56 protein-coding genes and 2 pseudogenes (2 of these 58 only partly in view) are annotated in these 56390 nt (G+C 62.9%); 21 read left to right on the plus strand and 37 right to left on the minus strand.

Annotation, left to right across the window (positions count from 1 at the left end):
• Together RFM40_RS09805 and RFM40_RS09810 are read right to left on the minus strand one after the other, a co-directional pair.
• Positions 1 to 144: the start of an ABC transporter permease gene (locus RFM40_RS09805; protein ID WP_320228891.1), read on the minus strand. 690 nt of this gene lie to the left of the window's left edge; 144 of the gene's 834 nt are visible here — the first part of the coding sequence; it begins with the start codon at positions 142 to 144; its stop codon lies off the left edge, out of view.
• A 59-nt stretch (positions 145 to 203) separates the two neighbouring features.
• Positions 204 to 1316 (minus strand): ABC transporter ATP-binding protein, encoded by a 1113-nt coding sequence (locus tag RFM40_RS09810; RefSeq protein WP_320228892.1) that lies wholly within the window; start codon positions 1314 to 1316, stop codon positions 204 to 206.
• 235 nt (positions 1317 to 1551) lie between these two features.
• Between RFM40_RS09810 and RFM40_RS09815 the strand changes: the two genes are divergently transcribed.
• The 5 genes from RFM40_RS09815 to RFM40_RS09835 all read left to right on the plus strand — a co-directional run bounded on the left by RFM40_RS09815 (position 1552) and on the right by RFM40_RS09835 (position 6910).
• Positions 1552 to 2238: a GntR family transcriptional regulator gene (locus RFM40_RS09815; RefSeq protein ID WP_320228893.1), complete on the plus strand. Its 687-nt coding sequence runs from the start codon at positions 1552 to 1554 to the stop codon at positions 2236 to 2238.
• A gap of 103 nt (positions 2239 to 2341) precedes the next feature.
• Positions 2342 to 3697, plus strand: a complete 1356-nt coding sequence (locus RFM40_RS09820) for an aspartate aminotransferase family protein (RefSeq protein ID WP_320228894.1) — start codon at positions 2342 to 2344, stop codon at positions 3695 to 3697.
• Complete coding sequence (locus RFM40_RS09825) at positions 3697 to 5412, plus strand: acetolactate synthase catalytic subunit (protein ID WP_320228895.1); 1716 nt, start codon at positions 3697 to 3699, stop codon at positions 5410 to 5412. Before RFM40_RS09820 ends, RFM40_RS09825 begins: the two co-directional genes overlap by 1 nt.
• Positions 5409 to 6182: a 3-oxoacyl-ACP reductase FabG gene (fabG, locus tag RFM40_RS09830; RefSeq protein ID WP_320228896.1), complete on the plus strand. Its 774-nt coding sequence runs from the start codon at positions 5409 to 5411 to the stop codon at positions 6180 to 6182. Before RFM40_RS09825 ends, fabG begins: the two co-directional genes overlap by 4 nt.
• Before the next feature lie 14 nt (positions 6183 to 6196).
• A complete protein-coding gene (locus RFM40_RS09835; protein ID WP_320228897.1) occupies positions 6197 to 6910 on the plus strand; it encodes a winged helix-turn-helix transcriptional regulator in 714 nt (237 codons plus the stop codon).
• A 50-nt stretch (positions 6911 to 6960) separates the two neighbouring features.
• On the opposite strand, the gene RFM40_RS09840 is transcribed toward RFM40_RS09835, so the two are convergent.
• From RFM40_RS09840 to RFM40_RS09885, 10 genes are all read right to left on the minus strand, one after another.
• The gene (locus RFM40_RS09840) at positions 6961 to 7185 is read right to left on the minus strand and encodes a hypothetical protein (protein ID WP_320228898.1); all 225 of its coding nucleotides are present in this window, start codon (positions 7183 to 7185) and stop codon (positions 6961 to 6963) included.
• A gap of 276 nt (positions 7186 to 7461) precedes the next feature.
• A complete protein-coding gene (locus tag RFM40_RS09845; RefSeq protein WP_320228899.1) occupies positions 7462 to 7986 on the minus strand; it encodes an RES family NAD+ phosphorylase in 525 nt (174 codons plus the stop codon).
• Positions 7983 to 8369 (minus strand): hypothetical protein, encoded by a 387-nt coding sequence (locus RFM40_RS09850; protein WP_320228900.1) that lies wholly within the window; start codon positions 8367 to 8369, stop codon positions 7983 to 7985. Before RFM40_RS09850 ends, RFM40_RS09845 begins: the two co-directional genes overlap by 4 nt.
• A gap of 228 nt (positions 8370 to 8597) precedes the next feature.
• Positions 8598 to 8810, minus strand: a complete 213-nt coding sequence (locus tag RFM40_RS09855) for a KTSC domain-containing protein (protein WP_320228901.1) — start codon at positions 8808 to 8810, stop codon at positions 8598 to 8600.
• A gap of 634 nt (positions 8811 to 9444) precedes the next feature.
• Complete coding sequence (locus RFM40_RS09860; protein ID WP_320277462.1) at positions 9445 to 10218, minus strand: SDR family NAD(P)-dependent oxidoreductase; 774 nt, start codon at positions 10216 to 10218, stop codon at positions 9445 to 9447.
• A 5-nt stretch (positions 10219 to 10223) separates the two neighbouring features.
• Positions 10224 to 11558 carry a dihydroorotase gene (locus RFM40_RS09865; RefSeq protein ID WP_320228903.1) on the minus strand — a complete coding sequence of 445 codons (1335 nt, stop codon included), beginning with the start codon at positions 11556 to 11558 and terminating at the stop codon, positions 10224 to 10226.
• 15 nt (positions 11559 to 11573) lie between these two features.
• Complete coding sequence (locus tag RFM40_RS09870) at positions 11574 to 12503, minus strand: polysaccharide deacetylase family protein (protein WP_320228904.1); 930 nt, start codon at positions 12501 to 12503, stop codon at positions 11574 to 11576.
• Between the two features lie 11 nt (positions 12504 to 12514).
• Complete coding sequence (locus RFM40_RS09875) at positions 12515 to 13537, minus strand: NAD-dependent epimerase/dehydratase family protein (protein WP_320228905.1); 1023 nt, start codon at positions 13535 to 13537, stop codon at positions 12515 to 12517.
• A gap of 36 nt (positions 13538 to 13573) precedes the next feature.
• Positions 13574 to 14323: an SDR family NAD(P)-dependent oxidoreductase gene (locus RFM40_RS09880; protein ID WP_320277463.1), complete on the minus strand. Its 750-nt coding sequence runs from the start codon at positions 14321 to 14323 to the stop codon at positions 13574 to 13576.
• Between the two features lie 14 nt (positions 14324 to 14337).
• Entirely contained in the window at positions 14338 to 15531 is a 1194-nt protein-coding gene (locus tag RFM40_RS09885; RefSeq protein ID WP_320228907.1) for an MFS transporter, read from the minus strand.
• Between the two features lie 296 nt (positions 15532 to 15827).
• Between RFM40_RS09885 and RFM40_RS09890 the strand changes: the two genes are divergently transcribed.
• From RFM40_RS09890 to RFM40_RS09920, 7 genes are read left to right on the plus strand one after another with little or no spacing between them, the layout of a single operon-like run.
• A complete protein-coding gene (locus tag RFM40_RS09890; RefSeq protein ID WP_320228908.1) occupies positions 15828 to 16178 on the plus strand; it encodes a RidA family protein in 351 nt (116 codons plus the stop codon).
• 39 nt (positions 16179 to 16217) lie between these two features.
• Positions 16218 to 17648, plus strand: a complete 1431-nt coding sequence (gene hydA / locus RFM40_RS09895) for a dihydropyrimidinase (RefSeq protein ID WP_320228909.1) — start codon at positions 16218 to 16220, stop codon at positions 17646 to 17648.
• Positions 17633 to 18547, plus strand: coding sequence for a nitrilase-related carbon-nitrogen hydrolase (locus tag RFM40_RS09900; protein ID WP_320228910.1), 915 nt, complete (start codon positions 17633 to 17635; stop codon positions 18545 to 18547). The genes hydA and RFM40_RS09900 overlap by 16 nt, the downstream gene beginning before the upstream one ends.
• Before the next feature lie 13 nt (positions 18548 to 18560).
• Complete coding sequence (locus RFM40_RS09905; RefSeq protein ID WP_320228911.1) at positions 18561 to 19871, plus strand: Coenzyme F420 hydrogenase/dehydrogenase, beta subunit C-terminal domain; 1311 nt, start codon at positions 18561 to 18563, stop codon at positions 19869 to 19871.
• Positions 19868 to 21028 (plus strand): NAD(P)/FAD-dependent oxidoreductase, encoded by a 1161-nt coding sequence (locus RFM40_RS09910; RefSeq protein ID WP_320228912.1) that lies wholly within the window; start codon positions 19868 to 19870, stop codon positions 21026 to 21028. Before RFM40_RS09905 ends, RFM40_RS09910 begins: the two co-directional genes overlap by 4 nt.
• Positions 21025 to 22308 carry a Zn-dependent hydrolase gene (locus tag RFM40_RS09915; RefSeq protein ID WP_320228913.1) on the plus strand — a complete coding sequence of 428 codons (1284 nt, stop codon included), beginning with the start codon at positions 21025 to 21027 and terminating at the stop codon, positions 22306 to 22308. The genes RFM40_RS09910 and RFM40_RS09915 overlap by 4 nt, the downstream gene beginning before the upstream one ends.
• The gene (locus RFM40_RS09920; RefSeq protein WP_320228914.1) at positions 22305 to 22970 is read left to right on the plus strand and encodes a cysteine hydrolase family protein; all 666 of its coding nucleotides are present in this window, start codon (positions 22305 to 22307) and stop codon (positions 22968 to 22970) included. Before RFM40_RS09915 ends, RFM40_RS09920 begins: the two co-directional genes overlap by 4 nt.
• Here RFM40_RS09920 and RFM40_RS09925 read toward each other — a convergent pair.
• Genes RFM40_RS09925 through RFM40_RS09965 form a run of 9 tightly spaced genes read right to left on the minus strand, consistent with a single transcriptional unit; the run spans position 22955 to position 34292 of the window.
• Positions 22955 to 24445 carry an N-acyl-D-amino-acid deacylase family protein gene (locus RFM40_RS09925; RefSeq protein WP_320277464.1) on the minus strand — a complete coding sequence of 497 codons (1491 nt, stop codon included), beginning with the start codon at positions 24443 to 24445 and terminating at the stop codon, positions 22955 to 22957. The genes RFM40_RS09920 and RFM40_RS09925 overlap by 16 nt on opposite strands.
• A 12-nt stretch (positions 24446 to 24457) precedes the next feature.
• Positions 24458 to 25999 (minus strand): trimethylamine methyltransferase family protein, encoded by a 1542-nt coding sequence (locus tag RFM40_RS09930; protein WP_320228916.1) that lies wholly within the window; start codon positions 25997 to 25999, stop codon positions 24458 to 24460.
• Between the two features lie 21 nt (positions 26000 to 26020).
• The gene (locus RFM40_RS09935; RefSeq protein ID WP_320228917.1) at positions 26021 to 26989 is read right to left on the minus strand and encodes a D-2-hydroxyacid dehydrogenase; all 969 of its coding nucleotides are present in this window, start codon (positions 26987 to 26989) and stop codon (positions 26021 to 26023) included.
• A gap of 7 nt (positions 26990 to 26996) precedes the next feature.
• Entirely contained in the window at positions 26997 to 27905 is a 909-nt protein-coding gene (locus RFM40_RS09940) for a dihydrodipicolinate synthase family protein (protein ID WP_320228918.1), read from the minus strand.
• 9 nt (positions 27906 to 27914) lie between these two features.
• Positions 27915 to 28505, minus strand: a complete 591-nt coding sequence (locus tag RFM40_RS09945; protein WP_320228919.1) for a hypothetical protein — start codon at positions 28503 to 28505, stop codon at positions 27915 to 27917.
• Complete coding sequence (locus RFM40_RS09950) at positions 28506 to 31364, minus strand: 2Fe-2S iron-sulfur cluster-binding protein (RefSeq protein ID WP_320228920.1); 2859 nt, start codon at positions 31362 to 31364, stop codon at positions 28506 to 28508.
• The gene (locus RFM40_RS09955; RefSeq protein WP_320228921.1) at positions 31361 to 31627 is read right to left on the minus strand and encodes a sarcosine oxidase subunit delta; all 267 of its coding nucleotides are present in this window, start codon (positions 31625 to 31627) and stop codon (positions 31361 to 31363) included. The genes RFM40_RS09950 and RFM40_RS09955 overlap by 4 nt, the downstream gene beginning before the upstream one ends.
• An 18-nt stretch (positions 31628 to 31645) precedes the next feature.
• Complete coding sequence (locus tag RFM40_RS09960; RefSeq protein WP_320228922.1) at positions 31646 to 32887, minus strand: FAD-dependent oxidoreductase; 1242 nt, start codon at positions 32885 to 32887, stop codon at positions 31646 to 31648.
• 7 nt (positions 32888 to 32894) lie between these two features.
• The gene (locus RFM40_RS09965) at positions 32895 to 34292 is read right to left on the minus strand and encodes an MmgE/PrpD family protein (RefSeq protein WP_320228923.1); all 1398 of its coding nucleotides are present in this window, start codon (positions 34290 to 34292) and stop codon (positions 32895 to 32897) included.
• A gap of 170 nt (positions 34293 to 34462) precedes the next feature.
• Between RFM40_RS09965 and RFM40_RS09970 the strand changes: the two genes are divergently transcribed.
• The 3 genes from RFM40_RS09970 to RFM40_RS09980 all read left to right on the plus strand — a co-directional run bounded on the left by RFM40_RS09970 (position 34463) and on the right by RFM40_RS09980 (position 39752).
• On the plus strand, positions 34463 to 35350 hold the full coding sequence (locus RFM40_RS09970; protein ID WP_320228924.1) for a LysR substrate-binding domain-containing protein: 888 nt from the start codon (positions 34463 to 34465) through the stop codon (positions 35348 to 35350).
• Between the two features lie 182 nt (positions 35351 to 35532).
• Positions 35533 to 37188 (plus strand): ABC transporter substrate-binding protein, encoded by a 1656-nt coding sequence (locus RFM40_RS09975; protein WP_320228925.1) that lies wholly within the window; start codon positions 35533 to 35535, stop codon positions 37186 to 37188.
• A gap of 146 nt (positions 37189 to 37334) precedes the next feature.
• The gene (locus RFM40_RS09980) at positions 37335 to 39752 is read left to right on the plus strand and encodes a GcvT family protein (RefSeq protein ID WP_320228926.1); all 2418 of its coding nucleotides are present in this window, start codon (positions 37335 to 37337) and stop codon (positions 39750 to 39752) included.
• A 6-nt stretch (positions 39753 to 39758) separates the two neighbouring features.
• Here the strand turns inward: RFM40_RS09980 and RFM40_RS09985 are convergent, their stop codons facing one another.
• The 4 genes and pseudogenes from RFM40_RS09985 to RFM40_RS10000 all read right to left on the minus strand — a co-directional run bounded on the left by RFM40_RS09985 (position 39759) and on the right by RFM40_RS10000 (position 43677).
• Positions 39759 to 40712 (minus strand): polysaccharide deacetylase family protein, encoded by a 954-nt coding sequence (locus RFM40_RS09985; protein WP_320228927.1) that lies wholly within the window; start codon positions 40710 to 40712, stop codon positions 39759 to 39761.
• A gap of 24 nt (positions 40713 to 40736) precedes the next feature.
• A complete protein-coding gene (locus RFM40_RS09990; protein ID WP_320228928.1) occupies positions 40737 to 41813 on the minus strand; it encodes a pyridoxal phosphate-dependent aminotransferase in 1077 nt (358 codons plus the stop codon).
• 205 nt (positions 41814 to 42018) lie between these two features.
• Positions 42019 to 42596 (minus strand): annotated as a pseudogene (locus RFM40_RS09995) (SDR family oxidoreductase); the annotation flags it as partial.
• 163 nt (positions 42597 to 42759) lie between these two features.
• Entirely contained in the window at positions 42760 to 43677 is a 918-nt protein-coding gene (locus RFM40_RS10000; RefSeq protein ID WP_320228929.1) for a nucleotidyltransferase and HEPN domain-containing protein, read from the minus strand.
• Positions 43678 to 43944: 267 nt separating this feature from the next.
• Between RFM40_RS10000 and RFM40_RS10005 the strand changes: the two genes are divergently transcribed.
• The 3 genes from RFM40_RS10005 (at position 43945) to RFM40_RS10015 (ending at position 46965) form a co-directional block, all read left to right on the plus strand.
• Positions 43945 to 44637 carry a response regulator transcription factor gene (locus tag RFM40_RS10005; protein ID WP_320228930.1) on the plus strand — a complete coding sequence of 231 codons (693 nt, stop codon included), beginning with the start codon at positions 43945 to 43947 and terminating at the stop codon, positions 44635 to 44637.
• Positions 44638 to 44783: 146 nt separating this feature from the next.
• Positions 44784 to 46040, plus strand: a complete 1257-nt coding sequence (locus RFM40_RS10010; protein WP_320228931.1) for an 8-amino-7-oxononanoate synthase family protein — start codon at positions 44784 to 44786, stop codon at positions 46038 to 46040.
• The gene (locus tag RFM40_RS10015) at positions 46030 to 46965 is read left to right on the plus strand and encodes a LysR family transcriptional regulator (protein WP_320228932.1); all 936 of its coding nucleotides are present in this window, start codon (positions 46030 to 46032) and stop codon (positions 46963 to 46965) included. The genes RFM40_RS10010 and RFM40_RS10015 overlap by 11 nt, the downstream gene beginning before the upstream one ends.
• A gap of 580 nt (positions 46966 to 47545) precedes the next feature.
• Here the strand turns inward: RFM40_RS10015 and RFM40_RS10020 are convergent.
• From RFM40_RS10020 to RFM40_RS10030, 3 genes are all read right to left on the minus strand, one after another.
• A complete protein-coding gene (locus RFM40_RS10020; RefSeq protein ID WP_320228933.1) occupies positions 47546 to 48376 on the minus strand; it encodes a thermonuclease family protein in 831 nt (276 codons plus the stop codon).
• A gap of 128 nt (positions 48377 to 48504) precedes the next feature.
• Positions 48505 to 48786 (minus strand): hypothetical protein, encoded by a 282-nt coding sequence (locus RFM40_RS10025; protein WP_320228934.1) that lies wholly within the window; start codon positions 48784 to 48786, stop codon positions 48505 to 48507.
• 245 nt (positions 48787 to 49031) lie between these two features.
• Positions 49032 to 49325, minus strand: a complete 294-nt coding sequence (locus RFM40_RS10030; protein ID WP_320277465.1) for a DUF3606 domain-containing protein — start codon at positions 49323 to 49325, stop codon at positions 49032 to 49034.
• Positions 49326 to 49349: 24 nt separating this feature from the next.
• On the opposite strand from RFM40_RS10030, the gene RFM40_RS10035 reads away from it, so the two are divergent.
• Positions 49350 to 50225, plus strand: coding sequence for an ATP-dependent DNA ligase (locus tag RFM40_RS10035; RefSeq protein ID WP_320228936.1), 876 nt, complete (start codon positions 49350 to 49352; stop codon positions 50223 to 50225).
• 28 nt (positions 50226 to 50253) lie between these two features.
• Here RFM40_RS10035 and RFM40_RS10040 read toward each other — a convergent pair whose 3' ends face one another.
• The 6 genes and pseudogenes from RFM40_RS10040 to RFM40_RS10070 all read right to left on the minus strand — a co-directional run bounded on the left by RFM40_RS10040 (position 50254) and on the right by RFM40_RS10070 (position 52665).
• Positions 50254 to 50538 (minus strand): DUF982 domain-containing protein, encoded by a 285-nt coding sequence (locus RFM40_RS10040; protein WP_320228937.1) that lies wholly within the window; start codon positions 50536 to 50538, stop codon positions 50254 to 50256.
• A 24-nt stretch (positions 50539 to 50562) separates the two neighbouring features.
• Positions 50563 to 50865, minus strand: a complete 303-nt coding sequence (locus RFM40_RS10045; protein ID WP_320228938.1) for a DUF982 domain-containing protein — start codon at positions 50863 to 50865, stop codon at positions 50563 to 50565.
• 131 nt (positions 50866 to 50996) lie between these two features.
• Entirely contained in the window at positions 50997 to 51242 is a 246-nt protein-coding gene (locus tag RFM40_RS10050) for a hypothetical protein (protein WP_320228939.1), read from the minus strand.
• Positions 51239 to 51532, minus strand: coding sequence for a hypothetical protein (locus RFM40_RS10055; RefSeq protein ID WP_320228940.1), 294 nt, complete (start codon positions 51530 to 51532; stop codon positions 51239 to 51241). The genes RFM40_RS10050 and RFM40_RS10055 overlap by 4 nt, the downstream gene beginning before the upstream one ends.
• A gap of 189 nt (positions 51533 to 51721) precedes the next feature.
• A pseudogene (locus RFM40_RS10060) lies at positions 51722 to 52413 on the minus strand (SOS response-associated peptidase).
• Positions 52414 to 52422: 9 nt separating this feature from the next.
• The gene (locus RFM40_RS10070; RefSeq protein ID WP_320228941.1) at positions 52423 to 52665 is read right to left on the minus strand and encodes a hypothetical protein; all 243 of its coding nucleotides are present in this window, start codon (positions 52663 to 52665) and stop codon (positions 52423 to 52425) included.
• Positions 52666 to 52936: 271 nt separating this feature from the next.
• Here RFM40_RS10070 and RFM40_RS10075 point away from each other — a divergent pair, with 271 nt between their 5' ends.
• Positions 52937 to 53206: a hypothetical protein gene (locus RFM40_RS10075; RefSeq protein WP_320228942.1), complete on the plus strand. Its 270-nt coding sequence runs from the start codon at positions 52937 to 52939 to the stop codon at positions 53204 to 53206.
• Positions 53207 to 53376: 170 nt separating this feature from the next.
• On the opposite strand, the gene RFM40_RS10080 is transcribed toward RFM40_RS10075, so the two are convergent.
• Positions 53377 to 53823 carry a Ros/MucR family transcriptional regulator gene (locus tag RFM40_RS10080; RefSeq protein WP_320228943.1) on the minus strand — a complete coding sequence of 149 codons (447 nt, stop codon included), beginning with the start codon at positions 53821 to 53823 and terminating at the stop codon, positions 53377 to 53379.
• A 411-nt stretch (positions 53824 to 54234) separates the two neighbouring features.
• Positions 54235 to 55131: a hypothetical protein gene (locus tag RFM40_RS10085; RefSeq protein ID WP_320228944.1), complete on the minus strand. Its 897-nt coding sequence runs from the start codon at positions 55129 to 55131 to the stop codon at positions 54235 to 54237.
• A 145-nt stretch (positions 55132 to 55276) separates the two neighbouring features.
• On the opposite strand from RFM40_RS10085, the gene RFM40_RS10090 reads away from it, so the two are divergent.
• On the plus strand, positions 55277 to 56056 hold the full coding sequence (locus RFM40_RS10090) for a glycosyltransferase family 25 protein (RefSeq protein WP_320228945.1): 780 nt from the start codon (positions 55277 to 55279) through the stop codon (positions 56054 to 56056).
• A 62-nt stretch (positions 56057 to 56118) separates the two neighbouring features.
• Here the strand turns inward: RFM40_RS10090 and RFM40_RS10095 are convergent, their stop codons facing one another.
• Positions 56119 to 56390 carry the 3' end of a glycosyltransferase gene (locus tag RFM40_RS10095; protein ID WP_320228946.1) on the minus strand. 832 nt of this gene lie beyond the right edge of the window, so the window shows 272 of its 1104 coding nt (coding positions 833-1104); its start codon lies off the right edge, out of view; its stop codon occupies positions 56119 to 56121.

Raw genomic sequence — 56390 nt, forward strand, 5'->3', positions numbered from 1 at the left:
CAACAGGCGACCATAGGTGGCCGACGCACCTGCCGAGAGACTGAGCATGACCAGTCTCAAGAGCGGGTAGAGAAATCCGATCGCGAGGATCGCGATGGTAGGGGCAAGCAGAACCCAGGATGCCGCAGGGGTGTAGCTTCGCATTGAGCGAGCTTGCGGCCGATCCTTCTTCCCTGAAGATCGTGAGGAGGGTTGCGGCTGCCTCATGCGGCGAGCCTTTCCCTTGCCGGAAACGCTTGCAGCATCGCTTCGTCGAGCGCCGCCGCAACCAGGGCTCCTCGTTCGAGGCCGGCTATTTGATCGGCCGGCATCTCAACACGCAGCACAATTTCTTGCAGCGCTTGCGGGCGGACGAGGAGAATCTGTGTTGGCCCAACAAAGATGGAAGCCTCAACGGTGGCGGCCAGCATTCCGGACGCGTTGTCCGCCGTTGGCGCCAACTTGATGTGCTCGGGCCTGATGGCGAGGCATACAGCGCTACCCTTGGATGGGGTTGCCCGTCTCCCGCCGGTTTTCGCTTTCAGCACGATGCCTTCGGCGACTTGGATGACGTGCTTGCCGGCTTCGCTGCCGACGAGAACGCCCGGCACAAAGTTCATGGTTCCGATGAAGTCCGCAACGAAAGCGCTGCTCGGACGACGGTAGAGTTCGGCCGGTGTTCCAATCTGCTGTAACGAGCCATGATGCATGACCGCGACGCGATCCGACAGCGTCAGAGCTTCCTCCTGATCATGCGTCACATAGATGACCGTAGCGCCGAGCCGCTCCTGAATGCGCTTGATCTCGATCTGCATGGCCTCACGCAGCTTCTTGTCGAGCGCTCCAAGCGGTTCGTCCATCAAGATGACAGGAGGATCGAAAACGAGCGCGCGGGCGACCGCGACGCGCTGCTGCTGGCCTCCCGACAGTTGGCTTGGATAGCGATCTCCGTACTGCGGCAGCTTGACCAGCTCGAGCATGTCCTCGACGCGCGCAGCGATCGTCGATTTCGCGGCCCTGCGACGCATTTTGAGCGGAAAGGCGATGTTCTGCCGGACCGTCAGGTGCGGAAACAGTGCATATTTCTGGAACACCATTCCGATGTCGCGACGATAGGGCGGCAGATAGGTGATGTCTTTGTCGCCGATGCGGATTGCCCCGCTGGAGGGAGGCTCAAAGCCGGCGATCAGCGTCAACAGTGACGTCTTGCCCGATCCGGAGGGGCCGACGATGGAGACGAATTCGCCGGCCTCAATTTCCAGATCGGTTTCGTTCACCGCGACGATATCTCCGTAGCTCTTGCGGAGTCCGGAAAGGGTCAGTGCCTGGCCAATCAATGCTGCCTCCTCTCTTGGTGGAGCAGCGTCCGGCGTTGCGTCAGGCCCCGCCCTCCGGGCGCGGCATTCCCGCAATCCGGCGCCTCCGCCACCTGGAACTGTGCTCCCGCTGCTCGTGACAGAAGCGAGGAGCGCTGCTAAATAAGAAATTGATGCGACAATCTCTTTGCAAAAACTTCATATAATATTTTTGTTGCATCAAAAATGGGGACTGTCAACAAGATTGGGTGGAATCGTGCTGGATCTGAAGATCGCGGCGGGTAGCGGTGGGCAGGGCGCCAGCCTGGGAGACGCCGCTTATCGGGAAATGAAAGAGCGCCTGATCCGCGGCAAATACCGGCCCGGATACAAAATGACGGTTCGCGCCGTCGCCGAGGATTTGGGAGTGAGCTCGACGCCGGCGCGCGATGCCATCAATCGGCTGACCAGCGAAGGCGCGCTGGTTTACGCGGGGCCAAAGACCGTCATCGTCCCTGTCCTGGGTGAACAGGACCTGAAAGAGCTGACGACAATAAGGATTGCCTTAGAGGGGCTTGCTTCCGAGAAGGCTGCGCCTTTCGGATCAGAGCAACACGTTGAACTGCTTGGTCAAATTCAAGGCAGGATCAGCGCGGCTCTCGATGCCGGCAATTATGGGGAGGCGCTATGGCACAACAAGGAATTTCACTTCCATGTCTATGAGATGGCCGGTCTTCCGCATCTGATCACGATGATCGAAAGCCTGTGGCTGCGCGTGGGGCCATCGCTCTACAATCTCTATCCTGAGTTCGCGCAAGAAAGATACGGCGTGCGAAACCATCAAATGGCGATGGAAGCGCTTGCTGAGCGGGATGGCGCAGCGTTGCGGGCGGCCTTTGAGAACGACATTCGGGACGGTTATCGGCTGCTGCGGCTCGCCGCCAGGCGGGCCGCCGACGCTTGATTTTGATTTTTGTTGCATGGACTTGACGTGTCGCAATTTTGTTGCAACAAACTTGTGAAGTTCGCACGAAGGCGGACCTGAATTCCCACGGAAAGTCCCAACCATGCTCTCGCAGAACGCCAATATGGGAAGGCCGGCGCCTGATCGCGCCCGGTCGTCTAATCTCTATCGCCGTGGCCAGCGGGTGTTCCCTGCGGGCGTTACACGAGCGACCATCGAGAAAGATCCTCTGCCCATTTACCTTGAGCGAGGCGAAGGCGCCTATGTCGTCGACGTTGACGGCAATCGGCTCCTCGACCTCAACAACAATTTCACGACCTTGATCCACGGACATGGCTTCGGCCCTGTGGTCGATGCCATCGGTGACGTGCTGCGGCAGGGTACGTGTTTTGCCAATCCCATGGAGCATGAGATCGCGCTCGCCGAATTGCTGGTGTCGCGCATTCCTGCCGTCGAGTATGTCCGCTTTGTAAACAGTGGCACCGAAGCGGTCATGTATGCCCTGAAGGCCGCGCGCGCCTTCACCGGACGCTCATCGATCGTGCGCTTCGAAGGCGCCTACCACGGAGGCTACGATTGGGCCGAGGCTGGCCAAAACGGTATCGGCGAGGCCGGAGTATCGGGCAGGCGCCTGCCGAAGCTCGGCTATAGGGGTGCGCCCAAGGCTGTCGCCGACAGCGTGATCGTCCTTGATTTCAACGACGCCTCGGGCCTCGAAGAGGCCATTGCTCCGGTTGCGTCTGACGTCGCCGCCATCCTCGTGGATCCGATGCCAAGCCGGGCCGGGCTCCTGCATCCATCCGCTGACTTCATTGCCGCACTTTCTTCAACAGCGCGCAAACACGGCATTCTGATCGTTGCTGACGAGGTTCTCAACTTGCGCCAGGGCTATGCCGGCGCCTCGGCGCGTTACGGACTGGAACCCAACCTGGTCGCCGCTGGCAAGATCATCGGCGGCGGCTTTCCCATCGGCGCGATCGGCGGCCGAGCCGACGTCATGGCAGTCTTCGGCACCGACGACAAGGCGCCGCTCGTCTTACAGGGCGGCACATTTTCCGCGAATCCTGTCTCGATGATCGCTGGCCGGATCGCGATGGAAGCTTTGACTCCCGATGCCTTCGACCGTTTGGAGGAACTGGGCGATCGAGTGCGAAACGGTTTGGCACAGGCAATTTCAAAAAGGGGGGCGCCGTTTTCGGTCTCCGGAGCCACGTCGTTGTTCCGCATCCATCCAAAGATGGATGTGCCTGCGACCTACAGGGCAGCGCAGATGTCGGCGCAGGAAGCTGCAACCATGCGCGCTTTGAGCAGACATTTCCTCACGTACGGAATCCTGCTGCCGTTCGGCGCAGCTGCCTGCCTTTCGACACCCATGACGGCCGCGGAGATAGACCGGGTTGTCGCCGTTTTCGATGATTTCCTTGCTCAAGGTGAGCCAAGCGATGGAGGCAAGCAATAATGCACGCGACTGTCACCAAGAGCACCGTTGCTGATCGGATCGCGGACGCGCTGAAGCGGCACGGTGTGGAGATGATCTTTGCCCAGAGCTTGCCCTCGGCGCTCATCCTGGCGGCCGAAGCGCGGGGCATTCGTCAGATTGCCTATCGGCAGGAGAACATGGGTGGCGCCATGTCCGATGGCTATGCGCGGCTCTCCGGCAAGGTCGGTGTGGTTGCGGCCCAAAACGGCCCTGCGGCTGCCCTGCTGGTGGCGCCATTGGCCGAGTGCCTGAAGGCAAGCATTCCTGTCGTCGCGCTTGTCCAGGATGTCGAACGCGACCAGACCGATCGCAATGCTTTCCAGGACTTCGACCAGATTGCCCTGTTTCAGTCCTGCACCAAATGGGTCAGGCGCCTGACCGTTTCGGAACGGGTCGACGACTATATCGATGCGGCATTTACCGCCGCCACGTCCGGCCGCTCCGGGCCGGTCGCACTGCTTCTGCCAGCCGATTTGCTTCGATCGCCGGCGGTCGAGCAAGGCCGGACTCGCGCAAGCTGCCTGGGACGCTGGCCGCTCGATCACTCGAGACCATCGGACATTGATCTGCGGCGGGTCGCCGAACAGATAGCCAGCGCGCGCTCGCCGGTAATCGTTGCCGGCGGCGGCATCCATTGCAGCGGAGCGGTCGACGAACTGGCGCGCCTTCAAGAAGAGGCAAGCATTCCTGTCTTCACGACCAATATGGGAAAAGGCGCTGTCAGCGAGCGCCATCCGCTGTCGGCCGGAGTCCTCGGCGCACTGGTTGGACCGTGCTCGCTCGGTTTCTACAGCCGCCAACTCATGGAGGAGGCCGATCTTGTCCTGCTTGTCGGCACACGGACCAACCAGAACGGCACCGACAGTTGGCGCCAGATTCCGAAGGCAGCCAGCATCGTCCATATCGATATCGACCCGACCGAAGTGGGCCGCAACTATGAGGCAACCCGTCTGGTCGGCGACGCAGCCGAGACCCTGGCCGCTTTGCGGCAGGCGCTGTCGAAGAGCGACCTGACACAGCGAATACTCTCGCGCCCGGTGGTCGAGGCAAAGATCGCTACCTTCTGGGAACAGTTCGACCTTGCATGTGAACCTCGACGGAAATCGCCCCAGTCGCCGATACGGCCCGAACGTGTCATGGCGGGGCTACAGCGATTCCTTGAAAGGGACATCACGATCGTCGCGGATGCCAGCTATTCCTCGATGTGGATCCTCGGGCAGTTGCGCGCACCACGCGTCGGCGCGCGGTTCATTACACCGCGGGGATTGGCCGGACTAGGCTGGGGTTTGCCGCTGGCGCTGGGCGCCAAGGCCGCTCATCCCGATCGCCCAGTCGTGGCCGTTGTCGGCGATGGCGGGTTTGCCCACAGCTGGGCCGAGCTCGAGACGATGGTGCGGATGAATCTGCCGGTTACGATCATCCTTCTCAATAATGGAATACTGGGCTTTCAGCGCGACGCCGAGACCGTGAAGTTCGGCAGCTACACCTCCGCGTGTCATTTCTCAGCGGTAGATCATGCCGGCATTGCGGAAGCCTGTGGCTGCCCTTCCGTGCGCGTCGCTGATCCGGCAGAGCTCGCCCCGGCCTTGAAGCGCGGGATCGAGGGAGGTGGACCGCTTCTCATCGAGGTGATGACGGACCCGGACGCGCATCCGCCTTTGTCCCTGTTTGCAAAGATGGACGAGGCGGCATGACGGACCTTCCTCAACGTGTTGCCGTCGTGGCTGGCGGTAGCTCGGGCATTGGCCTGGCGACAGTTTCAAGCCTGCTGGAGCAGAACATCAAAGTCGCTTTCTTCGGGCAAAGCTCTGAGCATGTTGTATCGGCAAAAGAGAAGCTGTCGGTGCGCGCAGGTGCGGGAAACATTCTGGCCCGCACCCTGGAAGTGACGGAGCGCTCTCAGATAGTGAGGTTCTTCGACGAGGTGGCGAGCCTTTGGGCAATGCCGGACATCCTCGTCTACAGCGCGGGCATCTCGCCAAAGGGACCTTGCGGTGCGACGCCTTTTGTCGAGGTCTCGCCCGAGGAATGGCAGTTGGTGCAAGCCGTCAATGTCACCGGTGCGATGCTGTGCTGCCAGGCGGTCCTGCCGCACATGATCGAACAAGGATTCGGCCGCATCGTCCTCGTCGGCTCTGTTGCCGGTCGCACCATTCCCAGGATCGCAGGCGCCGCTTACGTGACCTCGAAGTCGGCGCTCTCCGGCTTGACCAGGGTGCTCGTAGCCAACAGTGCCGGCCACGATATCACCGTCAACCTCGTGGCACCCGGCCGCATCGCCACTGACATGGCCGGGCCCCCCGACAGCGAAACCAACAGGGCAGCACTTGCCCGCATTCCGGTCGGGCGTCTAGGCAAGCCCTACGATGTCGCGGCGGCAATTCGCTTCCTGGTTTCCGAGAGCGCCGGTTTCATCAACGGCGCGACCCTGGACGTCAACGGCGGAGAGTTTGCTCCGTTGTGAGGTCGGAGGGCAGGATGGAATTTCGCATACTGGTTTATTCTCGCGATGCGCAACTGTTCCTGCTGCTCCAGCACGTCCTGGCGACCGAAGGTTTCGTCTCTTCACCCGTTAGCGGGGCGGATGACATCCTGAGGTTGGTTTCCAATGATCGTGTCCGAGCGATCATCATCGACAGCTCCGCAGCTCTCTTGGATCTGTACCCCCTCAGAGCCAAACACCCACAGGTCAGCTTCATTCTGCTTTCAAATCAGCCCACCGTCACAGGGGGACTCGCCAATGGGCTGGCCGACTCGGATCTCGTCCTGACACGACCGTTCAACCCATCTCGCCTCATCGAATTCCTTCGCCGCTTGCGGGTAGAAGCGGTGGTGACGAAGCACGGCACCGGCTCAGCCGAAACTCCGTTGCGGTTTGCCGATCTGGAGATGAATTCGACAACTGTGAAAGTGCGCCGGAACGGCCATGACGTACCGCTGACGGCCCTGCAGTTTCGGCTTCTGCGGCACCTTCTCAAGAATCCAGAGAGCGTTCAGTCCCGCGAAGCTTTGATTGCTGCTTGCTGGCCGCGGGAAGCCGAAGTCGAACCAAGGACTGTAGACATCCACATGGGGCATATACGCAGGGCCCTCAAGAAATTTGGGCCGGATCTGATCCGAACTGTACGCTCACATGGATATGCGCTGGCGGCCGATGTCTCGTTCGGCGATCCCCTCCGGCTTGACGCCTAGATCGCTCGCATCGAGCCGGGCTCCAATCTCGGTCGCCGGCGAGCACGAGCCTAATTGCGCAGGCGACGAAAGACCCGAAGCCAGAAGCTGTATTCGTCCTTTTTGTCTTCAAACCACGCCTCAAGCGCGCAGAATGCTACAGCGGTGGGGGCATCACTGCCGTAAAGTTCGGCAGCGTGTTGAATTATCGAACCTTCGACAATTTCACTGGTTGTGGCGCCAAGCGATTGGTCAGCCGAACAACAGGCAAGATGACGATATAAAATTCGAGACAAGCACAACCTCCCGCGTCCGACGCAGGGAGATGAATTCTAGGGCCGGACGTTGGTGCTCACTATGAGCCGTGCAGGTGAAATATACTGCACCGTCCCAGGCATGTGCTTGGACTTGTAGCCTAATGCGCAGAATCAATTGCCGCAAGTGATTGACTGAGATTGCTATTGTCTGCGCCACCTCCGGGTTGGCTAACGGGGAGGGCGAGGGCAATATCGTTGAGGACTTGTGCATGAGTGGAGCGTTGTCGCGTTGCGGCCACAGAGACAGTCGATGTCTCAGGACCAGGACGACTGGTCGTGTGGCAGCCGGTGATCGGGATCGTGAACCGCGACATGATCACCGTCGACAAGATTAGCCGGAAAAATCACCAGGTTCGTGCCGCCGGCATGACGCAGCGAGGGGAACAGGATGCCGCGCAGCCCTGCCATGATGATCAAGTCCGCGAGCTTCCAGGATGGCGGGATTTTCTTGTCGATGCGAGCGATCTGGCGCCAGGCACAATCCCATTCCTGCCAGGCGCCGTCCCAGATGTCCGGGTCGAATCCCTGCGAAAGGTCCGCCACTTCGGCGAGCGTGATCTTGTAGGCGGCAAGCGTGGCCGGCGGGGTGATGCTGGCGCCCTGCCTGTATTCATCGAGAGCTGTCTGGGTCGAACGGGACAGATAAAGCGCTTCGACACCTGGCCGGTTGAAACGACCGCCGTCGATTGCCGCGCCTGCGCCACTGGTGGGCAGGAAAACCCATTTGGGTGTCAGATAGCGATGGAAGATCTCATCTAGACCGATTTGGGCGACCTTCACCCGCGCGCCCCGTTCTCGAGATCCCGAATGAAGGCCAGAACCGCCTCGACCTGGCCGTCGGCGACGAGCTCGGCCGCCGTGCGGTGGCCGTAGTCGGCAATCGGTTCATTGCGATACCAGTAGATCGCCCTGTTGACGTCGCCGGTGAGTTCCGTCGCGGCCGAGATCACCTTCACCATCTCGCGCATCCTACCCTGCAGGCGCTCCGATGACGGATTGCGCAGTGTGTTGCGGTGGACACCGGTCAACTGCGCCAGGTTGGCCACCTTCACGCCAAGCGCCTGCGACAGGCGCTTCGGCGAGATATAGGGCGTGCGCGGCTCCTGCAGGCTATCCACAAAGCCTGAGACCACCTTGGAATGTGCGAGCTGTGCGTGGGTCATGACAAATCTCCGACCTCTCATACGCACAATATATGCACATTTCGACGCATAGCAAGTGAACAGAGGCCCCGGCGCCTTCCTGTGCACTGCCGTCCTTCCTCATCCCTCGCGGTCGTTAGCTGGCGGCGGCAATGCATCGAGTCAGTTGTTCGAGCTACATTACGAACGGCCCCATCGCGGACATCGGCAATTCACTTCACTCCAACGGCACCGATCAGAACTGGCCGATCAGATCGGATTGCAGGGATAGGCGTTTCTGATCTCGGCATTGAAGAATTGTCCGATAGAGGAGGCTTCTAACAGCCGATCGTACATGAACTGGGGGACATTATAATATTCGAAAACCTTGCCGGTAGCGACGAACTCCACCTGAAGTGTCTCCGAAGCAGGGTCATAGCCCACCGAAGCCAAACTCGACGAGCTTACTGGCTGTCGTTCCATTCATTCCTCCGTCCATCGTGGGTTCTGAGATCGCCGGGCAGCCGTGACGTTCACATAATTCTCGTTGCCGCGTCCCTTACTCCAGTTGTGGGCAACACAAGGATCCTCGCTCGCGGCCGCTTGCCTTCCTCGGGGAGCGTTATCCTGCATCGCACAGGCAACTTGGCAGCCTCGCCGGTGATCACAGCCTCGCCCGTACGAAGCACAGGCAAGCTGTCCACGATGCCGCTTAGACTGTCGGGTAGGGCACCCTGAACCTTGCTACAATCCGACGAGTTGGATAGGCGCAGCGAGAAGAAATTGGCGTTGAAATCACGAGCACAAAACTTTGACCGATCAGGGAGATGGCTCTTCGTCCCTCACAGAAAGAATTGTCGTCGTTAGATCAATAAGTTAGTGTGCCTTAAAATGATCGAGTGGTGATGATTCAACGTACTTCGCGACCTATCCAGATCACGTCGATGTCACCGAGATCGAGATCTCGCCGCAGCAAGCGGCTGGCGGCCAAACATTCAAATCGTCAAACGCCTAATAAGGCGGAGCTGGGAAGCCCTGACAACCTCGCCCGGACGTCTGGTCCGGGCGATTATTCTGGCCAGATATGGACCGCCGTGTCGGGGCTGGCGAACTTCCGTCAGCCAGCCATCCAGCCGCCGTCCACCATCAGGTTTATGCCGTTGACATAGCTCGCCATGTCGCTGGCAAGAAACAGTGCTGCTCCCGCAACGTCGGTTGGGGTGCCGAGACGCGGCCAGGGCGTGCGGCGGCGCGAATAATCGAGCGCGTCGGGATCGTTGGCGACGCCGGGCTTGCCGGTAATGATCTTGCCAGGGGCGATCGCGTTGCAGACGATGAGATCGTCGGCATGGTCGACTGCGATCTGCCGCGTCATCTGCACGATGCCGCCCTTGCTTACCGAATAGGGAAAATCCCCCGGGCAAGCGACCATCCCATGCTGCGAGGAGACGTTGATGATGCGGCCGCGCACCTCGTTGACCGGCGCCTGGGCGAGCATCTGCATGACCGCGCGCTTGGAGCAGTAGAAGAAACCCGTCAGGTTGACACCGATGACACGGTTCCATTGTTCCGGCGTGGTCTCGACCAGATTGGTGCTGGTGTAGATCGCGGCATTGTTGACCATGACGTCGAGCCGCCCGAACCGCGCAACCGTCGCGCCGATCAGCGCATCGACGGCGTCCCAGTCCGAGATATCGGTTTCGACGAAGATCGCAGTGCCGCCGGCCAAGCGGATCATGCCGACGGTGCCCTGGCCGCCTTCGATCGGCAGCTCGACCCTATCGGCGATGACGACGCTTGCGCCCTCGGCCGCGAAATTCAGCGCGATCGCGCGGCCGATGCCGGAACTCCCTCCGGTGACAACGGCAATCTTGTTTGCAAGCAGGGCCATGGCTCTCAGCTTTCCCGGGTAACGATGTTTCCAAATGTCGGACCGATGAGCTTTCCCGCGCGCACGATCTCGCGGCCGCGCAGGAAGACATTGGTCAGCCGGGCGCCAACGGTCCAGCCGTCGAACGGCGTGTAAGCCGCTCGGGAGACTTGCTCGGCATTGGAGATGGAACTCGACTGGCGCGAGTCGAGGATCAACAGGTCGGCGTCGTAGCCGGCTGCGATCCTGCCCTTGCGCCGGCCGAGGCCGAAGCGCTCGGCCGGATTGCGGGCGCACATGCGCACCAGGTCCGGCAGCGCGATTAGCCCGTCGTCGACCAGCTTCAGCATGGTCGCAAGCAGCGTCTGCAATCCTGGCATGCCGCCCGGGATGTCGGCGAAAGCCGCATGCGGCGCTGTCTTCTCGACCGGCGAATGCGGCGCATGATCGGTGGCGACGATGTCGATCAGTCCGCCGCTCAACGCGGCGCGCAGCGCCTCGACATCCCGCGAGGATCGCAAGGGCGGCGAGGCCTTCAGATTGGCGCCCTGCGTCTGGTAATCATCGGCAGTGAAGAACAGGCTCTGCGGCGTCGTCTCGACGCTTGCGTCGGCGATGCCGCGCAGCCGGCGCCATGTTTCGACGCCGAGTTCGGAATTGATCTGCCGGATATGGATTTTTGTCCCGGTCGAAGCGGCAGCCACGAGTGCCCGCGCGATGCCGCCGGCTTCCGCCACTGGCGACCGGCTGTCGAGGAAAGCGGCGATGCTGCCCGAGCGGTCGCGCTCGGTGCTGCCCGACAGGATCGATTGATCGCCCGGCGAAATCCCGATCAGCGTGCCGGCTTCCCCAAAAGCCTTCAGGACCTCGGCGACGGCATCAAGCGATGCGAACAGGAAGGCGTCCGGCACATCCGCGGTGAACAGCTCGAAAGACACCGGCGAGAGATCGAGCAGGCCGGCGATCCGCGACAGGTCGCGGCTGACCACGGCCTGCAGGCCGACGTCGACATGGATGCGGCCTTGCGCCATCTTCATCTTGTCGGCGAACTGCTCAGGCGTGGCCGTCCACGGTTCGTCGGTCGGCATGTCGAGCACCGTCGTCACGCCGCCAAGAGCCGCCGCATGCGTGCCGGAGGCAAAATCCTCCTTGTGCGTCAGGCCAGGCTCGCGCAGATGCGCGTGCGCGTCGACCAGGCCGGGCAAAAGCAGGCAGCCCGCCGCGTCGATGACCGTTCTGGCCTCCGCCGCTTTGCCGGCAGCGATGACCGCTGAGACCTTGCCGTTCGCGATACCGACATCCCAGCGGCTCGGCCCCTCGGCGTTCACCACTGTCGCGCCGTGGATCAGCGTCTCGAACACGTCGCGGCTCTCCTCTCAGCCGCGCTGCTCGAAGCGGGCACGGTTGTCGAGCCAGAAGCGTGCAATGTCCTCGCGGTGCATGAAGGCGGCGCCGGTGCTCTTCCGGACATGTTCGATCACCTCGCGCAGGCCCGAAGCCCGATTGGGCTGGCCCATCCAGCGGGCATGGATGCCGATCGTCAGCATGCGGCCGCCGGTCTCGTCCGCCTCGCCGAGCATATAGTCGATCGCCGAGCGGCAATCCTCGGCGAAGTCGCGCGGATTGCTGTAGCCGGGAGCCACGAGATAACGGCTGTCGTTGAGCGTTTTGGAATAGGGAACGATCAGGATCTCGGTGCCCCGGTGGTCGAGGAAATAAGGCAGGTCGTCGTTGCAGGGATCGGAGTGGTACAGGAAGCCGCCTTCCTCGACCAGAAGGTCGCGTGTGTTGACGCTCGGCAGCGAGCGGCAGTTCCAGCCCAGGGGGCGCCCTCCCAGCAGCTTCTCGTAGAGAGCAACGGCCTCACGCAGATGGCGTTCTTCCTCGCCTCTTTCCATCGTCGTGTAGTCGATCCAGCGCAGGCCGTGGCCGAGCAGGTCATGCCGCCGGGCCTTCATCCACTCGACGAAGGCCGGATTGCGCTCCAGCGCCACAGCGCAGGCTGAAATGGTGACCGGGATATCGTGGCGATCGAACAATCGCGCCAGGCGCCAGACGCCGGCCCGGCTGCCATATTCGAAATGCGTCTCGGTGCCGAGGTCGCGCACCGGTGGGCTGCTGGTAAGATTGTATTCGCCCCAATTGTCGTTGCGGCCGTCTTCCACCCAGGAATATTCCGAGCCTTCCTCGTAGTTCAGCACGAGGTTGATGGCGAGCTTGACGCCGCCTGGCCAGACGACGAAGGGTGGATGCGGACCGTAGCCGACGAAATCGCGTGGCTGCGCAAACGGGAGATCGGTTGGCATCGGTGCCTTCCTCAGGTTTCGTTGGCGGCGATCCAGTCCATGTAGGCGTGGAACGCTTCCTTGCCGGGACGCGGCCGCCATGCGGTGTCGCGCAGGATGCGGGCAATGTCATAGGCGCCCCACATGCCGCCCTTAAGTCTCGCATCCTGGACGATGTTGGCGTCATCTCCCGGCGTCACCTCGGCTTTCAGCCCGGGCACGCGCTCCCTTGCCCAGCCGATGATCTCGCCGATGGTCTGGCTGGAGCCGGAGCCGATATTGTAGTGGCGGTAATTGAGGTGCTGAGCATCGATCAGCGCGAGGATCGCGGCGGCAACATCGGTCGAGGCGATGTAGTCGCCGACGGGTTCCAGGCTGTTCGGCCTGATCGTCTCGCCGGCCAGAGCCATATGCGCGACGCGGTTGGGAACATGGCGAAAGTTGCGGCTCTCGGTCGCGCGGTCCATCGGGCCGTAGACGGAAGCAAGCCGCACCGAGATCGCCGACAGGCCGAACAGGTCGGCATAGCGGTTGGCGACCATCTCGGAGGCGAATTTCGAGATGCCGTAGAGCGTCAGCGGTGCGACATACCCGTCTTCCGGCAGCGGCTCGCCGCCCCAGTCAGGCCCATTGTGGCGGTAGACGGAACCGGAACTGACATAGACGAAGCGCTTGAGACCCGGCCTTGCGCGCGCCCAGTCCAGCATCCGCACGGTGCCCATGAGATTGACGTCGACGATGCGGGCCGGGTCTTCGGCCTCCGGCTGACGTTTTGCCTCCGAGGCGCTGCCGCGCGAGATCGGCGTGATCGTAGCGCCATGCACGATTGCCGTGATGCCTTGCTTGTCAAGCTTCGCCGACCAGGCTTTCTGGTCGAGGATATCGGCGGCGATCAGTGTGAGCCGATCACTCACCGGTGCGAAGTGCTTTTCGGCTGCCGCGTCCAGACCGGACCGGTCGAGGATCACGGCGCGGGCCTGCGGGTCGCGCTCCAGCCATGCGCGCGCGACCACGCTCATGACAAAACCGGTGCCGCCGGTGACGAGCAGCGTCATGGGAACTCCTTTGAGAGCGGGCGAACCATTTTCGGGTCAGCGCGTCGCATAGCCGCCGTCCACGAGCATGTCTGAACCGGTGACGAAGGACGCGTCCGACGACAGCAGGAAGGCTGCCGCCGAGGCAATCTCGTCGGGATCGGCGATGCGGCCGAGCAGATGGGCCGGACCGAGGCCCGCATTGGCCGCCTCGAAATCCGCGAATCTGCGCAGCAGGCGCGTCGTCGCCACGGCGCCGGGCGACAGGCTGTTGACGCGCACCTTGTCGGCGGCATGATCGACGGCCATCGCCTTGGCGAGGTGGATCAACCCGGCCTTGGCGGCGCAATAGGCGACGGCCCTAGTGGTGGCGACGCGTCCGAATTGCGAGCCGATGAAGACCACCGAACCGCCGCCGCTGGCAGCGATCGCCGGCACGGTGAACTTGCTCATCAGAAAGGCGCCGGTCAGGCCGACATCGATCTCGTGCCGCCACGCGCCTTCGTCGAGGTCGACGACGGTGGCGCTGGTCGAGGGCGCGGCGGCGTTGTGCACTAGGCCGTCGAGGCGGCCGAATTTTTGCCGTGCGAATTCGACGGCGGACCTGGCGGACTCGATCTGCGTCACATCGCATTGGCAAGCGGCCGCGGAAGGGCCGAGCGCTTCGGCAAGCGCGCTCGCCGGATCGAGACGGTAATCGGCGCAGACGACCCTTGCGCCTTCACCAATGCAGCGGCGGGCGATCGCGGCGCCGATCCCGCTCGCCGCGCCCGCGATCAGGACGACGCTTCCCTCAAGTCGGTTCATGGCTGCATCCACCATCAGACTTGCTCCTCGATGGCTTGCATGGTTGCGACGGCGACCGGCCGGCGCAGCAGGTTATAGCAGGCAGCGAGCGTCACCAGCACGGCACCGCCGCCGAGCAGCAGGAACATGGCCGGCGCTCCCATATGCTCCATCAGCCCGGCGGAAATGCCGGGCGTCGCGACATTGCCGATCGAATAGAGCAGGAGCAGCGTGCCGGAGGCGCCGACCATGTGCCGGCTGTGCAATTGCGAGGCGCCGAACGCCATCGCCACCGGATAGACGGTCAGCGCCGTCGCGCCATAGAGGAAGAACAGCACGAAGAGCACCGGCTCCGAAGAATTGCCGACCCAGGCGATCGCGGCGCAGAGCGTGACCGACAGCAAGCCTTGGACAAGCAGTATGATCCGCCGTTCAAACCGGTCCGACAACCAGCCGACCGGCGTCTGCGCCAGCATGCCGGCGATGCTTATGGTGGTGACGAGTCCGACCGTCGTCGCCGCCGGCAGGCCGATCTGGGTGCCGTAGATCGGGGTCAGCACGAAGACGTTCATGTTGGTGATGCCGCCCTGGAAGATGGCGACGACGGTCACCGGCGCCAGCCGGAAGAGCGCCAGCGGGCCGAGGCGTTTGACCGGTCCGATCGTGCCCGCCTGGTCCGGATTGGCGGGCGTCGTGGGCAATGCCGGCCAGCGTCCGCCGGTGAATTTGGAAATCAATGCCAAGAGCACCATCACGGCCGCGACCGAAAACAGATGCGGCGATTGCGGGCCGACCAGCGCGACGAGGAGTTGCCCAAGCAGCACCGCGATCGCCGTCGTCAGCATGTAGAGCGAGAACATGCCGCCGCGACTGTGGTGTTCGGCGTAGAGATTGATCCAGCTCTCGCAGACGACGAACAGCGAGGCCATCGCCAGGCCGCCAAGCAGGCGGAAGCAGATCCAGCTTGGCAGGAAATCGGTGAAGACAAAACCGGAAGCCGCCAGCAGCGCAAGAACGAGGATGGCGACGAAAGTGCGCTCGTGGCCGTACTGGGCGACCGCCGGGCGCGTGACCAGGCATCCGATGAGGAAGCCCACGGGATAGGCGGTCAGCACGATCTGCACGACCTGGGGAGAAATGCTAGGCTTGCCGAGATGTAATGACACGGCGGTGGTCAGCATGGCGCTGCCGATGCAGGCAAGGCAGATGCCGACCATGATCGGCAACATGGCGCGAGACCGCTCTGCGTTTTGCCAGAGCCGCGCAGCGGATTGAGCGATCGACCTCATGGATGCGGCTGCGGTGGCTCCCCTGGCGGCACCGTTGACCGACGGCAGCCCAAGCAGAAGCTACACGCTGCCGTGGTTGCCACAAACGAAGATTGACGCGGCTATGGCTTGATTTTTTTTGGCCATCGCAGTGAAGGAAAGCGGCATCTCCACGCGCGCCGGGCTTTACAGCCGTTTTGCACCCTCCTTACCATAGGCAAAAGCCAAAATCTTGAGAACCAGCGGAAGGGAACAGCATGACGATCGAACGCCTCGAAAACGGGCAGCGCTTCTGCCGGGTACTCCGCTACAACGGCACCGTCTATGTGGCCGGCCTGACCGCCGATGATCTTTCCGGCGACACCACCAGCCAGACCAAGCAGATCCTGGCCAAGATCGACGCGCTTCTCGCCAAGGCCGGCAGCGACAAGTCGAAGCTGCTCAGCGCGCAGATCTGGCTCCGCGACATCGCCGATTTCGAAATGATGAACGCGGCCTGGGACGCCTGGATCGACAGGAGCGCCATGCCGGTGCGCGCCACGGTGGAAGCGCGGCTTGCCGGCGACCAGTATCGTGTCGAGATCATGATGACGGCGGCTGTCGGCTGAGCCGGCCGGCGAGGGCAATCCGATTGGACGAGCTGGCTAATGCATGAGCTGGTGATCAGAGGCGGGCGCGTGGCGCTCGACGACGGCTGGGTCGAATGCGACATCGGCATCGACGATGGCCGGATCGCCGCCATCGGCAAGGCCCTCTCCGGCGAGAAATTGATCGATGCCAGCGGACGTTGGGTTATGCCTGGCGGCATCGACGCGCATTGCCACCTCGACCAGCCGGTCTGGGGCGGGGCGGGCAATGCCGACGATTTCGAGTCCGGGACCATCTCCGCCGCCTTTGGCGGCACCACATGCATCGTGCCGTTCGGCATGCCCGGACAGGATATGACGACCGTCGGCGCCATCGACCGCGCGCTGGAGCGCGCTGCGGGACGGGCCGTGATCGACTACGGGCTGCATGCCGTGGTCACCATGGGCACCGGCGCGGATGTCGAGGCCCAGCTCAACCAGCTTGCCGGGCGCGGCATCGCCTCGGTCAAGCTGTTCATGACCTATCAGGGTTTTGCCGTCGACGACGATCTCTTCTTCAAGGTCCTCGACGCGGCAAGGCGATTGGGCTGGATCGTCATGGTCCATGCCGAGAACGACGCCGCGATCCGCCGCACGCGCCAGCGGCTGATCGACCTCGGCCGCACCGACATCCGCTATCATCTGGTCGCCCACGGCGAGACGATGGAGCGCGAGGCGACCCATCGCGCGCTGGCCTTCGCCGAGATGACCGGCGCGCGCATGACCATCGTTCACGTCTCCTCCTGGCAATCTGCCGAGGAGGTGGCACGGGCGCGAACGCGCGGTGTCGATGCTGTCGCCGAGACCTGTCCGCAATATCTGTTCGTCGGTGCCGCCGACCTCGACCGTCCGGCAATCGACGCGGCGCGTTTCGTCTTTTCTCCGCCGCCGCGCTCGCCGCGCAGCCATGAACATCTGTGGCGCGAGTTGATCGGCGGTAGCATCGACCTCTGGTCTTCCGACCATTCGCCATACTATTTCGCCGACAAGATCGGCCGGTCCGAAACGCCCGGCTTCACCACGACGCTGAGCGGCATTCCCGGCATCGAGACGCGCCTGCCGCTCTTGTTTTCGGAAGGCCTCTTGACCGGCCGCCTGACGCTCGAGCGCTACCTCGACCTCACCGCGCGCAATGCCGCCTCGATCTACGGGTTTGCCGATCGCAAGGGCAGCATCGCGGTCGGGCTCGACGCGGATCTTGCGCTGTGGGATCCGACGGTGCGCTGGACGCTCGGGCACAAGGCGCTGCATTCGCGCGTCGATTTCACGCCCTATGAGGGCAGGAGCGTCACCGGCAAGCCGACCGCTGTACTGGTGCGCGGCGTGCCGGTGATTGCAGATGGCGAGCTTCGGGCGCAGCCGGGCTTCGGGCGCTTTGTGGCGCGGACCGCCGCCGATCCCGTGCTTTCCGCAAAACCAGTCGAGGATTGGACACCATGGCTCGATGCCTGACCATTGCCGTTTGCCAGATCGGACCGATCCAGCGTAGCGCTACGCGCGCCGAGACGGTCGAGCGCCTGGTGCATCTGCTGGAAAAGGCCGCGGCGGCCGGCGCCGAGATAACGGTGTTCCCGGAAATGGCGCTCACCACTTTCTTCCCGCGCTGGCGCATCGACGACCAGGCCGAGATCGATGCGTTCTTCGAAGCCTCGATGCCGGGACCTGAGACGCAGCGCCTCTATGATGCGGCAGCGCGCCTGAAAATTGGCTTCGCGCTGGGATACTGCGAACTGACGCATGAAGACGGCCGCACGCGTCACTTCAACACGATGGATCTTGTGGGGCCGGACGGCGCCTTCATCGGCCGCTACCGCAAGATGCATGTGCCAGGTTCGAGCGAACCGGAAGCGGGCACGACCACCCATCTCGAACGCCGCTATTTCGAGCCGGGCAATCTCGGCTTTCCGGTCTTCAACTATCGCGGCGTCCGCGTCGGCCTCGCCATCTGCAACGACCGCCGCTGGCCGGAAACCTATCGCATGCTCTGCCTCAATGGCGCCGAGGTGGTACTGCTCGGCTACAACACGCCGCTTTTGCTCGACGAGGCGCCGGCGCTGGCGCATCTCAGAATGTTCCACAACCATCTGCCGATGCAGGCCGGCGCCTACCAGAACACGTTCTGGATTGGCGCCGCCGCCAAGGCAGGCCTGGAAGACGGCCAGGCGCTGATCGGCGGTTCGTGCATCATCGCGCCGACCGGCGAGATCGCGGCGCAGGCGATGTCGCTCGACGACGAGGTCATCGTCCATCGCGCCGATCTGGATCTCATCGCCACCTGCCGGAAGGTGAATTTCGACTTCGCGCTCTATCGCCGACCGGATCAGTACCGCCGCATCGCGGAACCGGTCTGAGATCGCAATCGGAATGGGCATCATTGAAGCCAGTCGAACGCAAGCTACGGCGCCACGGGCCGATCCCTTGTCGCTCAGCGAGATCGTCGAGAACGGTCTCTGCATCGGTTGCGGTCTTTGCCTTTCGATCGCCGTTCCCGAAGCGGTCGAAATGGTGATGACGCCGGAAGGCCGTGAGCGGCCGGTGGCGAGTCAGGCGTTGGACAGAGAGGCACTGGCTCGGATCAACGCCGTCTGTCCGGGAACGCGCATCGCCGGCACACCACCGGCGCAGGTTAGCCAGGCCGCCTTGATGGACACCGTCTGGGGACCTGCCGAACGGCTTGTGCTCGGCCGCGCGGCGGAGCCCACCGTTCGTTTCGTTGGCTCCGGCGGCGGGACGCTGACGGCGCTCGGCCAGTTCCTGCTCAGCTCCGGCCGCGTCAAGTTCATCCTGCATGTCGCGGCGTCGCAATCCATGCCGATGCGCACGGAACGCCGGCTGAGCTTCGACGCCGCTTCGGTGCTCGAAGGCGCCGGCTCGCGCTACGGGCCGGCGGCGACCCTGGTGGATTTCAACGATATTCTCGATCGCGGCGAGCCTTTCGCGCTGATCGCCAAGCCTTGCGACGTCACCGCCGTGCGCAACCTGGCGCGGCTCGACCGCCGTGTCGACGAGCACATGCGCTATGCGCTCGCCTTCGTCTGCGGCGGCGCCTCGGATCTGACCAAGTCGGAACAGGTGCTGCAGCGCTTCGGGCTGAGCGAGGACGAACTGACCCTCTTCCGCTACCGGGGGCACGGCAACCCCGGCCTCAACCGGATCGAAACCAGAGACGGCCGCGCCTTCGAGATCAGCTACCGGCAGCTCTGGGAGGACGAGGACAAATGGATGATCCAGCCGCGCTGCAAGATCTGCCCAGACGCGATCGGCCAGGTGGCGGACATTGCGGTATCGGACGCCTGGCTGAATGGCGGACCGGCGGTCGAGGACGAGCCGCTCAACGGCATTATCGTGCGGACAAAGCGCGGGCTGGAGCTTTTCGACGCGGCAGTTGAGGCCGGCGCGCTGCAGGTCAGGCGCGAGACCGGCTTTGCCGAGCTCAGCGAATTGCAGTCGCACCAGGTGCGCAAGCGGCGCGCCGTATGGGCGCGGCTGAAGGGCATGGCAATCGCCGGCAAACCGGTGCCTTTTGTCACCGACCTCGCATTGCGCGATTGCGCTTCGCAGAATTCGCTGGCCGAGAATCTGGCCGAAGGCCGTGGCGCCCGCGACCGCGCCCGGCGCGGCCGCCTGGGCGAGCCACCTGCCGCGTCGCGCGGAACAGTCTTGGGGGATCCATGAGCGAGCAGACCGAAGTGATTATTATCGGCGGCGGCATGGCCGGCGCTGGCGCTGCCGTCGAGATTTCGCGCGACAGAAAAGTCGTGCTGCTCGAAAAGGAGAGCCATTGCGGCTACCACACCACCGGCCGCTCGGCGGCGAGCTTCACCGAGAATTACGGCAATGGCGTCATCCGCCGCATCGTGCTCGCTAGCCGGGCGTTTCTCACCGAGCCGCCTGCCGGCTTCTGCGATTATCCGCTGCTCAGCAAGCGCGGCATGATCACGGTGGCGCGCGCCGATCAGCTCGATCTCTTGCGCGAGGATCTGGAGGCCGCGCAGGCCCTCGTTCCTTCGATCGTCGCGATGACGCCGGCCGAGGCAATCGCGCGCGTGCCGGTTCTGCGCCAGGACTACCTTGCCGGCGCTTATATCGAACCGCACTCCATGGACATCGACGTCAACGGCCTGCACCAGGGTTTTCTGCGCGGCGCGCGGGCGCGCGGCGCGCGCATCGTCACCAAAGCCGGGGTGAGAGGCATCGGCAGGCATGGCGGCCAATGGCGGGTCGAGACGGAGGCGGGGACATTCCTTGCGCCGCTGATCGTCAATGCGGCCGGCGCGTGGGGCGACGAGATCGCGCTTATGGCAGGTGTGCGTCCGGTCGGTCTGCAGCCGAAGCGTCGCACCGCCTTTAATATCCCCGCGCCGGCCGGTCTCGACATTACCGACTGGCCGCTGGTCAACGATGTCGGCGCCGAGTTTTATTTCAAACCGGATGCGGGGCAGCTGTTCGTCTCTCCGGCCGATGCAACGCCGTCGGCGCCGATGGACGCCTATGCTGAAGACATCGACGTGGCGATCGGCGCCGAGCGCCTCGAACGGGCGACCACGATCGAGGTGCAGCGCGTCTCGCGTTCCTGGGCGGGCTTGAGGACCTTCGTCGCCGACGGGTCGCCGGTGGTCGGGCCCGATGATGAATTTCCAGATTTCGTCTGGCTGGTCGGGCAGGGCGGCTATGGTATCAAGACCTCGCCGGCACTGTCGCGCGTCTGCGCCAGCCTGATCGCCGGCGGCGGCCTGCCGGACGATGTCGCAAGGCAAGGCGTGTCGTTGGACGATCTCACGCCGCACCGGCTGCGGAGCGTCGAGCCCCAATCCGGGCGGGCCGCGTCATGAGCCATGCCGCGCTGACGACCGGCGGCAGGCTGGCCGGGCGCCTCCTGGAGACGCTGGCGCAAGCCACCGCGGATGCGCCGGGCATCACGCGTGTCGCTTATGGACCCGGCGAGCGCTTTGCTCATGGTCTCGTGCGGGAGGAAGCGGAAAAGCTAGGCGCGACGGCACGCGTCGATGCCGCTGGCAATCTCTACCTCACACTCGGCGGCCGCTACCCGGGTTTGCCGGCGATCGTCGTCGGTTCGCATCTCGACAGCGTGGCGCATGGCGGCAATTTCGACGGCGCCGCCGGCGTCCTGGCCGGGCTCGCGGTGATGGCGGAGTTGATTGAACAAGGCATCCAACTGCCGCGCGATCTGATCGTGCTGGCGACGCGCGCAGAGGAAGCCGTGTGGTTTCCGCTGTCCTATCCGGGCAGCCAGGCGGCGCTTGGCCTGCTCGATCCTCGGGCACTCGAAGCGAAGCGGTCAGACAGCGGCCGCGCGCTGGCAGACCATATGCTGGAGGAAGGCTTCGACCCCGACGCCGTGCGGCGCGGCGCGCCTGGTATCGATGCCGGCCGCATCGCGGCTTTTGTCGAAGTGCATATCGAGCAGGGACCGCGCCTGGTAGCTGCCGGGGCGCCCATCGGCATCGTCACCGGCATTGCCGGCGGGTTCCGCTATGTCGATGCGAAATGCCTCGGCGCCTATGCCCATTCGGGCGCCGAGCCGCGCTTTGCCCGGCACGACAGCGTGCTCGGCTTTGCCGATCTTGTCGCTGGCCTCGAAGCGGAATGGGACGCGCTCGAACGTCAGGGGCATGAGGCCACCATCACCTTCGGCCGCGTTCAATCCGATCCCACCCAGCATGGCGGCAGCCGCGTGCTCGGCGAGCTCGGCTTCACGCTCGATGTGCGCAGCGCCGAGGCCGCCGTCCTGGAACGCATTGAGGCAAGGCTGCATGAGATTTTCGCCGAGGTCGGCGCCAGGCGCGGCGTCACCTTCGAGACCGGTCCCCGATTCACCTGGGAGCCGGCGACCATGTCGCCGGCCCTGATCGCGAGGCTGGACCGGGCCGCCACCGAATTGCGGATGCGGGCGCCGCATGTGCCGAGCGGGGCCGGGCATGACGCGGCCACCTTTGCCGGTGCCGGCATCCCGACCGCCATGCTCTTCGTGCGCAACGAGAATGGCAGCCACAATCCGCATGAGGCGATGGAGATCGCCGACCTCGACCAGGCGATCCGGCTGCTTCGGCATTTCGTCACCGAATTCGACAACCCCTTGGATCAGCCATGAACCTTGCCAAGACGGCTTTGCTCGTCATCGACCTGCAGAACGAATATCGCCCCGATGCAGCCTGGCCGGTCATCGGCTACGACGCGGTGCTCGCCAACGCTGTCGCGCTGATCGAAGCCGCCCGCAAGGCGGGCGTACCGGTCATCCACGCGCAGGCCTGGGTGAAGCCGGAAGAGCGTGAAGGCTACGCACGGCAGGAAGAGATCCTGACCGAGGAATTCCGATCCGCGGTGGCGGGCAGCGACGGCGCCGCGATCTGCGCCGAGGTGGCGGCGCTGCCGGGCGACATCGTCATCCACAAGCACTGGCCGAGCGCCTTTCGCCGCACCGACCTTCCGCAGCGGCTCGCAACGCTCGGCATCGAGAACCTCGTCGTCGCCGGCGTGCTGACCGACAGCTGCGTGACCGAGAGCGTATTCGACGCGGTCTATCAGGGCTTTCGCGTCTGGCTGGTGAAGGAGGCCTGCGGCAGCATGACGGAGGCCATGCACCGCACCGGCATGCTCGACATGGCGAACCGGCTCTATGGCGGCGGTATATTGCGCCTGCCGGAGGCGCTGAAGGCGCTCTCGGGCCAGCCTTTCGATGGCTGGCGCTGCACGCGTCCTGTGGAGTTCGCCTACACGCTGGAGACCGTCGACCGGATTTATGAAGCGCTGTGATCGGCGCCGCAGCCGCATGCGCCCCTGACGACCGTATTTGAGGCCGAGGGCTTGAGGACCGCGCCCGGCAGCGCCCCGGTCGCCCTGCCGCCGCGCCAGACCGATACGCCGTTGACGAACACATGTTCGATGCCGGCGGCGGGGCGCCTAGGTTCCTCGAAAGTGGCGGTGTCGATGATCGTCTCGGGATCGAAGATCACCAGGTCGGCGAAATTGCCCTCGGCCAGGATGCCGCGCTGCTGGATGCCGAACTCCCGGGCCGGCAGCCCGGTCATGCGGAACACCGCCTCCTCCACGCTGAACAGGCCGACATCGCGCGCATAGTGCCCGAGAACGCGCGGAAACGTGCCCCATAGCCGCGGATGCGGGTGGATGTCGTGCGGCAGGCCATCCGAGCCGATCATGGTGCGCGGATGGGCGATGATGTTGCGGACATCGGTCTCGTCGAGTTGGAAGTAGACGGCGCCGGCCGGCAGCAGCCGCTCACCCGCTTCGCGCTCGGTGCAGTTCCATTCCCTCGCGATGTCGGCGATCTCGCGTCTCGCCATCTCCGGATGCGGATCGGACCAGGTGACGAGGATCTTCAACCCGGTGTCGCAGCGCTCCAGCCGAAGCACGGTCGAGCTCGCGGCATAGGGATAGACGTCCATGCCGATGTCCATCGTCTCGCGCGCCCGGTCGATCCGCTCCAGCGACGGGAGGCTCTTGCCGAAATTGGCGCGGCCGGTGCACTGGTGATGCGAGATGAACAGCTTGCCGCCAGCATGATCGGCGATGTCGATCGCTTCCTCGATCGCTTCGTCCATCGTCTCGAAATAGTTCCGCGTGTGGGTGACATAGGGACCGCCGAGGCCTGCCGCCGTGGCGGCGAGCGCCTTGACCTCTTCGGTCGATGAGTTAACAGCCGGCGGATAGTCGAGCCCGGTGCTGAGGCCGAACGCGCCCTCGGCCATGGCTTCGGCGACCGCCTCCTGCATCAGTGCCGTTTCCGCTTGGTTGGCCGGCCGGTCGGTCACCGGCATGCACCGCTGGCGCAAGGTGGTGTGGCCGACGAGCAGGGCCGCATTGGTGGCGATGCCGCGCCGCCTGAGTTCGGTGACGTAGTCGGCAAAGCGGTCGAAACGGAAATTCTCCCGGCCGCCGACCAGCGTGAAAGGCGGCGGCGGGGTCCTGTCGAGGAGGAGGGGCGCGAGGCTGACGCCGCAATTGCCGGCGATCACCGTCGTCACGCCCTGGCTGATCTTCGGGTCCATGCCGCGCGGCGCCAGCAGCGCGCCGTCGTCATGGGTGTGCACGTCGATGAAGCCGGGCGCGACCAGCTTGTCCCTAGCGTCGATTTCCTCGATGCCCTGAGCGTCGCCGAGCCGACCGATCGCCGCGATCCTGTCGCCCGAGACCGCGATGTCGGCCTCGAAAGGTTTCGAGGCGTCGCCGGCTATCAGCGTCGCGTGACGAATGACGAGATCATAGGGCATCGGGCAGGCTTCCTAACTTTCCGGATTGGCGGCGATCTCCTCGCGGCGGCGCGCGACATAGGCGTCGAGCTCCTCGCGGATCGCGGGATCCATGGCCGGTTCTTCGTAATCGTGCAGGGCCTGCTGCCAGAGTTCCGTGGCGCGTTCCAGCGCATCCTTGCCGCCGGCCTCCTGCCAGGCGCCATGGTTCTGCCAGTTGGAGAGCATCGGCTGGTAGAAGGCGTTGGTGTAGCGCGACATGGTGTGCTCGGCGCCGAAGAAATGGCCGCCGGCCGGCACTGACTTTATCGCCTCGAAACCGAGGTCGTCTTCCTGGAAAGGCAGCGGCCGCAGGAACTCCATCATGTTCTGCAGGATCTCGACGTCCAGTACGAGCTTCTCGTAGGACGCCGTCAGCCCGCCCTCCAGCCAGCCGGCGGCGTGGTAGATCAGGTTGGCTCCGCCAAGCACCGCGCCCCATGTCGCCATCTCCGTCTCGTAGGCCGCCTGCAGGTCGACGACGTTGGAGGCGTTGGCGTTGGAAGTGCGGTAGGGCAGGTTGTAGCGCCGCGCCAATTGCCCGGCGATGATATTGGCCTTGGCATTCTCCGGCGTGCCGAAGGCAGGTGCGCCGGACTTCATGTCGACATTGGAGGTGAAGGCGCCATACATCACCGGGGTGCCGGGGTTGACGAGCTGAGTCAGCACCACGCCGAACAGGGCCTCCGCGTTCTGCTGGCAGAGCGCGGCCGCGAGCGTCACCGGCGTCATCGCACCCATTAGCGTGAAGGGCGTGACCGTCACCGGCTGCCCGTGCTCGGCCATCGCGATCAGGCCTTCCGCCATCGCATCGTCGAACAGGCGCGGCGAGTTGATCGAGATGATCGTCGTGACACCCGGCGAGGCCCGCATCTCCTCGACGCTGATGCCGCGCGCGATCGCCATCATATTGATGCCGTCCATGGCCCTTGCGCGGCCGATCGCGGTGCAGTGGAAGCTGAGATCGCTCAGCGTCAGATTGGCGTAGTAGGTGTCGAGATGACGCGCATTGGCCGGCAGCTCCATCGGCGCCACCACCTGGTTGCCGATGATGTGGATGGCGTTGAAGTGGTGCGCAAGCCGGATGAAGTTCTGGTAGTCGGGGAGATTGCCCTGGCGACGGCCGTTGATGCGGTCATGCACGTTGGGCGGGCCGGCGACCAGCCCGAAGACCAGCGAATTGTCGCCGAGATGCACCTGCTTTTCCGGATTGCGGCTGGTCAGCGTGAAGGACGAGGGAACGTCGCGCAGGGCCTCGGTGACCAGGCTCTCGTCGATGCGGATAGTTCGCTCCTCGCGGTCGACGATGGCTCCGGCGGCGGCGAAAAGGTCCATCACCTTCTCGCTCATGACACGGATGCCGAGCTCGGACAGAATGCGCATCGAGGTCTTGTGCAGTTGTTCCATGCGGTCGTCATCGAGGAGCTGCATCGGCGGGTAGGGGTTCTTCACACTCTGCCATGGCAGTTGTGCGATGCCACCGCCACTGCGTCCGAGCTTCGATCTGCGACCACCGCCGCGCCTGTCCTGTGACATCGGACTACTCCCTCCCGACCTTCAATAGCCGCGTTCCGGATTGACCACGTTTTCCAGCGGCTCGCCGCGGCGGTAGCGCGCCAGATTGTCGGCGAACATGCGCACCGACTTGATGTCCCAGCCCTCATAGACCGCCGCGCAATGCGGCGTGACGGCGACGTTGTCGTAACCCCAGAGAGGGTGCTCGGCAGGCAGCGGTTCTGCGGTGAAGACGTCGAGCGCCGCTCCCTTGATGCGCCCGGCATCGAGCGCCGCCAGCAGTGCGGCTTCCTCGACGACGCCGCCGCGCGAAATGTCGATGAGGACGACGGACGGCTTCATCGCGGCGAAGGCTGCTTTGCCGACCAGACCGCGCGTGGCGGGAAGCAAAGGCACGCAGCAGACGATGAAATCGGCGCGGCCGATCAATGCCAGCAGCGCGTCGGGGCCGTGCACTTCGTCGAGGCAAGGCATCGGCTTCGGCCGCGCGCGGATGCCGAGCGTGCGCACGCCCATCGTCTGCGCGCGGCGCGCGACGGCCTCGCCGGTCTTGCCGAGGCCGATGATGAGAATGGTCTTGCCCTCGATCGGCTCGACGCGGCCGCCGCCCCACTGGCGAGCCTGCTGGCGGCGCTCGAAACCGCGCAGGTCGAGTGAGAAAGAGAGGATGGCGCCCAGCGCATATTCCGCCAGCATGCCGGCGGCGACGCCGGCTGAATTCGTGACCGTCAGCCGCGCAGGATCCCAGCGACCGAGATGGTCGGTTCCCGAGCCGCCGATCGACACCCACTTTACCGTCGGGCTCTCGGTGACAGCCTGGCGCGGGTATCGCGGCGTTCCGTCGAAGCGGATGGAATAGACCACTTCCGCGGCGGTCCGTTCGATCAGCGCGGGGAGGCCGGCGTAGGTGTCGCAGGGATGAACCTCGAGGTCCGGATGCGTCTCGCCAAGCACCGCTATCGCGCCGTCCGGCTTGTCCGTGTGCAGGATGACGGTTGGGCGCGCTGACATTGCGACCTCAATTACGGCCGATATGGTCGGCGCCGCTGCCGAGCGCCGCAAGCAGCGCCTGCCCGCTCTCCAGCGTCGCGTTCTGGTGCGGCGCGCGCAGGTCCAGCCAGCGCCTGTCGCCGGAGCGAACCGCAAGCACCGCCTTCATCGCCGGGATCAGCCCGCGGTCCTGGATCACCTTCCGGAACGCCTTGATGGCGGCATCCGCCTCGGTGACATCCTCGCCCTTCAGGGCGGCGTCATAGAGGCGGCGGATGGCTGCCGCGTTCAAATTGACCGTGGCCGAGATGCAGCCGGCCGCGCCGCTGGCTAGGCCCTTGGTGAGCTGCGCTTCCGAACTAGGGAAGACCGCGACATCGGGCGCGGCGGCGATGACCGCGGCCGTATTGTTCCAGTCGCCGGCGCTGTCCTTATAGGCGACGACCGTATCGGGAAATGCTTTGTTCAGCCGGGCCGTCAGGGCAGGGCTGATCGCCACGCCCGAGTTCTGCGGGATGTGGTAGAGGATCACGCGCATCGAAGGTTTTGCTACCTTCTCGATCAGCTCGCTGTAATAGCGCGCCTGACCGTTGTCGCCGGCGCCGGTGTAGAAGAAGGACGGCAGGACCATCACGGCGGCACAGCCGAGGCCGACGGCATGTGCCGACAGCTCGACCGTTTCGGGAAGCGCGGTGACGCCGGTGCCGGGCATCAGCCGGTCCGGCGCGATGCCGGCCTCGACCAGCCATTCCAGCGCCTGCATGCGCTCACGCAGCGAAACCGACAGCGCTTCGCCCGTCGTGCCGAACGGTGAGAGGAAATGCGCGCCCTGGCCGAGCACCCATTTGGCGTGGGATACCCAGAGATCGCGCGCGATGCGGCCGTCGTCTTCGAACGGCGTCAGGATCGGAGCGATGGTTCCTTGCGGGCGGGTCATGAAGATCCTCTAGGCATGATGCTGGTCTGTGTTGTGCCTGGCCACCGCCGCCACGGTTCGGGCGAAATAGGCCGAAGCGGTGATATCGAAGAGTATGTCAAAACCCCTTGACGAGCGGAACATGACGGCTTCGATATGGCCGACGCGCGTCTGGGCAATGTCGCCGACGCCGAATTTTCCGGCTCTGAGATCGAGCGCGCAAAGCCTGCTCATCGCCTCGGTAAGACGGGGGCCGGAAAGACGCATCCATGCCCAGCCTTCCTCGCGCCATGACGAATAGCCTTTCGGCGCGGCATCCGCTTGCCAGGCGCGTTTGATCTCGGCGAGAACATCGCCCGCACTCTCGGCAAGCAGCAGGATATCTTCGTTGCCGAGGCGCAGGACCCGCATGCCGCGATGGTCGTCGATACGATTGACGGCGGGCAGCGTAACGCCTTGCGCGGCAAGCCAGGCGGTGCTGCCGCCACCTTTCAGGCCAAAGCGCGGCGTTGCTGTCACGTCCGTCAGCTCGATCGCTCTGGAAACCAGTTCCGTGCCGTTCGCCGCGCCGCCGGGCATGAACGGATAGATGCGGGTTGCGGTGTCAGCGGAAGCCGCCATCTACATCTCCTGCCGCGCGTTGGTCGGATCGAAGAAGGCATGTCCGGCCACAGCGACCTCGACCAGTTCCCCGTCGCGACACTTCACCGTCACGCGGCTGCCTTCCGCCTGGTCGTCGACATGGACATAGGCAAGAGCAACGTGATGCCCAAGCGACGGCGAGTATCCGACCGACGTGACCTGGCCGACAGCTGCGCCGCCACGCAGCACGAGACAGCTTTCACCGGGAATGTTCCTGGCGTTGGCGGGGAACCGCAGGCCGACCAGCTTGCGGGCCTGCCCGAGCCTTGCACGCATCTCGATGGAGCGCTTGCCGACGAAGAACGGCTTCTTCTTCGAGACCGCCCAACCGAAGCCGAGCTCGTCCGGCGTGGTGATGGCGTCGGTGTCCTGCCCGATCAGAATGTGTCCCTTCTCCAGCCGAAGGATGCGCGAGGCTTCCAGCCCGTAAGGCCGCAAGCCGTGCGGCCTGCCTGCGGCCATCACGGCATCCCAAAGCGCGGGTGCGAGGCTCGAAGGACCGTGCAGTTCGAAGCTCAACTCGCCGGTGAAACCGATGCGCATCACCCGCACCGGCACGCCAGCGACGACCCCTTCGCGACCGCTGAGATAAGGGAAGGCCTCGCGGCTGAAATCGATGTCGCTGTCCAGCGCCTCAAGAACTGACCGGGCCTTGGGGCCGGTAACGTTCAAACCGGAGAATGCGCCCGTAAGGTTGAGGACATCGACCTTCAGGCGCCATTGTGTGTTCCAGAACAGCATGTCGGCATAGACACGTGCCACCGCGCCGGTGGTCGCCGTCACATAGAACCGATCCTGCGCGATACGATAGGCGACGCCGTCGTCGACCACCGAGCCCATCTCGTTGAGCATCAGGCAGTAGCGGACGCGCCCGGTGGCCTGATTTGCATGAGCCATCGTGTAGAGGCGGTCGAGGAATTCGCCGGCATCTGGCCCGCGGATCTCGAGCTTGCCGAGCGTGGAGACGTCGAGCAGGCCGACGCCTTCGCGCACGGCGAGGATTTCTTCGCGGATCGCCTTTTCAGCGCTCCTTGCGTCGCCGTAGTAATAGGGCCGCCACCAGGCGCCGACTGGCTTCATCACGGCGTTCAGCGCGAGGTGCCTCGCATGCAGCGCAGTGCGGCGCTCCAGTGGTTCGTGATGTCCGGCGAGCACGCCCAGCGTTTCCGGCCCGACCGGAGGGCGGGCCGTGGTGATGCCGACCTCGCCCACCGTCCGGCCCGTCGCTTCGGCGACGATCCTGGCGGTCGCCAGCGCCGAATGCCGCCCCTGGCTCGGCCCCATGCCGACAGTGGTGAAGCGTTTGACCAGCTCGATCTCGCGATAACCGTCCTTGGTCGCGTTCTGCAGATCCTTGACCTGCAGGTCCTCATCGAAGTCGACGAAGTCGCGTCCCTTGGGATCGGCGACGATCGGCTGCGCATAGCGTGGCTGGGCGCTCTTTGGACCGTCCGCCGGAGGTTCTTCCACAACCGCATGGCCAAGCCGGGAAAGCGCCGACCCAGCCGCGCGACGGCCGCTGTTGATCGCGTCCTGCAAGTCGTCCGCTCCGGCGACAGCGCCGGCAAGGTGGACTGGACCCGTCGGGAGCCTGAGCTTCATCGTTCCCGTGGCAGCATCGTAGCCGACCTTGCCGCCTGCCTGGCAAGGCAGCTGCCACGCAGGCACCTGGCCGACCGAGACAGCCAGCAGGTCGCAATCGATCCAGCTTCCGCCGACGCGGACGCGGGCAAGATGACGGTTTCCGGCCGTGCCTTCCGCCGCCTCGACCGTCACGGCTTTCCGGATGGCGACGCCTTTGCTGTGCGACACGGCCTCGAATGGGCCGGTCTGGCCGCCCGATGTCGGATCGGCGACCATCATGACCGAAACGCCCGCCTCAACAAGGTCGAGCACGACCCCATAGGCTTCGTCGCCGGTGGCTAGCACCACGGCCTTCTGCCCGGGGCGCACCCCGTAATGGCGGATGAGGCGCTGTGTGGCGCCGCCGAGCATGATCCCCGGCAGGTCGTTGTTGCGGAAGACGGCCGGCTGCTCGATCGCGCCGGTCGCCAGGATCACTTCGCGGGCGCGGGTGCGGTGGAGGCGGTCGCCTTCGATCAGCGGCAGCCAGTTGTCTTCGTACCAGCCGTTGCAAACCGTGCCGGTCAGCACCCTGAGATTGGACAACGCCTCGATCCGCGACAACAGGCCCGGGAGGAATGCCGGATCGTGGCGGCCGTAGGTCAGCGATCCGCCTATCTCGCGGTTTTCGTCGCACAGCACCACATCAGCGCCGGCCTGGGCGGCGGCAATCGCGGCGCTTAATCCCGCCGGCCCGGCGCCGACGACGAGCACGTCGCAATGCATATGCGTCTTGTGGAAATGCCGGTGCGGAGCCTTGGTGTCGACCACGCCCAGGCCCGCCTTGCGGCGGATGATCGGCTCCCAGGTCTTCAGCCAGCTGTCGCGGCGCGGCCCCATGAAGGTGCGATAGTAGAAGCCGACCGGCAGGAAGCGGCCGAACCTGTCCATGATCGCGTCGCGGTCGCGATCGAGCGAGCCGTTGACGTTCTGCGCGCTGACCTGCAGCCCTTCGCTGATCGGCGTGCGCTCGGCGGCGGCGTTGGGCTCGAAAGGCAGTTGCACCAATGTGTTGGCATCGGCTCCCGTCATCGAGAGGATGCCGCGCGGGCGATGGTACTTGAACGAGCGCGACAGCACCCACTGGCCGGAAGCGGCAAGCGCGCTGGCGATGCTGTCGCCGGCATAGCCTTCGAAAGGCTTACCCTCGAAGCTGAAGCGAATACGGCGGCTTCGATCGATCCGGCTTCCGAAAGGGGCAGGCAGCCGGGTCATGCACGGTCCCGCTGCTCGGAAGCGTCGAAGGTGCGGATGATCTCGTTACTGGCGAGATCGCGCTCCGCCAGGAAGAAATAATTGCTCGGCACGTGCCGCCACCACTCGACCACGATCCCCTTGCGATTCTCGGCGCGGAAGAGATGGCGCGACCAATCCGCATCGGCGGTAAGGTCCGGATCGAGCCTGGCGCGCACCGGCCCGAAGGACTGGAACTCGTCGATGTTGCGCGGGCCGTTCATCGGGCAGGTGAGCAGTTTCATGATCGATGTAGGTTCATGTCAGTGACTGGCGGCGGTCGCGCCCATCTCATTGAGCAGCCGGAAGGTTTCGAACCGCTCCAGCGCGAAGGGTTTCAGGATATCGGGCACGCGGCCGTCGGCTATTGCTTGCGCCATGCGCTTTCCGGCGACGGGCGTCGCCTTGAAGCCCCAGGTGCCCCAGCCGCAGTCCAGCCACAGATTGGCCAGCGGGCTCGCGCCCATGATCGGGCTGTAGTCGGGCGTCATGTCGGTGATGCCCGCCCATTGCCTGAGCAGCCGCACGCCCTGCAGGAAGGGGAAGAGGTGGACGGCGCCTTCGGCGAGGTGCTCCTTCATGTCGAGCGTCGAGCGCGTCGAATAGAGCTGGTAGGGATCGGAGCCGCCGCCGATGACGACCTCGCCGCGCGAGGACTGCACGAGGTAGGTGTGCAGCGAGACCGAGGAGACCAGCGTGTCGAGCCAGGGCTTCAGGGGCTGGGTCACCATCGCCTGCAGCGGGTAGCAGCGGATGGGAAGCTCGACGCCCGCCATCATCGCCACGTCGTAATTCATGCCGCCCGTGGCGATCAGCACCTGTCCGCAGGCGATGCGGCCCCTGTTCGTCTTGACCGCTTGGACCCGGTCGCCGGTGACCACGAAGCCCTGCACCTCGGTGCGCTGGTGGATCTCGACGCCGCGCCGCGAGGCCTGGGCGGCATAACCCCAGGCGACGGCATCGTGGCGCGCGGTGCCGCCGTCGGCATGCCAGAGCCCGCCGAGGATTTCGAGCGGACCGCCATAGTCCATGTTGATGAGCGGGCAGAGTTTCTCGACGCCCTTCTGGTCGACGACCTCGGTGCGCGTGCCCATATGCTTGCCCATTTCGGCGCGCATATGGAAGCTGCGCAGCGTCGCTTCGGTATGCGCCAGGGTGAGCTGGCCACGCTGCGAGAACATGACGTTGAAATCAAGCTCTTGCGACAGGCGCTCGAACAGCTCGACGCCTTCCTTGTAGAAGGCGATGCCTTCCGGCGTGATGTAGTTGGAGCGGATCGTGGTGGTGTTGCGGGCCGTGTTGCCGCCGGCGAGGTAACCTTTCTCAAGCACCGCCACGCTGGTTATGCCGTGGTATTTCGCAAGATGGTGCGCGCAGGACAGTCCATGCCCGCCGCCGCCGATGATGACGACATCGTAGGCAGGCTTCAGCTCGGGCGTGGCGGGGATGTCGCCTCTGATCGGATAGTCCCTGCTGAGACCGTATTTCAGAAGCCTGAGGGGCATTGCGCGCTCAGCCCAGGGTCTTGGGAGGATCGTAGAGCAGCGCCGAGAGATCGGAGAAGCGGCTGTCCCGGTCGTCAAGCGAGAGCACGGCGTCGCGGATCGCCGTCGCGCGAACCGGTCCCAGAACCGGCGCCGCGAACTCCATGTATTTGGCCTCGACATCCTGCAGCGTCATCGGTGCTTCCGGTCCGCCGCGCGCATGTACGTCGCCCGACATCAGCACGCGTCCATCGTTGGTCGAGATCACGACGTCGGCCCAGCGGCCTGCCGGGAAGCGGGCGCTGTGGCGCTCGGATTCGGTCACCGTGATGCGGGCGAGCATGTCCGCGACGCCTGCGTCTCCGAGCCCGACGCCGGAAATATGCTCCAGCCCGATACGCCCATGAATGATGTAGGTGGCGACGGCGAAGCGCAGGCTGTATTGCGCCTTCGAGGTCGTGTCGGGCATGCCGTCGAACAGCGTTGCCGCATAGTGGAAGCTGTTGACCTGGACATGGGCGATCTCGGACGGAGCAAGATTGTGCACGAGGCACAGTCCGCGCGTCGCATCGATCGCCGCATGCGCCCAGCGGCAGATCGGATAAGGCTTCACATATTGGTGCAGCGCCTGCCAGAAGACGCCGAGATCCTGCCAATGCGTGGCGATGTCCGGCGCCTCGACAGTGATTGCCGGAGCGCCGGTGAAGCCGCGTTCGGCCAGCACGACCGCCGACAGACCGACGAGGGCGCCGAGGCCAGAGCCGTCATGCAGCATCGTCGGCGTAGCGATCTCGCGCATCATCTGGCTGCGCGGGCCGTGATATTCGGCAATGCCGAGCGCCTCGCGCAATTGCGTTTCGCCGAGCCGCCGCAGGCGCGCGCCGAGGGCGGCCACACCCAGGGCATTCCAGGCGCCAGAGGTATGATAGTCGGGAACGGTCGCATGCAGCGCGATGCCAGCCCGACCGGCGACTTCGTAGCCGACGACCAGGCAAGCCAGCGCCTCCGGCCCGGTGAGGTCGGGCCTCGCTTCCGCCAGCGCGGCCAGCGCCGGCACCACCACAACGCCGATGTGGCCTTTGGTGGGGCTGTATCCGTCGTGACCGTCGAGATTGTCGATCTGGGTGGCCGCCGCATACGCCGCGCCCGCAATGCTGGCACGCCGCCCGTCGAACAGCATGCGGGCCAAGTGCTGCGGATCGCTGGAACCATAGAGCAGGATGGCGGCATCGCGGGCGATCCGGCCTGCTTCCATCGGTCCGGCCGCGATGGCAATGCCGAGTGTGTCGAGCAGAAGGTAGCGTGCCTGTTCCAGCACCGGCGCGGGGAAGACGGAAGCGGGACGCCGCAGCACGAAATCGGCAAGACGTGTGAACGTATCAGAACTGACGACAGGCACCTCACGCCGATATGACGGCACAGCCACGCGCTTATCTCCCCTGTCTGCTCACAACATCAATAAATTGGGTTCATCGTGCATTCACGCGATTAGTTTGGCGGCTTTGACCAAAAATATTCATGCCTTGTCGCTTGTCTGCGATTGAAGGGCTGCTCGTCCGTGCGATAGCTATGGCGGATGTGCAGCAGGAGTCCGGAATGAGGCCGCCACCGCCCCTGAACTATATCCGATCGTTTGAGAGCTCCGCCCGTCATCTCAGCTTCACCACTGCCGCCAAGGAATTGGGATACACACAAGCCGCGGTCAGCACGCATGTGCGCGCCCTCGAGCACTATATCGGCCGGCAGTTGTTCATACGCTATCCGCGTAGCCTCAAGCTGACCGAGATGGGCGAAGCATTCCTGCCGACGCTGCGCCAGGCGCTCGATCAGATCGATCAGGCGACGGAAGCGATCGTGGCCTCCTCGCGCAACCGGACGGTGGTCGTCTCCTGCCCGATGAGCCTTGCCGAAAACTGGCTCGCCGGCTGCATGGCTGCGTTTCGCAAGAAGCATCCGGAGATCGAGATCGTGCTGCACGGCACGATCTGGGAGGATATCAGCGAGCAGATCGCAGACCTCACAATCTCGACGCGTCGCTTTGACGACCGCCCGCCCGCGGGTATTCCGCTCTGGAACGACGAACTTGTCCTGCTCTGCGCTCCAGGCATGCTCGAGAGCGAGCACACGCTGAAGGCGCCGCAGGACATCCTCAAGGTGGACTGGATCTTTGTGCACGGTCGCCAGGAATACTGGCAGGTCGTCGCGGATGCGCTTGGCGTCGACATGGAGGACCATGACAAGGGCCTGTCGACGAACGCTTCCAACATTGCGCTCGAACTGGCCGCCATGGGGGCCGGTCTCGTCGCCACGCAGCGCTCGCTCGCGCACGCTTATATGCGTCGCGGGCTGCTCGTCGAGCCATTCCCGGTCCGGCCGCCAAGCCCCTGGAATTACTATCTCACCGAGAGCCAGCTCTCGAAAGGAAACATCGCGCGCGCGGTGCGCGAATGGATACTTTCCAAGGCCCAGGAAGACGCCGCCTAACCACCGCGCCGTCTCCTCATTCAAAAATTTGACAGGTCAATGGCATCTTTTTTTTAGGCCTTTAAAGCCGGGTTTCGGCGGTTTCGTCTCGCGTAAGCCCTTCCGGGATTTTTGCATCGCCCCTAACATGTGCGGCTGCAAGGGGAATGAACGGGCGCAAAGCCCTGAACCGGAGAACAACGATGACAATGTTCAAGAGCAACGGTGACCGCGTCCCAACGGTCATCGAGAGCTACGCAGACGAAGTCAAAAGCGGCAGGATGGACCGCCGCGAATTCCTGGCCATGGCAAGCGCGATGGGCGCTTCCACGGCGCTCGCCTATTCGATGGCCGGCATTGCTCCGGCCAAGGCCGCCGCGACCGAGCCCGGCAAGAAGGGCGGCATCCTGAAGATGCAGATGATCATCAAGGACATCAAGGATCCGCGCTCGTGGGACTGGTCGGAAATCGCCAACGTCTTCCGCCAGTGCAACGACTACATGATCCGCTACACCATCGACTTCACCTTCGAGGGCCATCTGGTCGAGAGCTGGGAGGTCAGCGACGACGCCACCGAATATACGCTGCATCTGCGCAAGGGCGTGAAATGGTCGAACGGCGACGACTTCAATGCCGACGACATCGTCTACAACATCGAACGCTGGTGCGATAAGGCGGCCGAAGGCAATTCGATGGCCGGACGCATGAGCTCCCTGATCGACCCGGCCACCAAGAAGGCAGCCGCCGGCGCGATCACCAAGGTTGACGACCATACGGTGAAGCTGAAATGCAATCAGTCCGACGTCACCATCATTCCGGGTTTTTCCGACTATCCGGCGATCATCGTCCATCGCGACTTCGACAAGAACGGCGCCGACATGACGAAGACGCCCGGCACCGGTCCGTATGAGCTGATCTCGTACAAGGTTGGTGAATCGGCCTCGGTGCGGCGGCGCAAAGACTTCACCTGGTTCGGCGGCGAGCCCTATCTCGACGGTGTCGACTGGACCGATTACGGATCGGACGCATCCAATCCCTCCATCGCCAGCGCCTTCGAGGCCGGCGAAATCGACTGCAACTATCAGACGGTCGGCGGCACCGTCGATCTTTATGACGGCATGGGTCTAGTTAAGGAATCGGTCGTCACCGCCGGCACTATCGTGCTGCGCACCAATGTGACCAACAAGCCGTATGACGACAAGCGCGTGCGCAACGCCATCCAGCTCGCGGTCGACAACGACACCGTGCTGAAACTGGGCTATAGCGGCCTTGGGCAGGTCGCCGAAAATCACCATGTCTGCCCGATCCACCCCGAATATTATGCGCTGCCTAAGGTTCCACGCGATCTGGCGAAGGCAAAGGCCCTGATGACCGAGGCCGGTCAGATGGATCACGAGTTCGAGCTGATCTCCTACGATGCGGACTATGTGAAGGACCCGGCCGACGTCGTCGCCGCGCAAATGCGCGAGGCGGGATTCAAGGTCAAGCGCACCATCATTCCGGGAGCCTCGTTCTGGAACGACTGGACGAAATACCCATGGTCGACCACCGATTGGGGCATGCGGCCGCTCGGCGTACAGGTGCTGGCGATCGCCTATCGCAGCGGCGAGGCGTGGAACGAGTCAGGCTACGCCAATCCGGAATTCGACAAGAAGCTCAATGCGGCGCTCGCCGTGGCGGATCCCACCAAGCGCAAGGAGCTGATGAAGGACGTCGAGTTCACCCTCCAGGACTCCGGCATCCTCATCCAAGCATTCTGGCGCTCGCTCTACCGGCACCACGCGCCCTATGTGAAGAACCTGCCGATGCATCAGACTTTCGAACTGCAGCTCGATAAGGTCTGGCTGGACAAAGCATAGGTCGGGCAATCACGGCAATATCTCGGGGACGCGTCCGCGCCCCTGAGACTCCGCCAGGCGACTGCGATCGAGCAGATCAAACCAACCCAGCACGCTTCGAGAAAGCGCAAAATAAAGTCGCCGAACCAAGGGAAGAAAATCTGGATATGCGTACTCATGCACAAGCCGTCGTCATCGGTGGCGGTCTGATCGGCTGCTCGATTCTCTATCACCTTGCCAAGTTCGGCTGGACGGATGTCGTCCTTCTGGAGCGCAGCGAACTGACTTCCGGTTCCACCTGGCATGCGGCGGCCAACATCCACGGCCTGCATGATTCCACCAACATCAGCCGCCTGCAGCACTATACCATGGCGCTCTACAAGGAGCTCGAGGCCGAGACCGGCCAGGGCTGCGGCATCTTCCAGCCCGGCTCGCTCTATCTCGCCCAGACCGAGGCGCGCGAACATCAGCTGCGGCTGCAGGAAGCCAAGGCGCGGCGCTACAAGATGAACTTTTACGAGGTCGCCCGGGACGAGGCGGAGCGGCTGCATCCGCTGGTCGATTTCGACGGCATACGCTGCATCATGTACGAGCCGGAGGGCGGCAATGTCGATCCGTCGGGCGTCACCGCCGCTTATGCCGCGGGCGCGCGTCAGCGTGGCGCCGAGATCCACCGTTTCACGCCGGTCACCGCGACCGAGGCTCAGGCGGACGGCAGCTGGATCGTGCGTACGCCGAAGGGCGACATCCGCACCCAGTGGGTGGTCAACGCCGCCGGCCTGTGGGGCAGGGAGGTCGCGGCCATGGCTGGGCTGCAACTGCCGCTGATCCCGACCGAACACCAGTATTTCGTCACCGAGACCATTCCCGAAATCGCCTCGATGGGTCGCCGCCTGCCGTCGGTCGCCGATCGCGACGGCGAATACTATCTGCGCCAGGAAGGGCTCGGCCTCCTCATCGGCGCTTACGAGCGCAACATGAAATTCTGGGCCGAGGACGGCACGCCGATGGATTTCGGCCACGAGCTGTTTCCCGACGACATCGACCGCATCGAAGAGAACATGATGCGCGCCGTTCAGCGTGTTCCCGCGGCCGCTACCGCCGGCGTCAAGAAAGTGATCAACGGCCCGATGATCTGGTCGCCCGACAGCGCCGTGCTATTCGGCCCGGTGCCGGAGCTCAGCAATTATTTCTGCTGCAACGGCATCATTCCCGGCTTCTCGCAATCGGGCGGGATGGGCAAGCTCGCCGCCGAATGGATGATCGAAGGTGAGCCGACGCTCGACATGTTCGGCTGGGACATGGCGCGGTTCGGCCATTGGGCCGGCAAGGCCTTCACCAAGGCGCGCGTGCAGGACCAGTACAGCCATCGCTTCAAGATCCATTTCCCGAATGAGGAACGCGCCGCGGGGCGCCCGGTGCGCACCCGGCCGGTCTATGAAATGCAAAAGGAGATGGGTGCGGTCTTCGGCCTCAATTTCGGCTGGGAGCACCCGCTGTGGTTCGCAGCGGAAGGCGAGCCGCGCGAGGAGACGATCGGCTTCACGCGCCAGAACTGGTGGGGACCGGTGGGCCGCGAAGCGCGCATGTTGCGCGAGCATGGCGGCATTATCGACATCTCCAATTTCGCCAAATACCAGGTGAAGGGCCCGGGCGCGGAAGCCTGGCTGAATGCGCTCTTCGCCAATCGCATGCCGGTGAAGGTCGGCCATTCCTGCCTCACGCCGCTGATCGGCAAACGAGGCGGCATCGCCGGCGACTTCACTGTAACCAGGCTGGCGGAGGACGAGTTCCTGGTGATCGGTTCGGGCATGGCCGAGCGCTTCCATCAACGCTTCTTCAAATCCGTGCCGCTGCCCGACAGCACCAGCTTCCGCTCGCGCACCGAGGAACTGGGCGGTTTCAATGTCGCCGGGCCGAAGTCGCGCGAGCTGCTGCAGCGACTCACCAATGACGATTTGTCGAACGAGGCCTTTCCGTTCATGCGGTCCCGTCAGATCGCCGTGGCCGGCGTCGATGTCGTTGCCTTGCGGGTGTCGTTCACCGGCGACCTCGGCTGGGAGCTGCACTGCAAGGCAGCCGATCAGGTCGAGCTCTATGGCGCGTTGCTCAAGGCCGGGGCGGAAGTCGGCGCCGGGCCGGTCGGGTCGCGCGCGCTGATGTCGCTGCGCGTCGAAAAGGGCTACGGCAGCTGGAGCCGGGAATATTCGACAGAATACTGGCCGCAGGAGGTCCGTCTCGACAGACTGGTCAAGACGGACAAGGAATTCCTCAACCGCGATGCCTATCTCGCCGTCGCCGGCAAGCCGGCGCGGGACGAACTGATCATGCTTTCAGTGTCGGCCAAGGATGCCGACGCGACCGGCGGCGAGCCGATCTTCCTGCCCGACGGCACGCCGATCGGCCAGGTGTCGTCCGGCGCCTACGGCTATTTCGTCGAGCAGTCGCTGGCGATGGGCTACGTCAAAGCAGGGTCGGCCAAGGCTGGCGACAAGGTGACCGTCGCAATTCTGGGCAGGCCGCACGATGCAATCCTGCTCGCGCGTCCGCCCTTCGACCCAGAGGGCAAGCGGCTACGGTCGTAAGAACGGCTATCGTGACAGGAACCCGGCGGGTCGGCGGCCGGGTTCAGTCCCAAAGCGGCTTGACCAATGGCGCGCGAGATCTGAGCGCCGGCAAACCCAGATGTCGGGGTTGGCCGTGACCTTGTCGAGGAAGCGCGCCAGCCCGATCATGCGCCCCGGCCGCGCCGCCAGCCGGCAATGCAGCGAGACCGTCATCATGCGCGGGATCTTTTCGCCTTCCTTTAGAAGCCAGTCGACACCATCGCCGACATATTCGAAGAACTGGCTGCCGGTCTCCAGGCCGGAGCCGCGCGAGAAGCGGCTGTCGTTGTTGTCGAAGCTGTGCGGCACGACAAGATGGCGCTTGGCGCCGACGTCGACGAAATAGGGAAGGTCGTCATTGTAGTCGTCGCAGTCGAACAGGAACCCGCCGTGCTCGACGACAAGGCGCCGCGTGTTGAGGCTCGGCCTGCCGGTGTACCAGCCGAGCGGATCGACGCCGGTGATGCGCCGGACCGTGTCCGCCGTCAGGGCGATGTGCTTACGCTCCCCGTCTTCGCTCAGCGGCGCGTAGTCGATCCAGCGCCAGCCATGGCAGACGATGTCGCTGCCAAGCGCGGCGATCGCCTTGCCAGCCGCGGGATTGAGCTCCAGCGCGCGTCCGACGACGTAGAAAGTGGGGATGACGCCCTTGTCCTTGAATAGCGAGATGAGCCGCCAGACGCCGACACGCGAGCCGAACTCGTAGAGCGATTCCATGTTGCGATTGCGCAGGCCGGGCACGGCGGGCGCGACGGCAAGATCCGACAGGATCGCCTCGGAGACACCGTCGCCTTCACCGATGCTGTATTCGGCGCCTTCCTCGTAATTGACGACGATGTTGAGGGCGAGCTTCGCGCCGCCGGGCCACTCGGCCAAAGGCGGCTTTTCGCCATAACCGACAAAATCCCTGACCGGCAGGTAAGGCGTTTCTGAAGTCACTTTCGGAATCCCTCAATGAAGCTGTCACCAGGATTGGCGGCCGCGCATGCCGGTCAGGATGCGTAGCGCGCGATCCATGACATCCTGCTGGCCGACCGTTATGCGCAGACAGTCGGTCAGCCCATAGCCAGCCAGGCCGCGCACGATGATATCGGCGTCGCGCAAGGTCCTGTCGGCAATCTCCGCGGCAGCCGGATCGGGAAAGCGGACCAGCACGAAATTCGTCCGGCTATCGGCGACCTCGTAACCGGCGGCTCTCAGGCTCTGTGCGAACCGGTCGCGGATTTTGGCGGTACGCGCCACTGTTGCGCGCATGTAAGCCTGGTCCTCGATCGCAGCGAGCGCCATGGCGAGGCTCACCGTCGAGACCTGGTTGGAATTCTGCATCTTGCGCACCTCGGCGGCGATTCCGGGCGCAAACAATCCCCAGCCGACGCGCGCGCCAGCCAGTCCATAGGCTTTGGACAAGCTGCGCAGCACGACGGTGTCGCCGCGCCCGGCAAGCGCAAAGACAGGCTGCGGGTCCTGGTCATCGAACTCGCCATAAGCTTGGTCGACAATCAGAAGCACGTCTCCCGGCAATGCGGCGCGCAGGCGCAGCAGTTCGGTGTTGCGAATGCATGTGCCGGTCGGGTTGCCGGGATTGCAGATGAATACGATGCGCGTCGCCGGCCTCACCGCGGCCAGAATGGCGTCGATCGCAAGGACGAAATCGCGTTCGGCAGCCTTGACGTAAGTCGCTCCGACGCGGGCGGCAGCGGAAGCAGCAAAATTATAGGCAAAGGCGGTGCTCAGAACCTCGGCCCCGGGACCCGCAAAGGTCGCGATGGTGGAGGCAATCAGGTCCATTGAGCCGGCGCCGCACAGGACTAGGTCGCGCTCGATGTTGTAAGCCCGCGCGACCGCGTCGCGCAGCAGCGTCCAGTCCGGATCGGGATAGAGATGGCTACGTGCCGCAGCCTCCTGGCCGGCTTGTATCGCGCGCGGGCTGGGCGGAAAGGCGCTCTCATTCTGGGCCAGCGTTGTCCGGTCATGGCCGCCGAAATTCGCAAGCGCGAAAGCGGACATGGTCTTGATATGAGCAGCGGCCTTCGGGGTCATGCCAGTCCCAGCAGATTCGGCTATCGTCGCCCAAGGGAGGCTACGGCACTCCAGGAAGCCGCCAAAGCAAAATCTAGCCGCGCAATGACCTCGAAAGTCTGGCCCATGGACGGCGTGCCGCCAAGATGCGACGGTCTTTCGAGGCGCGCCGCCACATGATGCGGGACGTCAGCCAAGTCCCGGACGACGCAAGGCTGACTCGATCTCAATCTCGATCGGCCGAGAAGGCTATGGAGCGCTGAGCTTCGACGCCGGCCAGTCGCTGCGACAGGGCGTGCGAGATTGAATTGTACGCCGTGCTGCCGAGAACAAGCCGCAACGGAGCGGCCTTCTCGTCGGCCGCTGCGATCATGGCGCTCGCCGTGCGCTTGGCATCGCCCTCGACGACGAAGCTTCCGCTGGCGATCGCGCGCCTGACCTCGCCGGCCGGTGTGTTGTCGTACTCTGTCATTGGTTCGGCGTAGACGAGACTGGCCCCAAATCCGGTTGCCGTCGGTCCAGGTTCGGCGATGATGAAGTCGACGCCGAACGGCGCGGCCTCCTGGGCGACGGCCTCGATGAAACCTTCGATGCCCCACTCGCTGGCGTGATAGACGCTGAAGTTCGGATAGGCGATCTGCCCTCCTTCCGAAGACACCTGCACAATCCGTCCGCCGCCCTGCTTGCGCAAATGCGGCAGGACCGCGCGAATGACTTGGATGGAGCCGACGACATTGGTTCCGATCTGTCGGTCGATCTGGGCGTCGGACACTTCCTCGCCCGCGCCAAGAGACCGTATCCGGCAGTCTGGAACTGCTTGCGTATTGGGCAACAGCAGCTGGCTCTTCCTGAACCACAAAAAGCGGTCCAACTGCCTGCGGCCCGATTCAAGCGATGGCCGGCAAGCACTCAGAGCAAGCTCTGTGGCCGGCGGCTGATAGCGACCCGGCGACCGGCAGCCACCCCCTTACGATCGCCTGGCGGCCCTTTCGGCTTCCTCATTCAGCTTCTCAAGGTGTGATCCGCAAATAATCTCTATCCGACCGATCAAGTCCGCGACGCGATCTGAGAGCCAGCTAAGGGCCTCCCTGGTGATCTCGAAGTGGCGCGAGTAGCGAGCCTTCACATAGGCCTCGTTGATGACGTTGAACCAAGCCACGAAGCGCTGCTGGTCATGAGGCCACGCTGCCGAGAGGTGCTGAGCTTGATCCTCGGCAAGACTGCGGAGAAATTTGATGTTGTGAGAGGGTGGGGAATAGTTCGTAAGGGTAAGCAATAGCCCGGCGTATGCATGTTCAATCGCTTGGTGCAGCAGAAATGCGCTATCATTGGGCATAGCTGCTGCCTGGGCGGTCATTGCCAGCTGGAGGTTGTTTTTGGCCCTTTGGAGTCGAATGGAATGTCCCAGGGCCACCTTGTATTCATCCTTTGCCGTCAACGGCTTTGGATTGGCCAACGGCTCCTCATCCAGTTCGTAGAGCACGATCCCGTCGCGACGAATGTCAACGAAAAAATACTGCCCCTCCTTGAGGGCTGTATTCACCTCCCGGCGCGAGTGTACGATGAAGCTGACCGGGGTGTTCACCTCGCGCATCAGGCGGTCAGCCGCTGTCCGCCAGTAGGCCGCGAAATCCGTTAGTTTGCGGTTGTTGACCACGACCAGCAGATCGAAATCTGATCGATATCCCTTCCTGGTATGCGGCTCGTCCACCCAGCCGCCGCGGGCGTAAGATCCGAAGAGAATGACCTTGAGAATGCGCCCGCGCTTCTTGAAATCCGCTGTTGCGCCCTTCAGCGCGTCGTCGAATTCCTCGATGAGCACTTCCACGGCCCGTGCGAGCTCGCGCTGCTTCAGCGGCGGCAGATGGTCAATGCTGGATTTCATAAGCAAGGGTCGGTCATCCATCAGGAATGCATAACCGAGGCAAGGCCTCGAATCTACAGACTGCCGGATTCGGCAGGTTCATTCAATACATTTGTTGCAACAAAAAGTAGCAAACTTACTGGACACATCTAGGAAAAAGTGTGAAGGTTTGATCGTGAAATAGGAACAGGAGGGGCATTTCGAGCAAAGCGCCCGAGTCCTAGCCATATTTTTGACGCAACAAATGGCGGATTTAGCGTGATTGTTCAGTCAGGAGGGGCCTCTTGTATGAAGCCTTCAGTCCTTTTCTGGTCGCAGAATCCCGACCTGTATCTTCTTTTCAGCCATATTCTCGCCACCGAGGGGTTCAGGTCCGTGCTGGCAAGCGATGAGAACCTGGAACAACTGGCGGCGCAGCCATCGGTGGTGGCGATACTTCTCGATACCGAAAACAATGTCGAACGCGCGTTGGAACTCTGCGGCCTGATCAAGGCCAACCGGGCAACGGCGCATGTCCGCCTGCTAACTCTGATGCCGGGTGGGAATGAACAGCACCATCTGGATCTGCTGAGGGCGGGAGTGGATGAAACCTTTGTCCGCCCGACATCGCCGGGCAAGATCCTGGCATACCTGCACTCGGTCGTTTCGGGAGGTAACGTCCCGAAAGCGCGGGGAGAAACGGGCATCTTCGATGTGTGGGAATTCAGCCTCGAGACAGGCAGGCGTCTTGTGAGGCACGGTTCCAAGGAGGTTCAACTCAGTCCTACTGAATTCAGGCTCCTGAGTCTCCTGCTCCAGGCGCCAGGCCGCGTCTTCAGCCGGTCCGAACTTATCGGCGCCGCGTGGCCACCCAACTATGTCGTCCAGCCGCGGACGGTCGATGTCCACGTCGGGCGCTTGCGCCGGCTGCTCGAGCAAATGACCGGCCGCCCCATTATCCACACTGTCCGATCGAGCGGATATGCGGTGGATTTCGATTAAACGAAGCTTTACGCACCTTCACCGTCACAAGAAGTTGCAACGATCGGTCGACCGGAATTTATGAGGAAATTATCTTTGCCTTCGTTGAGGTAGGCGCGCGGCAAATTCAGCTTCGGACTGTCATTCGACAGCTCGGAGCCTAACTTATGAAAGATCATATTCCCGGTTATTCTGCTGGGCGGACGCATGCAGCCTTCCGAAACACGGCTAGTCTTATCGAGGCCGCCGCCACGCATTTCGAGGCCGCTCACTATCAGGGTGTCATGGCGCTCTATGTCCGTCCTTCCGAGGGCCGGACAGTTGTCCTGAATTACGACGGCCGCCAGATCGTCGACTTTGTTCGGTGTTCCTATCTCGCCCTGGACAATCATCCGGCCATTGTCGCCGGCGCAGTGGATGCTGTGCGAAGCTCGGGCACGCTGCATTGGTCGTGTGCCCGTACCCGTTTGAATTTCGCCAGCCTCGGCGAATTAGAGGCATCGCTTTCCGATCTCTTCAACGCAAAGGTGATCACCTACACCACGGTGCTCGCCGCCAACATGAGTGCCCTGCCATTGATTGCCTCTGGGCACCTCACCGGAGGCTATAAGCCGGTCATGGTCTTCGATCGGCTCGCTCACGCGACGCTCGCTTACCACAAGGGCACTATCGCCAGCGAGACGCGGGTCGAGACATTGGCGCACAATGATCTCGCTGATCTGGAGCGGCTCTGCCGCAAAAACCAGGCGGTCGCCTACATTTGCGATGGTGTCTATTCCATGGGCGGCAGCGCTCCAATCGACGAACTGCGCCGCCTCCAGGAAAAGTATGGCCTCTTTCTCTACATCGACGATGCGCACGGCATTTCGCTGTTCGGCGACAAGGGGCAAGGCTTCGCCCGGTCGCAGATGGACGAGCTGGGCAGCCGGACTATTATCGCTGCGTCCCTTGGCAAGGGTTTCGGCGCTTCAGGCGGCATGTTGATGCTGGGCACCGTCCATCAGGAGAATCTCTTTCGCCGATTCGCGGTGGCGCATGCGTTTTCGGCGTCGATCAATACGGCCTCGATCGGGGCAGCACTTGCCTCAGCCAGGCTGCACCGCACGAATGAGCTCGGCCGGCTTCAGGCTGCCCTCCAGGAGCGGATCGCCCTCTTCGACGCTCTCATGCCAACCGCGCAAAGTGGAAAGCCGCTTCCGATCCGCACGGTTCATTTTGGCGATGAATTGATGGCGGTCGCGGCAGCCAGGGTCCTTCTGCAAAAAGGCTTCTATGCGTCGGCTATCTTCTTTCCGACCGTAGCCCGCGGGCAGGCCGGCTTGCGCGTCTGTCTGACCGCGGGCCATTCCGAGGAACAGATCCGATCGCTTTGCGCTGAAATCGACATGGTCCGGGATGATATCCGCAAAGCCCATGAGCCATGACGCGTACGGCAACGCGCTGAGGCTGCTGACGTATGTCTTTGCAGCTATGGAGCATGGCAGCTTGAGGCAGGCAGCCAGAGAGCTGAGTGTCCGTGAATCCAGTGTAAGTCGCAACGTCGTTAAGCTCGAACAGCTTTTGGAGATGCAGCTGTTCGAGCGCGACGTTCGCGGCGTTCGTTTGACCGAGGCAGGTCGAGCCTGGACCGACGTCGTTCGGACCCATTACGACGGTTTGCAGGAAGCTTTCCGAGACACCCGCAACAATAGGGACGCAAAAACGCTCAGGATTGGGCTGTGCGCGGTGGCGGGAGGAGAATTCCTGAAGCGCCTTATCGATCGCTTCCGCAAATCCTGTCCAGATGTCAGTCTGGCCATTGAGGATATTACGCGTGAACAATGCCTGACGGCGGTACGTCGCCGGCGCTTCGACATCGTCTTTGCGCCAGGGATCGGCACCGTCACGTCATGCCGTGCCGAGATGCTTTGGCAGGAGCGCGTCTTCGTTCTCATGCCTGCTGATCATCCGCTCACCGAAAAACGCGCCGTCACTTGGGCAGATCTTGCGGACATGCGACTGCTCGTGCCGGTCGGATCGAGCGGACCGCTGCTGGATTCCCATATGCTGGAAGGCATCTTCGCTCAGGGGTGCCGCCCAAACGTCAAGGCGTGCGAAGCTGGCCAAGCGACGGTCATCTTCAATGTGCAGCTAGGCCAAGGCGTTACTTTGGCAGGCGAGAGCTTCGCCCAAACTGTCGCCATTGATGCGACGGCCTGGAAACCTCTTGGCGGCCACAACAGTCTCTGTTCGATCAAGGCCTTGTGGCTTGAAACGAATCCGAAACGTGCCGTTTTGCGGCTGATTGGCCTTGCCAGAAAGATGGCGAATAGGGTTCCAAGTGCCGAACACTCGCAGCGCGTTCATTAGACAATTCCGGAAAAGCGCGTGAAGATATCCGTCTGGAATTGTGGCCAGTGCCAGCGGCTATTTGTATCTCGCAACCGATGCCGTCGCGAGGCGTGCTGTCGCGACGACCCGCATTGACGGCAACGCCCTTTGGGCGTTCCATCAACTTGCCAAACAACCGGTGTCTGAAGGAGGCGGCAATGCCTCTTGGCGGAGGCGCATACACTCCCAGTGAAGTGGCGCTGCTCGGTCGCGTGTTCGATCGAACCGCAGTCCCCAAAGAAACCGAGACCGAACGCGAGGCGCGAGCGCGTAGGATCATCTCTCGATACCAGGCCGGTGCCACCGACGAGTTAGAGCTCGAGGAGGCCGCTCGAATGGCTGAAGCCGGGCAGAGGCAATAGAATTGCCCAGGTAGAGACTCTAGCAAGATCAGATCGATCGGCGGATCATTTGGGTGGGAACATCGTCGCCCCCCTTGACGATCCATGCCGAGGCTTATTTTTGGGTCTTAGTTTCTCCTTGGGATCGTTCAGTGTAGTAGACGCCCTCCCGCTCTCGGTTTGGCGGTCGCGAAGCAGAAGTTGCCTTTTCCCGGATGCTAGCAAAGCGTCTCGCACGCCAGGCCGTCGCCATCCCGATCCAGCTTCCGGCCCCAGGAGCAGTTGTGCAGATACCACTGGGCTTCGTCGCACGAGCTGATTTGCGAGCAGTACCGCCGCGGCACGCATGAGTAGCCGCTTTGCGCGACCAACCGGCGGCTGACGATGCCGAGCGGCTGGTTCGGCGGTGCCGCGCCCTCGGCGTGCGATTCTCGCCATTCCCAAGGCGCTTGAAAGTTGCCGACCCACAGACCGACCTTGGCCGCTTCCGCCTTTGCCTGCTGCGGCGCATAGGCGCCGCGGCTGTAGCGCGGCCAATCGACCGCCTGGCCGTGCTCGACCATCCATGCTGCCACGCTGACACCGTCGGCGCGCCGGCAATCGCCGACGATGCGGTGATAGCGATCCCAGGTCACGAACGTGCATTGCACTGGTCTCGAGGCAGCCAGGAAATCGTCCAGCGCTTCCGCAGAGCGTCGTCCGCAAGGATATTCGAAGCCCTTGGCGTCGTCGCAATGTTGCCGGCTCTCCGGCGCGTCGATGCCGTTGAAGCGGATGCGCTGCCCGTGGATTTCGATCGTGTCGCCGTCGATGACCGATGCGACGCCGGTGATCGGCTGCGGCTTTGGGCCGAGCAAATTCGAGATGCTGATATCCGGCAGGCCGTCGCTGTGCTTCATCGCCGTTTGGACGGCCAGCGCGCCGGCTGCGGCGACAGTCACGAAGATCAGCCGTCGCGGCACGCTCGCCCAACGCCGGGCGCGCGAGCGCCTGGCGCCGGTGCGCTTGCGCCACTGATCGGACCGATTGTCGTGACGAGACTTGTCCAAGCCCTTTCCCCACATGGGAGGATGCTCTTAAATGCGATTGAAGTCCAGCGGCAGTCTCTAGCGGAACTATATTGTTCTGGACTTTAAAACTGCTCGGAGAGCTATGGTCAGCCCCAGGGCATCTCGCATTATGGTTGGAGAAGTGCGCCTCCATATTGCGCCCAAAGGTGTTCGCAGTCCCATATCCTCAAGCTTGGCGTTCCTGGTTCCCCATATAAAACCATTGCACCGCGAACGTCGTATCCAAGCACCGACGCATTGGCGACGAACTGGATGGCGCGCCCTAAGCTGATGGCGCCGATCCGGGCTTCAATTTTGCTGGTGAGATCGATCACTCCGAAGATTTCTGCATCTGCGCCCCTGCCGGCCAAAACAGCCGTCGAGATCGCATCGTCCAGGGCAAGGAGCATCGCGTGGGTCCCCGTAAGCAGCGCTTGCTAACTTCGATGCGCGAAATTTGTTCCGCGCCCCTGAAAGAATCTGAGATCTTCAAGCGGCTCATGGTCCGGCTGTTCATGCCAGATGACTTGCCGGAGATCGGGCCGGTCGACCGGCTGGCCGCATCTCCTGCAATCGTAGAAGTGATCCTGTTCGCGGGGAGGGTCGCCTCCATATCGGTGCCCGACGATGGGCGGCCCAAGGTCAGAAAGCTTCGTCACCCGCGCAATTTCCTCGCCTCGCGCTCCAATACCTTGCGGTCGTTGCCGTGCTCGCCGATCAGTTCCCGAACTTGCCCGGGCGTAATCCGGCGCTGCTTGGCGAAGTAGCGGACCTCATAATCCTCATCTGCTGAGACGCGGTCGCGGTCGCGGAAGTCACGTTTGCTCTTGTCGTCTGTAATGGCGCTGTTCCTCCCTGGGAGAGGAAACCACCACCTGGCACGAACGTTCCAATCTGCTTTTTCAGCAATCGCTAACGGAACGCTTGCGGCTGTGGGATATTGAATCAAATTCGAGTATCGCGTGGGATTTCGATGCGTAAGCCTGCCGGCGGCGTCCGGTTGTCCTTCATTCGTCCGATGGAGCCCGTGTTGGTCGACCAACCGCCTAAGGGCGACGAATGGAGCCACGAGGTCAAATTCGACGGCTTCCGGACCCAGCTCATCAAGGATGCCGACGGCATCCGCCTCTACACCAAGACGGGAATAGATTGGACGGCCAAATATCGACCGCTTGCAGCGGAAGCGAAGTCAATTGAGGCGGAAAGCTTCATCATCGAATGCGAGACGATCGTTACCAACGAAGCTGGGTTGTCCGACTTCCACGCGCTGCGCTCAGCTATCACCAGGCGCCCCCAGGATCTGTATCTGGTCGTGTTCGATCTCCTGCACCTGAATGGCCACGATCTGCGGGACATGGCGCTGAAGGACCGGCGCGAGATCCTGCAGGCTCTCATCTCTGCCGGCGGCCGCGTCCAGTTCAGCGAGGCGCTGCCGGGCACCGGCGATGCTGTCTACCACCTTGCGTGCGAAGCCGGCTTGGAGGGCATCGTGTCGAAGCGGCTGGACAGCGTCTACCGCAGCGGCTCGACGATGAACTGGCGCAAGATCAAATGCTATGTCGAAAAGGAAATGGACATCATCGGCGTCAAGCGCGAGACAGGGAAGCCGGCGATGGTGCTGATGGCCGACAACGGCCGCTATATGGGCGGCGCCTTTGTTACCTTCAAAGCTGACAAGCGGCAGCAGCTATGGGACCGCGTGCAGGGCAAGGCCGGCGCCCCGCCGCCAGAGGGACTGGCGAAAGAGAAGGCCGAATGGCTGAAACCCGGCTTGGTCGGGCGGGTGAAGTTCCTGAAGGGCGAGGAGAAGCTTCGCCACGCGTCGCTCAGGGATTTCTGGGAGGAATGAGGCGGCGCTTGGACGCCGCCTCGTCCAATCAGATGTGTCTCAGCCGCGCCTTTTCCGCAAGCGGGGGTATTGCGCCGTCCTCGATCAGAATGTCTTTCTTGTGAGCGAAGGCTACGAAAACGCCTCTTGCAGTCTCGGGATCGACATCTCCGACCAACGCAGCCTTGCAGGCGCGGATCGCAGCCTTCTGTTCCGGGCTGTTGCCGCACCAATCAACTGCGAACTGATAGGCGTCGGCGACGGTGTTGAGTTGGCGAGGGAAGCCCAGTCCGACCCATACCCGGACTGGCTTTTCGAAGGCTTGTGACAGCATCGTGAATTCCTCCTCCACGACGCCTCAAGCAGCTACTCCGCCGCCCTGGCCGCGGTTGCCGACCATCCAAGGCAAGGCTGTGGTCACTTCCTCATGGATTCTGGCCGACCTTGCGAAGCCGCAAAACGCTTCCTTGGCGGCCGACAGCGGGTAGCCGCTGTCAAATGCTCTCTGGCATGCGCGAAGTGCGGTTTCATAAATGGTGTCGCGTCTGTTTTTTGGCCATTCGTAGAGAAACTCCAGTGCGTCCTCCAGGCACGCGATTTCCTCGATGAGGCTGTTCCCGCGTTTCACGAAAACAGGGCTGTCAAACATCCGGTCGTTCATAAGATCCTCCAAGTCGAACGAACAATTGAGTTTGGATGAGCGTGGCCGACAGCGGCCCGCGCCCAGCAGCGATATGGGTTTGCAAATTTTGGCCGTCAAGCTCACGCCTTAATCAGCGATTGCGAAAACGCCTATAAGGCCTTTCCTGCGCGGATCATCGCTCTTGCAATCGCCAGTTCTGCCTCGACCCTGGCATTTTCCTTCTGGGTCATGTTGTCGGCAGCGATCAGGCGCCGAAGAGAGCGCATCACCTCACCATGCGTCCAGCCGGCTTCCAGCATGCAGTCGACGATCACCTGGAAGCCAGGCTCCATTGCTTCCTGACAGTCGATCTCGCGGTCGATATATCCATGCTGATGTTTCGGCGGGTTGATCATGAGTTGCCTTCCACAGTACACTCCTCATCCAAGGCATACGGCACCGGCAGGTAAGAGTTGGCCGTGAGCCAATCGTTCACGATGGTCCTGACGAGTTCAGCCTTCGAAAGTCCCAGTTCTTCTGCCACTCCTGGTAGCGACTCCTCGACCTTCGGATCGAGCACAAGGCCCGTGACGTTCCTGAGCATCAGCGCGGCTCTTCGGAGCATTACCTGGAGGTCGGCACGAGAAATCTCGGCAATATGATCGGCCGCGCCATCGAGGTCGCTGGCGATGTCATGACGGGTCATCTTCAGCCCTCCACTACAAGTAAAGCTCGCCTTCGGCCCGATGCTCGAAACAGAACCAATGCGACGGCTGTCTCGGTCGGGCGAAGCCCCAACCGGCATCCTTGCCGCATGCTACGTGCTCACAGGCATGGCCAAGCGGTCCGCGCTCACGCTGCTGCGCATTCTCTGCCGAGTGGGTCGGTTCGTCGCTCATAGCAGCTTGATCGGTTCGATCAGCCCGGCGTGATCGTTGGGCCGCTTGTCTATAGCGGCTGCGTTCACGTCCCTGCCTACCCGGTAGAATTGCAATTGACCGTCGATGTGGTGGCTGAGGATATCCCTCAGATCGCCGGCCGGCGTCTTCGGGTCCAGCCACGCATCGTAGTAAGCAGGGTCGAGTATCAGCGGCTGCCGATCATGGATCTGATTGACGGGTGCCGCAGACGGCCCGATGATAATCGTGCAACTCGTGATATCGAGGTTTGAATTGTAGGCCCACAGCCCGGCGAACGAGAAAGGCGCATGGCCCGGCTGGAAAATGTGCCACGGGTCCTTGCCGCCATCGGCCGGGCTCTTGGTCCATTCATAGTAGCCGTCGGCGGGGACCAGGCAGCGCTTCGATTTGAAGGCATCACGAAATGCCGGTGTGGTATCGACGGTTTCGATGCGGGCATTGAACATCGCTGCCTTGGGCATTTCCTTCGCCCAGATGGAACCAGCCACCAGCGCCCAGTTCGAACCTTGTGGTTGCCATCGTCCGCCATGGTCACGAAGGGCACCTCGTCAGTCGGAGCGATGTTGTAGCGCGGCGCGTCGTTGCGGCCGATGTCGGCCGGCGCCGTTAACCGGTAGAGGCGATGGATTTCTGACCAAGGCAGATATCTGGTGTAGCGGCCGCACATCCTTCGACCTCAGTTCCGTAGGGCTTTTCGGGAACGCTGAGCGGCCCCGAGCTCCAGAATTCGCTCGTAGGCGCCCTGCGGCGCCAGCCCCCGCGAGCGCGCCCATTCTTCCTGTCTCGTTTCGAGATCGAACACGATGCCGCCGAAGTGGTCAAGAAAGGCCGCGCCGGCCCGCGATCGGCGAAGCAATGCAGCCGCCATTGCTCCTGCTTTCCATCCTCCCAGACCGCAATCACTGCTCTTGTCCTGCATGTCATGCAGTGCCCGTGTAGGAAACGTCCTCGATAAAATTTCAGAACGAGCGAAAACAGCGTCTGCGGCAGCTACCCCCCGAGCAAGCTCTTCCGCTGATGCGTGCCAAAGTGAAGTGGCATTTTCGCCTCCCTTATGGCGATCCTGCCAAATGAGAACAAAAAGAGAACCAGAAGTCAAGAGAGACCTTGACCAGAGAGGAATATGTTCCTCATTTCAAGGGATGCCGGAACAACCCGAAAAGTGGCCGCGCGGGGTTCCGTGGCGGTTGATGGACGCTCACAATGTGGGGCAGGCAGCCCGCATTACGTGCGGCCACTGCAACATCAGACGCTATTACAAGCCGGCCGAGCTGCGAGAGATCGCTGGCAATGTGACGATCGACGAAGTTCGAAAGCGCGTTCGCTGTGAGAAATGCGGACGTAACGAGTATATGCGTGCCGAATTGTTCAACCCCGTTGCTGCGGAAGCGATGTCGATCCGCTACCGGCGCCTGGCCGAGATCAAATTTGTCCGGCGGATCATCTGGCGGGATGAATGACGGTCGATGGCGCGACAATCTATGCCAAGGCGCGTTTTGCATTTCACTGCGCCTTGGATGCTCAAGGATTTCCGTATTTGCAATGCGGGTCGCAAGCCGATCTTGGCTCGATTGTAACGACCGTGTCCAATAGCCGTCACAAAATTATGCCGCTGGGGCAGAACGTGGATCTAACCCCTGGCGTTTCGGGCTCTGGACGCCTTCGTTTTGGGCGCCTTTTCAACCTTCCGACCTAAACCCAGCGATTTTGCCAGAGCCGATCGCGTGGCCGAATAGCTCGGCGCAACCATCGGATAATCCTTGGCCAGGCCCCATTTTGCCCGGTATTCATCCGGTGTGAGGCCGTAATTTGCCGACAGGTGGCGCTTGAGGGATTTGTACCGTTTGCCGTCCTCAAGGCTGATTATGTAGTCAGGGAACACGGACCTCTTCGGATTAACCGCGGGTTTCAGCTCAGGAGCTTCAAGGGTCGCCGGCTTGCCGATATTGGAAAGTGCCGAATTCACGCTGGCAATTAGGTCTGGAAGTCCAGACACTGGAACAGAGTTCTTCTGCACGTAGGCCGAAACTATATCGGCCGTCAGTTCGATTAAGATGGTATCTTTTTCATCAGACAAAGGCGTGTCTCCCGTTACACTTGGACTTCTAGGCGAGGAGAACGATCCGCGCAACTGAGCGACCACCCTCTATCGGGTGGTTATCCCAGGTTCTGAGATACCACCCTCCGCCGGAGCGCGAGGCAGGATGCCAGCGCCTTCTCCAGTGCCCGCTCCTATTCGCCCCCTTTGGAGGGATGAAAGACGAGGGAGGCCTTGGATCGGCCTCGGCCCTGCAGACACCCGTAGCGCCCGCACGGTAAAGCGGGTGCGCATAACGCAGGTCGTTGCGAATCCGCCACGCTTCAACGGAAGGCATGTGTCGAAGTTGGGTTTTGGCGCATAACAACTAATCGCTGCTCGACGTCGCCGGTCATCGCAGGCCCGGTATGTTTCCGCTCGCAAGATTCCCGCCACATTGCCGAGCATTGACTAGCGTCGCTGCTGGGAAACATGCAACAATTGCTGCAGTCGGACCGGCAGGTGCGGCGAGGCATGCAATTCGGCACAGCTTCTTTTCCATCGGCGGAGATATTCAGCGATTGGAACCCCGCTGCGACCAGGCCAGCGGTTGAGCGCGCCCAGCGCCTCGATACACTCGGGCGTGCGGTCGTATTCGGCGAGCAGGATAACGGATATTGCCTGAGCGAATGGATTGAGGCCAGGTATTTCGATCTCGTCGCGGTGATCGGCGAACCACACCGCAGCGTCGCGGGTAAGCCCCTGCTGGTCGGCGAGCGTGCCATAGCCTCTGATTATATCCTCGCTATACTTGCCAATAGAGTCACCGAAGGCGTTGTCTCCGGGGAAAGGCGGATTCTCATTCCAGTCTTTCGCCAACCGCCTAAGGCCATGCAGCGAGAACGCTTCGACCAGCGCTTCTTCGAGCCACTGGCAGGGCGGCGCCGGCTTGGCATCCTGCTGCCAGCTGTTGGCGAGGACGTGGCCGAGCTCGTGCCCGAACTGATAGGCGAGCTTCGACCAGTCTCGTTCGCCGATGTCGACAATAATCCAAGCCATACTGCTGCCATCCGGATGCAGCCAGATCGCCGGCTGCCCGGAAGTGTGCTCGTCGACCCGCAGCCGCACAGGCTGGCGATCAGATAATAGCCGGACGCCGTCCAGGCAGGCCTGCCGCATGCGTTCGACGACCTGTTCTGCCGCCTGCGGAAGCATGTGACCCCAATTGCCCGCCAGCTCGATCGGGGCGGAGCGGAGCGTCGTGGAGGGAACAGTTGTGTGGAGCGGCATAACTGCGTAGCCAGGATCCAGGGCGGCCGAATATTTTGCCATTGCCGCAGCCGATCCTGCCGCAACGATGATGCCCACTGCCAACTCTCGGCGCGTCATAGCCCCTCCAATTGTCGGATGCAAATCCTCCAAGCTGCCTGGTTGAGGCGTCTCGCCAGCTATCACCGAACCAGCTAGACTTGAAGTGCGCTCAAGTGGAGGCGGTTGCAAGCTGGTCCGCCCGATGGAAGTGGACGAGTGCACGGACCGTCGACAAAAAAGGGCTAAAAACGTTATGGCGGAGATTTATGTAATTAACCTCGATCGAAGTGTCGGGCGGCTAGAAAAATTTCGCAAGTTAAACTCGCACCTGCCGGAAGTCCGGAGGTTCTCCGGATTTGACGGAAAGTCCATCGACCGCAACAAGTTGATAGAGGGTGGAGTCATCAGGTCAGATTTGGAGTATGCGCCCGGGAGTCTGGGCTGCGCCATTTCTCACGTGACGCTTTGGAGAGAGGCTGTCGGGCGGCACAAGATGATAACTGTCGCCGAAGATGATGCGATCTTCTCTCACGACTTCCAACGACATAAGAGCTCGCTCATATCGAATATCCCAGCCGATTGGGACTTTATCCTGTGGAGTGCAAGCTTGCGATGCTATGCTTGGCTAGATGCCCTTCCTGGCGGAACCGGTGCCAGACTGGAGTTCTTTCCGGGTGAAGTCATGACGCGTATTGCTGACTTCCAGGAGGCGGAAATTGAACCTGCTCTGCTTCGAGCGCACTATCTGCTCGGCACGGTTTGCTATTCCGTCTCGCCACGCGGCGCGCGTGCGCTGTTGGAGTGGTGCCTTCCGATACGGCCGATGATCGTCGATTTTGCCGGCTTTGGCTTAAGGCTGAACAATACGGGAATCGATTGCATCATGGCCGGCGTGATGCCCTCGCTCAAAGCCTATGCGTGCTTGCCACCGCTTGTCATCAGTGACGAACGGCCAGAAGAATCGGTGCGCATCAATACGTGAGCGAGAGCGGGGTGGCCTGGAGTGCAGTTGACCAGTCTGTGCCGTCAGGCAACTGGTTGCCTTCACCGAGCACCCTCTTCGCCGAGCGGTGCTGCTCGATCCTCTTGCCGGCGTCGAATGAAGAAATCGAGGTTGTTCCTGAGACGCTCATTGCCCGGATCAAGCTCAAGCGCCATCTGCCCCCATTCCACGGCACGGTCCATCGCATTCAGGTGCCATGAGGCAATGGCGCCCAAATCAAAGAGCCGAAACCCCCAGCAGTTCGGGTCATCGAGATAGCTTCCGGTGCGGCGGGTCTTTTCGATTCCGTTGGTACACGCCCAGAACAGATTCA

It is taken from the genome of Mesorhizobium captivum, assembly GCF_033977165.1.
In the GTDB taxonomy this organism is placed as follows: domain Bacteria; phylum Pseudomonadota; class Alphaproteobacteria; order Rhizobiales; family Rhizobiaceae; genus Mesorhizobium; species Mesorhizobium captivum.

Bases quoted from the DNA above. Each gene is read 5' to 3' on its own strand.
- RFM40_RS10055 (WP_320228940.1), bottom strand. From the start codon at position 51,532: ATGACCCGTCATGACATCGCCAGCGACCTCGATGGCGCGGCCGATCAT.
- RFM40_RS09990 (WP_320228928.1), bottom strand. From the start codon at position 41,813: ATGACCCCGAAGGCCGCTGCTCATATCAAGACCATGTCCGCTTTCGCG.
- RFM40_RS09820 (WP_320228894.1), top strand. From the start codon at position 2,342: ATGCTCTCGCAGAACGCCAATATGGGAAGGCCGGCGCCTGATCGCGCC.
- RFM40_RS09835 (WP_320228897.1), top strand. From the start codon at position 6,197: ATGGAATTTCGCATACTGGTTTATTCTCGCGATGCGCAACTGTTCCTG.
- RFM40_RS10015 (WP_320228932.1), top strand. From the start codon at position 46,030: ATGAGCCATGACGCGTACGGCAACGCGCTGAGGCTGCTGACGTATGTC.
- RFM40_RS09935 (WP_320228917.1), bottom strand. From the start codon at position 26,989: ATGTCAGCGCGCCCAACCGTCATCCTGCACACGGACAAGCCGGACGGC.
- RFM40_RS09930 (WP_320228916.1), bottom strand. From the start codon at position 25,999: ATGTCACAGGACAGGCGCGGCGGTGGTCGCAGATCGAAGCTCGGACGC.
- RFM40_RS09945 (WP_320228919.1), bottom strand. From the start codon at position 28,505: ATGGCGGCTTCCGCTGACACCGCAACCCGCATCTATCCGTTCATGCCC.
- RFM40_RS09970 (WP_320228924.1), top strand. From the start codon at position 34,463: ATGAGGCCGCCACCGCCCCTGAACTATATCCGATCGTTTGAGAGCTCC.
- RFM40_RS10010 (WP_320228931.1), top strand. From the start codon at position 44,784: ATGAAAGATCATATTCCCGGTTATTCTGCTGGGCGGACGCATGCAGCC.
- RFM40_RS09955 (WP_320228921.1), bottom strand. From the start codon at position 31,627: ATGAAACTGCTCACCTGCCCGATGAACGGCCCGCGCAACATCGACGAG.
- RFM40_RS10005 (WP_320228930.1), top strand. From the start codon at position 43,945: ATGAAGCCTTCAGTCCTTTTCTGGTCGCAGAATCCCGACCTGTATCTT.
- fabG (WP_320228896.1), top strand. From the start codon at position 5,409: ATGACGGACCTTCCTCAACGTGTTGCCGTCGTGGCTGGCGGTAGCTCG.
- RFM40_RS09975 (WP_320228925.1), top strand. From the start codon at position 35,533: ATGACAATGTTCAAGAGCAACGGTGACCGCGTCCCAACGGTCATCGAG.
- RFM40_RS09960 (WP_320228922.1), bottom strand. From the start codon at position 32,887: ATGCCCCTCAGGCTTCTGAAATACGGTCTCAGCAGGGACTATCCGATC.
- RFM40_RS09950 (WP_320228920.1), bottom strand. From the start codon at position 31,364: ATGACCCGGCTGCCTGCCCCTTTCGGAAGCCGGATCGATCGAAGCCGC.
- RFM40_RS09890 (WP_320228908.1), top strand. From the start codon at position 15,828: ATGACGATCGAACGCCTCGAAAACGGGCAGCGCTTCTGCCGGGTACTC.
- RFM40_RS09885 (WP_320228907.1), bottom strand. From the start codon at position 15,531: ATGTTGCCGATCATGGTCGGCATCTGCCTTGCCTGCATCGGCAGCGCC.
- RFM40_RS10025 (WP_320228934.1), bottom strand. From the start codon at position 48,786: ATGCTCCTTGCCCTGGACGATGCGATCTCGACGGCTGTTTTGGCCGGC.
- RFM40_RS09855 (WP_320228901.1), bottom strand. From the start codon at position 8,810: ATGGAACGACAGCCAGTAAGCTCGTCGAGTTTGGCTTCGGTGGGCTAT.
- RFM40_RS09920 (WP_320228914.1), top strand. From the start codon at position 22,305: ATGAACCTTGCCAAGACGGCTTTGCTCGTCATCGACCTGCAGAACGAA.
- RFM40_RS09900 (WP_320228910.1), top strand. From the start codon at position 17,633: ATGGCTCGATGCCTGACCATTGCCGTTTGCCAGATCGGACCGATCCAG.
- RFM40_RS09850 (WP_320228900.1), bottom strand. From the start codon at position 8,369: ATGACCCACGCACAGCTCGCACATTCCAAGGTGGTCTCAGGCTTTGTG.
- RFM40_RS10040 (WP_320228937.1), bottom strand. From the start codon at position 50,538: ATGCTGTCACAAGCCTTCGAAAAGCCAGTCCGGGTATGGGTCGGACTG.
- RFM40_RS09925 (WP_320277464.1), bottom strand. From the start codon at position 24,445: ATGCCCTATGATCTCGTCATTCGTCACGCGACGCTGATAGCCGGCGAC.
- RFM40_RS09870 (WP_320228904.1), bottom strand. From the start codon at position 12,503: ATGCCAACCGATCTCCCGTTTGCGCAGCCACGCGATTTCGTCGGCTAC.
- RFM40_RS09875 (WP_320228905.1), bottom strand. From the start codon at position 13,537: ATGACGCTGCTCGTCACCGGCGGCACCGGTTTTGTCATGAGCGTGGTC.
- RFM40_RS10045 (WP_320228938.1), bottom strand. From the start codon at position 50,865: ATGAACGACCGGATGTTTGACAGCCCTGTTTTCGTGAAACGCGGGAAC.
- RFM40_RS10000 (WP_320228929.1), bottom strand. From the start codon at position 43,677: ATGAAATCCAGCATTGACCATCTGCCGCCGCTGAAGCAGCGCGAGCTC.
- RFM40_RS09980 (WP_320228926.1), top strand. From the start codon at position 37,335: ATGCGTACTCATGCACAAGCCGTCGTCATCGGTGGCGGTCTGATCGGC.
- RFM40_RS10070 (WP_320228941.1), bottom strand. From the start codon at position 52,665: ATGCAGGACAAGAGCAGTGATTGCGGTCTGGGAGGATGGAAAGCAGGA.
- RFM40_RS09860 (WP_320277462.1), bottom strand. From the start codon at position 10,218: ATGGCCCTGCTTGCAAACAAGATTGCCGTTGTCACCGGAGGGAGTTCC.
- RFM40_RS10050 (WP_320228939.1), bottom strand. From the start codon at position 51,242: ATGATCAACCCGCCGAAACATCAGCATGGATATATCGACCGCGAGATC.
- RFM40_RS09915 (WP_320228913.1), top strand. From the start codon at position 21,025: ATGAGCCATGCCGCGCTGACGACCGGCGGCAGGCTGGCCGGGCGCCTC.
- RFM40_RS09880 (WP_320277463.1), bottom strand. From the start codon at position 14,323: ATGAACCGACTTGAGGGAAGCGTCGTCCTGATCGCGGGCGCGGCGAGC.
- RFM40_RS10075 (WP_320228942.1), top strand. From the start codon at position 52,937: ATGGACGCTCACAATGTGGGGCAGGCAGCCCGCATTACGTGCGGCCAC.
- RFM40_RS09940 (WP_320228918.1), bottom strand. From the start codon at position 27,905: ATGACCCGCCCGCAAGGAACCATCGCTCCGATCCTGACGCCGTTCGAA.
- RFM40_RS09825 (WP_320228895.1), top strand. From the start codon at position 3,697: ATGCACGCGACTGTCACCAAGAGCACCGTTGCTGATCGGATCGCGGAC.
- RFM40_RS10090 (WP_320228945.1), top strand. From the start codon at position 55,277: ATGGAAGTGGACGAGTGCACGGACCGTCGACAAAAAAGGGCTAAAAAC.
- RFM40_RS09905 (WP_320228911.1), top strand. From the start codon at position 18,561: ATGGGCATCATTGAAGCCAGTCGAACGCAAGCTACGGCGCCACGGGCC.
- RFM40_RS09910 (WP_320228912.1), top strand. From the start codon at position 19,868: ATGAGCGAGCAGACCGAAGTGATTATTATCGGCGGCGGCATGGCCGGC.
- RFM40_RS10035 (WP_320228936.1), top strand. From the start codon at position 49,350: ATGCGTAAGCCTGCCGGCGGCGTCCGGTTGTCCTTCATTCGTCCGATG.
- hydA (WP_320228909.1), top strand. From the start codon at position 16,218: ATGCATGAGCTGGTGATCAGAGGCGGGCGCGTGGCGCTCGACGACGGC.